The 57,671-nt window shown below is 61.6% G+C and carries 42 protein-coding genes (2 of these 42 only partly in view); 27 read left to right on the forward strand and 15 right to left on the reverse strand.

What is annotated here, in order from left to right:
• From M1E10_RS02030 to M1E10_RS02040, 3 genes are all read left to right on the forward strand, one after another.
• Positions 1–100 carry the 3' end of a UTP--glucose-1-phosphate uridylyltransferase gene (locus M1E10_RS02030; protein WP_499173344.1) on the forward strand. Its footprint begins 803 nt before the window's first position, so 100 of the gene's 903 nt are visible here — the last part of the coding sequence; its start codon lies off the left edge, out of view; it ends in the stop codon at positions 98–100.
• Positions 101–174: 74 nt separating this feature from the next.
• On the forward strand, positions 175–2,493 hold the full coding sequence (locus M1E10_RS02035; RefSeq protein WP_499173345.1) for a Wzz/FepE/Etk N-terminal domain-containing protein: 2,319 nt from the start codon (positions 175–177) through the stop codon (positions 2,491–2,493).
• A 247-nt stretch (positions 2,494–2,740) separates the two neighbouring features.
• A complete protein-coding gene (locus M1E10_RS02040) occupies positions 2,741–3,670 on the forward strand; it encodes a class I SAM-dependent methyltransferase (RefSeq protein WP_499173346.1) in 930 nt (309 codons plus the stop codon).
• Positions 3,671–3,722: 52 nt separating this feature from the next.
• Here the strand turns inward: M1E10_RS02040 and M1E10_RS02045 are convergent, their stop codons facing one another.
• Both M1E10_RS02045 and M1E10_RS02050 read right to left on the reverse strand, forming a co-directional pair.
• On the reverse strand, positions 3,723–5,297 hold the full coding sequence (locus M1E10_RS02045; protein WP_499173347.1) for an O-antigen ligase family protein: 1,575 nt from the start codon (positions 5,295–5,297) through the stop codon (positions 3,723–3,725).
• A gap of 126 nt (positions 5,298–5,423) precedes the next feature.
• On the reverse strand, positions 5,424–6,479 hold the full coding sequence (locus tag M1E10_RS02050) for a hypothetical protein (protein ID WP_499173348.1): 1,056 nt from the start codon (positions 6,477–6,479) through the stop codon (positions 5,424–5,426).
• 370 nt (positions 6,480–6,849) lie between these two features.
• On the opposite strand from M1E10_RS02050, the gene M1E10_RS02055 reads away from it, so the two are divergent.
• The 7 genes from M1E10_RS02055 (at position 6,850) to M1E10_RS02085 (ending at position 14,183) form a co-directional block, all read left to right on the forward strand.
• Positions 6,850–8,379 (forward strand): hypothetical protein, encoded by a 1,530-nt coding sequence (locus M1E10_RS02055; RefSeq protein WP_499173349.1) that lies wholly within the window; start codon positions 6,850–6,852, stop codon positions 8,377–8,379.
• Positions 8,380–8,632: 253 nt separating this feature from the next.
• Complete coding sequence (locus M1E10_RS02060; protein ID WP_499173350.1) at positions 8,633–10,381, forward strand: SARP family transcriptional regulator; 1,749 nt, start codon at positions 8,633–8,635, stop codon at positions 10,379–10,381.
• A gap of 34 nt (positions 10,382–10,415) precedes the next feature.
• Complete coding sequence (locus M1E10_RS02065) at positions 10,416–11,372, forward strand: phosphatase PAP2 family protein (protein WP_499173351.1); 957 nt, start codon at positions 10,416–10,418, stop codon at positions 11,370–11,372.
• Between the two features lie 35 nt (positions 11,373–11,407).
• Entirely contained in the window at positions 11,408–13,096 is a 1,689-nt protein-coding gene (locus M1E10_RS02070) for a S8 family serine peptidase (RefSeq protein WP_499173352.1), read from the forward strand.
• A 251-nt stretch (positions 13,097–13,347) separates the two neighbouring features.
• Entirely contained in the window at positions 13,348–13,563 is a 216-nt protein-coding gene (locus tag M1E10_RS02075; RefSeq protein ID WP_499173353.1) for a hypothetical protein, read from the forward strand.
• A 71-nt stretch (positions 13,564–13,634) separates the two neighbouring features.
• Complete coding sequence (locus tag M1E10_RS02080) at positions 13,635–13,868, forward strand: hypothetical protein (RefSeq protein ID WP_499173354.1); 234 nt, start codon at positions 13,635–13,637, stop codon at positions 13,866–13,868.
• Between the two features lie 81 nt (positions 13,869–13,949).
• Entirely contained in the window at positions 13,950–14,183 is a 234-nt protein-coding gene (locus M1E10_RS02085) for a hypothetical protein (RefSeq protein ID WP_499173355.1), read from the forward strand.
• Between the two features lie 505 nt (positions 14,184–14,688).
• On the opposite strand, the gene M1E10_RS02090 is transcribed toward M1E10_RS02085, so the two are convergent.
• A complete protein-coding gene (locus M1E10_RS02090; RefSeq protein ID WP_499173356.1) occupies positions 14,689–15,090 on the reverse strand; it encodes a DUF982 domain-containing protein in 402 nt (133 codons plus the stop codon).
• Between the two features lie 64 nt (positions 15,091–15,154).
• Positions 15,155–16,471, reverse strand: a complete 1,317-nt coding sequence (locus tag M1E10_RS02095; protein WP_499173357.1) for a glycosyltransferase family 4 protein — start codon at positions 16,469–16,471, stop codon at positions 15,155–15,157.
• A 262-nt stretch (positions 16,472–16,733) separates the two neighbouring features.
• Here M1E10_RS02095 and M1E10_RS02100 point away from each other — a divergent pair, with 262 nt between their 5' ends.
• Positions 16,734–17,930, forward strand: a complete 1,197-nt coding sequence (locus tag M1E10_RS02100) for a glycosyltransferase family 87 protein (RefSeq protein WP_499173358.1) — start codon at positions 16,734–16,736, stop codon at positions 17,928–17,930.
• A 14-nt stretch (positions 17,931–17,944) separates the two neighbouring features.
• On the opposite strand, the gene M1E10_RS02105 is transcribed toward M1E10_RS02100, so the two are convergent.
• Both M1E10_RS02105 and M1E10_RS02110 read right to left on the reverse strand, forming a co-directional pair.
• Complete coding sequence (locus M1E10_RS02105) at positions 17,945–18,979, reverse strand: glycosyltransferase family 2 protein (RefSeq protein ID WP_499173359.1); 1,035 nt, start codon at positions 18,977–18,979, stop codon at positions 17,945–17,947.
• A 120-nt stretch (positions 18,980–19,099) separates the two neighbouring features.
• A complete protein-coding gene (locus tag M1E10_RS02110; RefSeq protein ID WP_499173360.1) occupies positions 19,100–20,629 on the reverse strand; it encodes a hypothetical protein in 1,530 nt (509 codons plus the stop codon).
• A gap of 217 nt (positions 20,630–20,846) precedes the next feature.
• Here M1E10_RS02110 and M1E10_RS02115 point away from each other — a divergent pair, with 217 nt between their 5' ends.
• A complete protein-coding gene (locus M1E10_RS02115; protein WP_499173361.1) occupies positions 20,847–21,365 on the forward strand; it encodes a GtrA family protein in 519 nt (172 codons plus the stop codon).
• Between the two features lie 139 nt (positions 21,366–21,504).
• Here M1E10_RS02115 and M1E10_RS02120 read toward each other — a convergent pair whose 3' ends face one another.
• On the reverse strand, positions 21,505–22,548 hold the full coding sequence (locus tag M1E10_RS02120; protein ID WP_499173362.1) for a glycosyltransferase family 2 protein: 1,044 nt from the start codon (positions 22,546–22,548) through the stop codon (positions 21,505–21,507).
• A gap of 48 nt (positions 22,549–22,596) precedes the next feature.
• On the opposite strand from M1E10_RS02120, the gene M1E10_RS02125 reads away from it, so the two are divergent.
• The gene (locus M1E10_RS02125) at positions 22,597–22,818 is read left to right on the forward strand and encodes a hypothetical protein (protein WP_499173363.1); all 222 of its coding nucleotides are present in this window, start codon (positions 22,597–22,599) and stop codon (positions 22,816–22,818) included.
• A gap of 190 nt (positions 22,819–23,008) precedes the next feature.
• Positions 23,009–24,301 (forward strand): glycosyltransferase, encoded by a 1,293-nt coding sequence (locus M1E10_RS02130; protein WP_499173364.1) that lies wholly within the window; start codon positions 23,009–23,011, stop codon positions 24,299–24,301.
• Here M1E10_RS02130 and M1E10_RS02135 read toward each other — a convergent pair.
• The 4 genes from M1E10_RS02135 to M1E10_RS02150 are packed head-to-tail and all read right to left on the reverse strand — an operon-like array spanning position 24,257 to position 28,753.
• Positions 24,257–25,246, reverse strand: coding sequence for a glycosyltransferase family 2 protein (locus M1E10_RS02135; protein WP_499173365.1), 990 nt, complete (start codon positions 25,244–25,246; stop codon positions 24,257–24,259). The genes M1E10_RS02130 and M1E10_RS02135 overlap by 45 nt on opposite strands.
• Positions 25,243–26,037, reverse strand: coding sequence for a P-loop NTPase family protein (locus M1E10_RS02140; RefSeq protein ID WP_499173366.1), 795 nt, complete (start codon positions 26,035–26,037; stop codon positions 25,243–25,245). Before M1E10_RS02140 ends, M1E10_RS02135 begins: the two co-directional genes overlap by 4 nt.
• A 59-nt stretch (positions 26,038–26,096) precedes the next feature.
• Positions 26,097–27,533: a GumC domain-containing protein gene (locus tag M1E10_RS02145; RefSeq protein ID WP_499173367.1), complete on the reverse strand. Its 1,437-nt coding sequence runs from the start codon at positions 27,531–27,533 to the stop codon at positions 26,097–26,099.
• Positions 27,530–28,753: a polysaccharide biosynthesis/export family protein gene (locus M1E10_RS02150; RefSeq protein ID WP_499173368.1), complete on the reverse strand. Its 1,224-nt coding sequence runs from the start codon at positions 28,751–28,753 to the stop codon at positions 27,530–27,532. Before M1E10_RS02150 ends, M1E10_RS02145 begins: the two co-directional genes overlap by 4 nt.
• A 333-nt stretch (positions 28,754–29,086) precedes the next feature.
• Here M1E10_RS02150 and M1E10_RS02155 point away from each other — a divergent pair, with 333 nt between their 5' ends.
• From M1E10_RS02155 to M1E10_RS02185, 7 genes are all read left to right on the forward strand, one after another.
• Positions 29,087–30,184, forward strand: a complete 1,098-nt coding sequence (locus M1E10_RS02155; protein ID WP_499173369.1) for a hypothetical protein — start codon at positions 29,087–29,089, stop codon at positions 30,182–30,184.
• Entirely contained in the window at positions 30,181–31,491 is a 1,311-nt protein-coding gene (gene epsE, locus M1E10_RS02160) for a glycosyltransferase family 4 protein (RefSeq protein ID WP_499173370.1), read from the forward strand. Before M1E10_RS02155 ends, epsE begins: the two co-directional genes overlap by 4 nt.
• Before the next feature lie 167 nt (positions 31,492–31,658).
• Positions 31,659–32,600, forward strand: coding sequence for a glycosyltransferase family 61 protein (locus M1E10_RS02165; RefSeq protein WP_499173371.1), 942 nt, complete (start codon positions 31,659–31,661; stop codon positions 32,598–32,600).
• On the forward strand, positions 32,597–33,238 hold the full coding sequence (locus M1E10_RS02170) for a serine O-acetyltransferase (RefSeq protein ID WP_499173372.1): 642 nt from the start codon (positions 32,597–32,599) through the stop codon (positions 33,236–33,238). Before M1E10_RS02165 ends, M1E10_RS02170 begins: the two co-directional genes overlap by 4 nt.
• Positions 33,192–34,859: an AMP-binding protein gene (locus tag M1E10_RS02175; protein WP_499173373.1), complete on the forward strand. Its 1,668-nt coding sequence runs from the start codon at positions 33,192–33,194 to the stop codon at positions 34,857–34,859. The genes M1E10_RS02170 and M1E10_RS02175 overlap by 47 nt, the downstream gene beginning before the upstream one ends.
• The gene (locus M1E10_RS02180) at positions 34,856–35,089 is read left to right on the forward strand and encodes a phosphopantetheine-binding protein (protein WP_499173374.1); all 234 of its coding nucleotides are present in this window, start codon (positions 34,856–34,858) and stop codon (positions 35,087–35,089) included. Before M1E10_RS02175 ends, M1E10_RS02180 begins: the two co-directional genes overlap by 4 nt.
• A complete protein-coding gene (locus M1E10_RS02185; RefSeq protein WP_499173375.1) occupies positions 35,089–36,333 on the forward strand; it encodes a type III PLP-dependent enzyme in 1,245 nt (414 codons plus the stop codon). Before M1E10_RS02180 ends, M1E10_RS02185 begins: the two co-directional genes overlap by 1 nt.
• Here the strand turns inward: M1E10_RS02185 and M1E10_RS02190 are convergent.
• A complete protein-coding gene (locus tag M1E10_RS02190) occupies positions 36,327–37,766 on the reverse strand; it encodes an exopolysaccharide biosynthesis polyprenyl glycosylphosphotransferase (protein ID WP_499173376.1) in 1,440 nt (479 codons plus the stop codon). The genes M1E10_RS02185 and M1E10_RS02190 overlap by 7 nt on opposite strands.
• 261 nt (positions 37,767–38,027) lie before the next feature.
• Between M1E10_RS02190 and M1E10_RS02195 the strand changes: the two genes are divergently transcribed.
• Complete coding sequence (locus M1E10_RS02195) at positions 38,028–39,698, forward strand: GMC family oxidoreductase (protein WP_499173377.1); 1,671 nt, start codon at positions 38,028–38,030, stop codon at positions 39,696–39,698.
• Here the strand turns inward: M1E10_RS02195 and M1E10_RS02200 are convergent.
• Positions 39,636–40,826: a glycosyltransferase family 2 protein gene (locus M1E10_RS02200; RefSeq protein WP_499173378.1), complete on the reverse strand. Its 1,191-nt coding sequence runs from the start codon at positions 40,824–40,826 to the stop codon at positions 39,636–39,638. The genes M1E10_RS02195 and M1E10_RS02200 overlap by 63 nt on opposite strands.
• Before the next feature lie 276 nt (positions 40,827–41,102).
• Between M1E10_RS02200 and M1E10_RS02205 the strand changes: the two genes are divergently transcribed.
• A complete protein-coding gene (locus tag M1E10_RS02205) occupies positions 41,103–41,906 on the forward strand; it encodes a WecB/TagA/CpsF family glycosyltransferase (RefSeq protein ID WP_499173379.1) in 804 nt (267 codons plus the stop codon).
• Here M1E10_RS02205 and M1E10_RS02210 read toward each other — a convergent pair.
• Positions 41,802–42,563, reverse strand: coding sequence for a 4'-phosphopantetheinyl transferase family protein (locus M1E10_RS02210; protein ID WP_499173442.1), 762 nt, complete (start codon positions 42,561–42,563; stop codon positions 41,802–41,804). The two genes, M1E10_RS02205 and M1E10_RS02210, sit on opposite strands and share 105 nt — an antisense overlap.
• 2 nt (positions 42,564–42,565) lie before the next feature.
• Positions 42,566–47,194, reverse strand: coding sequence for a MupA/Atu3671 family FMN-dependent luciferase-like monooxygenase (locus M1E10_RS02215; protein ID WP_499173380.1), 4,629 nt, complete (start codon positions 47,192–47,194; stop codon positions 42,566–42,568).
• Positions 47,195–47,483: 289 nt separating this feature from the next.
• Here M1E10_RS02215 and M1E10_RS02220 point away from each other — a divergent pair, with 289 nt between their 5' ends.
• The 4 genes from M1E10_RS02220 to M1E10_RS02235 form a co-directional block, all read left to right on the forward strand.
• Positions 47,484–54,005: a type I polyketide synthase gene (locus M1E10_RS02220; RefSeq protein WP_499173381.1), complete on the forward strand. Its 6,522-nt coding sequence runs from the start codon at positions 47,484–47,486 to the stop codon at positions 54,003–54,005.
• A gap of 229 nt (positions 54,006–54,234) precedes the next feature.
• Positions 54,235–55,545, forward strand: a complete 1,311-nt coding sequence (locus M1E10_RS02225) for an oligosaccharide flippase family protein (protein WP_499173382.1) — start codon at positions 54,235–54,237, stop codon at positions 55,543–55,545.
• Between the two features lie 230 nt (positions 55,546–55,775).
• On the forward strand, positions 55,776–57,188 hold the full coding sequence (locus M1E10_RS02230) for a glycosyltransferase family 4 protein (RefSeq protein WP_499173383.1): 1,413 nt from the start codon (positions 55,776–55,778) through the stop codon (positions 57,186–57,188).
• A 138-nt stretch (positions 57,189–57,326) separates the two neighbouring features.
• A protein-coding gene (locus tag M1E10_RS02235) for a response regulator transcription factor (RefSeq protein WP_499173384.1) crosses the window boundary here: on the forward strand, positions 57,327–57,671 show its beginning. It continues 444 nt past the right edge of the window; only the first 345 of its 789 coding nucleotides appear in the window; it begins with the start codon at positions 57,327–57,329; its stop codon lies beyond the right edge, outside the window.

The following is a 57,671-nucleotide window of genomic DNA, read 5'->3' on the forward strand; positions in this document are numbered from 1 at the left end:
TGTCGCCTTTGCACTGCAGCGATCAGACCTGGGACCACAGTTGGCGCAGTCGCTTGCATCTCTGCTCAGTGACCACCGGGCCGCCGCGGAGATCGCTTAAAGCGCGTGCCGATACCTGCGCCCGGCAGTCGCCGGGCGCTGCCACCAGACCATCAACGCGAAAGCCTCACGAGCATGGACCAACTTCAGTTCAGGACAAAACCGGTCCTCCACGAGCAGCGCACCGACGCCGACAGCTTCATCGACCTTGATCGGCTTTGGAGCGCCCTGGTCCGGCGCCTGGGCGTGATCATTGCCTGCATCGGGGTCGCGATACTGCTCGCCGGGCTCTATCTGTTTTCGACGCAGCCGATCTACACCTCGATGACCCATATCCTGATCGACGACAGCCTGTCGCGCTTTGCCGAGGAGGAGGAGGGACCGCAAAGTGCCCAGCAGATCGACAACCGGATGTCGAGTGCGGTCGAGATCCTCAAATCGAAAGCGTTGGCGCTGCGGGTTGTCGACGAGGCCCGGCTGGGCGACAACGAGCTGATCCTCAACCCGCCCCGCTCGCTTGTCGATGTTGCCAAAGGGACTGTCAAAGGCACGCTCTCGCTGTTCCTGCCGGGTCGTCCGCCGGCGTCACAAGAGGCCATGCAGGCTGGTCGGCGCGAGAAGGCCGCTGCCATCTTGCAGGCGTCGCTTGGCGTCGAGCGGGTGGGACGCAGCTCGGTGATCGCAATCTCCGTGCGCTCTCCCGATCCGCAGCTTTCGGCGACGATTGCCAGGACCTATGCCAGCAGCTATGTGGAGGAACAGCTCAACGCCAATTTTGACGCCACGGAGCGCGCTTCCGTATGGTTGCAAGAGCGGCTGACGGACCTCAACAACCGCTCGCAGCAGGCGGCCCTGGCCGTTGAACAATACAAGGTTGACAACGGGCTGGTGTCGCCGCGCGGCGAGCTGCTGTCGGCTCAGCAATTGGCCGATCTCAACAGCCAGCTGATCGTCGCTCAGGCCGATGCCGCCACGGCCTCGGCACGCTACCAGCAGTACCGGGCGATCATCGAACGGGGTCCCGACGCCGCCGTGAGCAATGCCGTGGTTTCCTCGCGCGAGACGGACAATTCAATCCTGCAGGACCTGAGAAAACGCTACATCGCCATCAACGAGCGAGAGCAGGCGGTGGTGCAGCAGTTTGGCGCCGACCATCCGCAGGCCGTGGCCCTGCAGGCCGAAAAGCAGGATCTGTCGCGGCAGATCTTCACCGAGCTGGAGCAGCTCACCGGCAGCTTCCGCAACGAGATGGAAGTTGCAAGCTCAAGAGAACGCTCTTTGCGCGACAGCATAGGCGAAGTGGCCGGCACCAATTCGCAGGCCAACGTCTCTATGGTGCAATTGGCGGAACTCGAGCAGAAGGCGGCGGCGCTTAAGACGCTGTACCAATCGTATCTTGCCCGTTTCGAACAGGCCTCGCAGCAACAATCGTTTCCGATCGCAAAGGCGCGCGTCATTTCGGAGGCCGGCGTGCCGACAGCACCGTCCAGTCCTCGCAAGACCTTGACGATGGCCCTGTCGATCGTGCTTGGAGCGATGGCGGGTGGTGCTTTGGCGACGCTTCTGGAGGTTCGCGAAAGGTTCTTCCGGACCGGCGACGACGTACAGGAAAAGACCGGCCTGCCGTTTCTCGGCTACCTGCCGCGCATCAGCGGCAACAGGGCTGCGAGTGCAAGCGGGACCGCACCGGAAAGTGCGCAGCCGATGCCGGATGGCGAACCGATCGATTTCCGGCACATGATGAGGGTGGCTGTGGATTTGCCGCGCTCCAACTTCGCCGAGAGTCTGCGAAATGCACGGCTGGCCAGCGACATCGTGCTGCAGGGACGCCGCTGCCGCGTGATCGGCGTGGTGTCGTGTCTGCCCGGCGAAGGCAAATCCACTGTGGCCGCCAATTTCGCCGGCCTGTTGGCAGCCAGCGGCCAGCGCACGCTCGTCATCGACGCGGATCTGCGCAATCCCGGCCTCAGCAAGATGCTGGCGACGGAGCCGGAGGTGGGTCTGGTGGAGGTTGCGCTGCAGGAGGTTGAGTGGACAAAGGCGGTACGGGTTGATCGCCGCTCGAAGCTGGCCATCATGCCGGTTGCTGCCCGTGGCAAATCCTTGACCCACGCCAGCGAGCTTTTGTCGTCGCCCGGCATGGCACGGTTTCTCGACAGCGTGCGCGACACCTTCGATGTCATCGTCGTGGATCTCGCGCCACTTGTTCCCGTCGTCGATGCCAAGGCGTTCGAGCCGCATGTGGACGGCTTTCTCTTCGTCGCACAGTGGGGTGTTACACCCGCCAAAACGGTCCAGAATGTCTTGGCTGCGCAGCCGCAGGTTGCCGCCAAGGTCATGGGCGTGCTGCTCAACAACACCGACATGTCGCAGCTTCATCGATATGCCGACCCCGGCAGCCCCGAGCGGTTCCGCGATCAGTATCTCACCTACTATCAGGGCGAGCGGGCTTGACTGGCGCCGCCTGTCGGGCGGCAGCCGGGCGGGCGCCGGCAGGCATTCAAGTTTGCCAGGACGTGTCGCACCCTAGGCCGCCGCTTCAGGCATGACGTGCGCCAGAGGCCATCGACGAGCCTGCGAAAGCGCTTCTAAAGCGGTAGAAAGGCGGGGGCAGACACGACGACAAGCGGCCTCGGCTACGCTTTATGGAGGCGTTGACCCGGTTGTCGAACTTGGCCACCTTGTGCCTCTGGAGGTGGCCATGACGTCGGCAATTGATGGTCTTTTGTGTTGTCCCGATTGCCGCTCAGATCAGGTCTCGCTGAAACGCTGCGAGGCATGCGGACGCCATTTTCAACTGGAGGACCAGCGTCCCAATCTGATGCCGCGCGGCGGCGGCAGCGTCAGCATTGAATGGCCGGCGGCAGCCCTCAGTCCCGCAACCATCCCGGATTCCGAGATCCTGCAGTTTCCGCCGGTCCATGGCCAGGCACGAGGGGTGGTCTATCATCTCGACGCGGCGCACGAGGCATGCTTCGACAGCTTGGCGCAGGGACAACGGATCCTGGAACTCGGCTGCGGCGGCGGCCAGATGCGCACCTTCATGCGCGATCGCGGCCTGGTCTACGTCGGGGTGGATGTTGCCGTCGATCGGGTTCACGACTGGCTGAGATCCCATGGCGGGCCCGATCTTCTGTGTGACGCCCATGTGCTACCGTTCCGCGACGAGAGCTTTGACGTGGTCTATGCTTCGGCTGTCTGGGAACACCTCGCCTTTCCGCAACTCGCGGCTAAGGAGGCGGCCCGCGTCCTCAAACCCGGCGGCCTTTGCCTCGGCTCAGCCTCGTTCCTCGAGCCATGGCACGATGCAAGCTACTACCACATGACACCCTATGGCGTGTTCATGACCTTGACCCTTGCAGGCCTCAAACCGGTAAAAATCTGGCCAGAGGCGCAGTGGTCGGGCTTTCGGGCGATGCTGGAAATGGGCAATAAGGCGACGCGCCCCCTGCGCGCCTTGTCGGCTGTGATCTACGGTTGGTACCTGGCACCGAAATTCGTGCAGGCCTGGTTGCGCAACAAACGCAGACCCGGATGCGCCGAACTGCTGCAGCCCATCGCTCAGATGTCCGGCGCCATTGCCTGGATCGCGCAAAAGCCTGAGCTTTCCCCAAGCGGTCCACCGGTCTAAGGACCGGCAGCAGATTGGTGCCGCGCCACGCGTCGGCGGTGATGCAAGGCAGTCAGATCCCGCGTCCAAGGACGCGCATCGGCGCCGTCGTCGCGGGTCCCGCGACGTCAGGTGACTTGCCGCTGATACCCACCTCACCCTGAAGGGCAAGCCGAAAGGCGCGTCTGTCCTGCCGGCCGTGCGCCATTGCAACCGCGGCAACGCTCAGCCCACTCAGTGCCCAATAGATATGCGGTATAATCGAAACACTGCTGGTCGTGCCGATGATAAACAGGATGCCGATCATCAAGCCAAGAAGAGCGTGATGGGCCGACTGCAGCCTGGCATGTGCAAGCGTCAGGCGCACGAGAGACGCGACAATGGCGGCGAAGAACAGCACGAACAGGCACAGGCTGACCAGGCCGTATTCCAACGCGATCTGGATGTAGCTGTTGACGATGTCGATGATCCCCTGTCCCTGAATCAACACCTGCAATTCCGGAGCGCTCAGGAAGTCCATCGAACCAAACCACGGATTGCGACCAATCACCGTCAGCGAATTCTCCAGAAGTTCGGATCGATACGCTTCGCTGCCCTCGTCGGCATGGCCGATGAAGGGAAGCAAATTGATGAATCGGTCAATCGTCGCGACAGGTCCAAAATACGGCAGCAAAGCCGCTGTCGGGATGGCCAGCAGGCTGAGCGCCACAGCCAGCCGCGGTCTGGCAAGAAGCACGATCGCAAGGCAAAGTGCGAACCCGAGCCACGGTCCTCTCGAGAGGCTGACAAACAACCCGCCGACAAGCATCGCCATCGCCAGCCACCACCAGATCAAGCCGATCTTGCCCGATCGTATCGCCAGCAAAGACCCGCCACCGACCATACACAAAAAGCCGAAGGCGATCGGTTCTATGGCTGTGGCTGCCGCGCGTAGCGAGCCGTCGCGAAAGACGTAGGGGCTGATCAGGGTGAGGTCCCACCGCAAGACCACGACGAAGTAGACGCGCCAGTCGCGCAGATACTCAAAAACGCCCACCAGCGCCAGCGGCAATGCCGCCACGACAAAGGCCACGAGACAACGGTCCAGATCCTTTGGAGTGCGAAGGGCACGGCTGAAGACAAAATAGGTGAGCACGATGTCGAGCCAATAGCTCGGGATAACCCTGAAGATCGAGTTGAAGTCGCCGTGACGCAGGGCGAGAATGGAAAGCATGGCGCAAAAGGCGACAACCGAAAGATCGAGTTTTCGCCACCGCCGCATCTCCGGCTGAGCCCATAGCTTCAAGGCTATCGGCAGCAGGATCAACAGCGCCAGGACGCGGGGAAGATTAAGGTCAATGAGCCTGTTGAACAGCCCGGGGATGCCCACACCCACACTCAGACAGGGCGCGGTAAACATCAAGATGATGTACAGGTACAACGGCTGGGTCAGCCTCTTTCGCACCAGGAAAATCAGCAGCCCCAAGAGTGCGACAAACAACAGGAAGCTTGTGGTCAGAAAGGTGAGACAAGTGGCGATGATCCACGCATTGCGCCACAGCGAGAATTCCCTGGCCCCGACAAGCGGAACCGCCAACCGCGCGGCCACGAAGAAAGCCGGCACCGCCAGGATCAGAACGTACGCCAATGCTCTGATATGTTCGGGCATTCAACCCACCACCGCACATTGGACAAAACTGCACCCGGCGTTCTTTGCGCAGTTTTTGATCTCGGCTGATGTGAACAACGGCGCTTTTCCTCCCGCGTGTGCCAAATCCCCATCTCCACACCGCCGCTAGGGGAAGGAAAGCGTACGCCATTGTGAGTCTGGCCATAAAAACGGATTGCCCTCGCGCTCGGGATCGGTACGCGAGAAATAGCCCCTGCACCGGCCGATTTCCTCATAGGACTGGGTGTAGCTCCAGTAGCTCTCACACACTGACTCGACGAGTGTCCGGCGGCACTCGGCCATTTGCGGGCGCCGGTTTTGCGCAAAGCGCGTCACGACCTGCCAGGCCAGTGCCTGCAGCTCTGCCGCAAAGTCCGGCGCGACGGAGTCGGGTGCCGCGGCCCCTTGCGGCGACTGGCCATAGATTGCGGCGTAGTGGACCGCCGCCAGAAAATAGATTGCCGGATCCGTCAGATGGACATCGTCGCGAAAGAGCCCATCCACGACCTTTGCCGGGCTGCCTTTCAGATGCGACGATTGTCCTGACAGTCCCTGCTGAACGAGCGTGGCAAGTGCTGAACCTGCGGGAATGACGCTGAGATTGGCGGGGCGGTTTTCGGCTTCCAACGAGAGGTTTACCTTCTCGACGGTGCACTCCCAGATCCGGCTGATGTCCATCTCTCGCGCCACGAAGCGGGCGGGATCGTTCCTGTCGATGCCAAGCCAGGCGTGAACGTAGAGGGTTCTGCCGGCTGGATTGGCCGCCGTCAGCCGGTCGTGAAAATGCCTGAGATAGCCAATGCCGTTTTCCCAGATGATCGAGCCCAGCAAGCCGTGGTTTTCTGCCACCACAAGCGTGTCATAGGGGTGGCGCGTCCCAGCGTGACGCCCTGAGCGAAGTTCATCGATCACGTCGAGCCCTTCCCCGACACGGTTTTTTCCATAGTGGTAGCCCTTCCACCCGGTTGGTCCCTCTCCACGGGTGCGAAGCCGCAGCGGTGACCCCAGGATCATCTGCTGCTCCCAGCTGATGGTCTTGCCAAGACTGGTCGCAATCAGTTCCACCCAGTCGGGGAGGGGGTTGTCGATGAGACTGTGACCGGAGAAGAAGACCTGTGCAGCCTCTTTGGGAAGAGGCGCGCGATTGTCGAGTGCCTGACCCGCGACCGGCGATGACGCCATTGCCGTAAGCACAATCAGCGGGAGAAGACGCCGCCGGAGCCATCCTGACCGGCACCTGACCTGTCTCATCGCGGTGATCGTCTGAGTGTGAAGGGACATCGTGGCTCCCGGGCGGATTGGTGAAACGCTTTGGTGACGCAGGATACAAGCTCAGTCGACGGGTATCACCCTGACCGAAAGGCGTAGAGCCTGCGCCTGGAGCCCGCATGGCGCAGCCGGACCGGTCCTGGCGGTGCTCAGCCGCCCCCAAAAGGAGGTATCGGGGAAAGCGCATCGACGGCCTAGGATGCGCCGGAGACCCATGGGAGCGATGATGTGGCCACTGTGCTCGGCGTCGTGTCAGCAACCTTGAGCGGGAGTTTTACAGCGCATGGAATTTGGGATCATTCGCCGCCGCCCACTGCTTGGACTGTTGGCCCTATTTGTTCTGGCCGGCGTGTTGCTGAGAATCGTCAACCTCCTGATGGAACCCAATTTGTGGGCAGACGAGATCTTCTCCGTCGCGCTTGCCGAAAGCCCACTGGTCGATATTGTGCTGGCCACGCTGCGCTTTGACACGCACCCGCCTCTGTACTACCTGCAACTGCATGGTTGGGCAGCCGTCGCCGATGGCGATCGGTGGTTCATCCTCAATTCGACGCTGCAGAGCATCGCGGCGCTCGCCGTGCTTTTGTTTGCATGTCGAAAGATCTTTGGATTTGCGCCGGCGATCTGGGCCGCTGCCATTTTTGCTCTCATGCCGTTGCAGTTGTTCTTCGCCGAGAATGTACGCATGTACGCCATGGTGATGATCCTGGAGATCAGCCTCTGGTATGTTCTTCAAAGGATCGAGCAGAGCGGCCGCGCCACCATGCGTCACCTGCTGGCCGCTCTCGGTCTCGGGCTCGGTCTGACGCTGACGCACGGCCTAGGCTTCTTCGTGGCGTTCTTCTTGTTTCTGAGCACCACGTTGCGAATGATAAAGCTTGCCCGTCGGCGCGAGGTCATCCGGCTCGTCGCGGTCTATGGCGTGGTCGCTTTAGCGGCGCTTTACCCGCTGGCCATCGGCGCCATCCGTCAAACTGAGGGCCTGGCCAGCCTGGATCTACCGACGATCGGTATCCATCTTACCCTGACATTTTTAGGGATGGAGTTCCCTTGGCCAGCCCTGACCGGCTACCTGGTTCTGCCACTCATGCTGCTGTTGCCGCTGACGCAGCCGAGCAGTCGATGGACAGCAGGTCTGCTGGTGGTGCTGCCGCTTTGCGTCCTGCTGTTCATCTCGGTGGCGTTCAAGCCGGTCTTCATCTACCGGACGCTCGGTCTGTTTCTTCCGTTCGCGGCCATCGCCCTGGGGATCTATGCCAATGCAGTGTTCAGCGCCCGCATGCCGCTCCAACAATCGACGTCCTTGGCCGTCACGATGCTGCTGCTCATGGCCAGCATCAACTACACCCTCCGGTTTGAGAAAGGCGGATACCGCGATCTGATCGACACATGGGAAGCACGTTCCGCTGCAGACTCCATCATGTTGACCAACAGCCCTTCGGACTTCTGGGCCGTGTTGAGGTATCTGGACGATGGCCGCGGCCGATCGAGCGCATTGGCCATCCAGCCTCCGGTTCGCAACCACATGCTTCGCCTAAAACAGAAACTGGAAGCCGCGGGTCGAGGTGGCCTGTTTGGAAGGAGTGACCACGCAGCTGTGGGGATGCGTCTCGTCTATCCCTACATCCCTGCGCCGATCGTTCAATCCACACACAGCTTCTGGCTTCTGAACCCTGTCGCTGACGATTGTGGACTACAGGCTCTGCCAGAGACGCAGTTCCACAAGGTGGAGGAGTATGTCTCCAAGGGCCAGCAGCTCATCCGATGCCAAAGATCTCCTGCATTGCTTCAAACGCCGCCACGAGACACATAAATCAGGCTAAGGGGGGCGCTACATGTCCCATGCATGTCGTGATCCTGTTGCGCCCGCTGCCTCGCCCAGGCGTGATCGCGCACCACAGGCTCTGGCGCGGGGCCAGGTCTCGCCATGGCACCCTTCCAAGCTACCCCGAGGGTTGGCTCCGTGCTACCGTAGAGAGGGGACGTCAGGCTGGGGGTGTATTCGTTTTTGGACACAAAGGCGCACTTCAATGTCCCGAAGTGACGGCATGCGTGGAAATTACCGGATGTATCTTCTGGGTCCGTTCACCATGACGGATCGTGCTGGTGCGTCCGTTGCTCCCAAGTCGCAAAAAGCTCAAGCCCTGCTGGCGATGCTGGCTTTGGCACGTCGAGGGGCTCGCTCGCGAGCGTGGTTACGCGACAAGCTGTGGAGCGATCGCTCTGCAGAGCAGGGTCAGGCCAGCCTGCGACAGGCTCTCATGGAAATCAGAAAATCGCTGGGTCCTAACTCTGACCTGGTGCAGGCCGACAAGGTCACCGTTTGGCTGAACCTGGAGCAGATGGAGCTGGACATAGACCAGACGACGTCTTGGCGCGATTCGCAGGATCAGCTTCTGGAAGGGATCGACATCCGCGACCCGGAATTTGAGGACTGGTTGAGCCTCGAGCGGCAGAACTGGCAAATCAAGCGACAAGGTGACCGTCCGGTTCTTAAACCCCAGCCTCACGAGATCGTCTCTCAAGGTGGCCCGATTGATCCCTTACGTATAGCGCGTTTCGACTATCCCGGGCCTGAGCTTCTCCTGCGCAATGCTGGCGACGACACGAAGCTTTTCGCTGCAGCGCCACCTGGGCAGATCTTAATGCGTTTGCAACCGCCGCAGGTGATCGGAGTGGCCGACAAGGGGCGCATCATCGCACTGCAGCTGCAGAGCCTCCTGACACGATCGCTGGGCGAGACGCTTGGCATTGGAGTAGCCGACCTCTCATTCGAAAGCACGTCCCCCGCCGATATCGACACGGATCCGTCCCCGGCCAGAGTTCTTCCGATCACCGCCCGAATGCGTCTGACGTTCGACGGTGATGCAGTCTTGGCGCAGGCCGTTTTGCGCCGACGGTCCGACGGAGCCCACATTTGGTCTGCGGAACAGGTCGCTGATCGACTCGCAGTCCGGTGTGGCAGCATGTCGGAGTTGCATCCGATCATCACCCAGATCGTGGATCAGGTGGGCCGGTACCTGCTGTCTCCATGGGTGGAGGATCCCGCCTGCGCCGGTGCCGACCTTCTCCATGCAATTGATTCCATCTTCAGGCTGTCGCGGCAAGATCTCGAAAGAGCAGAACGACTGCTGGGCAGGTGCATCGCAGAAGCTCCGAGCGGCGCAGCCTACGCCTGGCTGGCCTTTATCCGCACCTTTCAGGTTGGACAAAGGTTCAGCGTTACCGACACCCACGTCCTCGAGGAGGCGCGCGCCTATTCGCGCAGGGCGCTCGAACTCGACCCGGCCAATGCCGTGTCGCTTGCTCTGGTTGGGCACGTACACTCGTTTCTTTTTGCCGAATACGATCGGGCCACGGCCCTCTTCGAAAAGGCAATTCATCTCAACCCGGCCCAGCCACTGGGCTGGGACCTTTATGCGATGCTGCACTGCTTCACCGGTCAACCGGCGAAAGCCGTGGCAATGTCCCGGTGGGTCAGCCGGTTGGTGGTCCATAGCCGCTACAAGTATTACTTCGACACGACCCGGTGCGTCAGTGCCGCTCTGGCCGGGGACCATGCTGGCGCGATTGCGGCTGGCGAAGAGGCGTTGTTGGAGCGGCCACAGTTCAATTCGGTTTTGCGCTACATGGCCTCCAGCCATGCGCATGCCAATCATATCGATGACGCTCAGAAATACCTCGTTCGTCTGCAGGCGATAGAGCCCGACGTCTCCATCAGCGCCCTGCGCGAAAGCCGCTATCCGATCCTGGGCACTGACGGCGGGCAGCTGTTGATCGAGGGATTGGTTAAGGCGGGTATTCGCCCGCGATAGATCATTGAAGCATCAATTAGGCAGGAGCGACGACATGCCAGATGGACAATCGCCAGCTGTGGCTTTCCTCAATGCATTCCCGTTCAAGGTAGAGCCGGATACGATTCTTGCCTGTAGCGGTGACGCGGTCGTTCCCGGGGCATACGGAAGGATCGCGGCAGCCGAGTCGACTGCAGAGACTGGTACAGGACCGATGATGCCCCACAGCCCCGGCATCAGGGCATCGGTGCTCAGGAGCGTTGCAAACAAGGCAGTCCTCAACAAAAACAAAAACAAGAATAAAAACAAGAACAAGAACAAAGCGACGGGAGGCATCACAGCCCAGGCATCCGCACAGATGATCCCGGCCTTCGAGTTGCGTCGCCTTCATCAGCAACCGTCATTCAGCGCCTTCACCGCCGCCAAACGTTTCTGCTGGGAGACACTGGATATCTTTCCGCCACCAGGTCCCGACCACACCCGGCTTGAGACCACAGTGCTTTTGGCAATGCAAAGGCGGGATCGGGAGCGCACAAGGCGGCTGGCGGATATCGAGAGAGAGGCGACGATCTCGGTCTCGGAGTTTACCCGTCCGCTTCATGTGGAGGACGTGGCGGGCTATTCCGCAACCGAGGGCGTCTTTCAATCGATCTTGACCGCCTGCGAGTACGTCGGGCTCATCTATAAGGACAAATTCGATCGCTTGAGGCCGAGCCATTTCGAGCCTCTGCTCAGGCCGATGCTCGCTGTCCCACCGCATGCAGCCTTCCCCAGCAATCACGCATTTCAGTGCTATTCCATCGCCTTTGCCTTCGCAACGATCCTGCCGGAGCATCCGGCCACCGACGACCTTGCGAGAATTGCCCGGAATGTCGCCGAGAACCGCGAATGGGCAGGGCTTCATTATCCCAGCGACACGCAAGCCGGCCGTGAACTTGCGCGTCGCTTCGCACCCTATCTTCACGATGCCTTCGCTCACAGCTTTCAGGCGGTACGAGCAGAATGGACCTAGAGCACCGCCCGCGGTGAACCAAGGAGGATGTCAACATGAGCCTCACATCTGAGCAGCCCAGGGAAACGCCTCAGTCCTACTATTATCTGTGGCACCTGGCGGCCTTGAAGGTCATCGACGCAGACTTCGGTCCGGTACCCGCCACTCTTCCCGGTCCCGAAGCTTCTGCCGTACAGGAGACGAGCCGACCCGATGTGAGCGGCACGGTCTGGGATCGCATTGCCGCGGCAGGGGCCGTTGTGCCGGCCAGGGTCGCTCTCATCGACGTGGGCATTTCCTCAGACCATCCCAACCTCGCGACGCGTCTTGAGCCGGATCGTTGCATCGATCTGGCGTCCCATCCGTTTGGCGCCCGCACCGTGGCGCTCCTTGACGACATGGATCCCTACACTCCGGAGCAAAAGCAACCCTTCTTTGCCGGCTTGAACCTGAGCGGGCTTGGACCTTTGGGCCTTTCCAACGATGATCAGGAGTACCTCGAGAGCCTGGCTGCCGAAATCGAATCTTCTCAGGGATGTGTTCGCCGGCTCATCAATCCCGAGACCCTGTTTGGCGCGCATGGCACGGCATGTGCGGGGCTGATCGTGGGCGAGCCGGCGGCCGTGGCCGTAAGGACCGGCCAGGTTGCGCTGCCCGAAACGCTGTTTGCAGCGCCAGGGACTGCCGCAGAACCCAACAGCAACCGAAATCTCCTCCCCTATTTCGGCGTTGACCCGTTCTCGCGCTTGATGTCGATCCGGACATCATTCGACGCGGACCCGATGCAGTTCATCAGCGCCTTCCTGTATGCCTACCATCAGCAAGCCGATGTCATCGTCTTGCCGCGTGGACTTCCAGACCCCGACCGCGCCCGGTCGAGGCCGAAGGCGGAGTTGACGATGGACACGCAGCTCTACCTCAACCGGCTGTCCGCGGACCTTGTTGCCCGCCTCTCTACCGGCGGTGAAGAAACGGAACTCGAGCCCAAGTCGCCGCAGATCAGCGAGAGTAACCGCAGGCTGTGGAAGATCCTTGAGCACGTTATCCTCGGCGTCAGTCGCAAGATCCCGATCGTTTGCGCAGCTGGAAACAGTGGCGAGAGCCAGCTTATCTATCCTGCAAACCTCTCTGCGGACCAAAACGGAATCATTGCTGTTGGCGCGGTGACCGTTGAGGGCTTCCGCTCGGGATACAGCAACTATGGCGAGGGATTGACAGTGGTGGCCCCCTCCGATGATGAGGAAGTCATCAACAGGCACCAACTGCGCGTTGACCGACAGTCACCGTTTCATGCCCGCCACGCCTACCTCGCCGACCGTTCCAAAGAGTATTGTTATTCGGGCTTGCGCCTGCTGACGACCGATCTCCCCGGCTTCTGGGGGTATGATAGTGGCGACGATCCGTGGTCGGCCCTGCCGCTGCAGCAGAACCCGGGCATCGGAGGCGGCTACTATACGGGCTTTGGAGGAACATCCGGCGCGGCAGCTCTGATTGCAGGGGTCTGTGCCTTGATACAGAGAGCCCATAAGACCACTCATGGTCAAGGCGCTCACCTGGATGGCGCCGCGGTGAAGGCAATACTTGTGGCAGCGTCGAGCCCTCAACGGGTCGTCGCGCCTGGGTTTCGGCCGCTCACGGCCGATTGCATGAACTCTGACCAGGAAGGCGGCAAAGCTGCCGCCTATTTTTTTGGAGCAGGGCTGCCCGACGCGGCAGCAGCAGTTGAGGCGGCTCTCGCCACCTAGTGGCGAAGGTTCCACCGTTGCGTCAACCCGCCAGGGACGGTGGCTTAGGATCTGGATCTGATGCTTCCACTTGGATTGGCGCACGTCCAATGACGCCCATGGTGCGGTGATTTTTTCGATCTTGTCCTCTTTTTTCACGCCGCTTTGACGGTGGGTTTGCGCGCGACTGACGCCAGTGCGCGATCCTGCTGCCAACAACAAAGGCAACGCCGGATCAACGGCGTGCCAAGACGAAAGAAGGGAGAAGAGAAATGAGGAAGCAGATGCAGCGTCTCGCCCCCGCTCTTGTCGGCTGGCTGGCGGTGCATGGCGATAGCCACAGCGGCGACAGGTTCGATCCGACCGGGCGGTCAGTGATCAGCCTGCAGCGCGAACAACAGGGCTTTGACCCGAACTCCAGACGACACAGGCTCGTCTTTGGGTCGAACAAGGCCGGCGACTATTACGAGGGGGCGCTGCCACCCTAGTGCAAGACGTCTCACATGCGTGCAACCGCTGCCCGCCAAGGGCGGCAATCGCAAATGAAAGGACAGGAACAATGAGAAAGACCTTGATAACGGCCAGCCTGGCCCTCGTGGCAGGCATGGCAAACAACACGGCAGCGTCCGCTGCCGAGGGTGAATTCTATCATGGTGCCGAGCTCGCACTGGGCGTCATACCGGTTGACCAAGTGGTCACGGGCAGCCCGCGATGGAAGAAACCTGCGATGTCGCACATACCGACATCGCGAGACAATCGGCAGCCCAAAGATGACGTGAAGGGCGCCCGGTGATCAGCACGGGGACCCCCTAATCCATCCAAAACCCAACAGCGCGGCGCAATACCCCGTGCGATCGAATGAAAGGACAGACCAATGAACACCACCTGCAAATTTTTCGCTGCCGCCTTCATGGCTTCGGCAGTCTTGGCGACGGCAGCGTCCGCGGCCGAAGGCGAATACTACCCCGGGGCCGGCGGGGCGTCTCACACGCCAGGCATCGACCTCTTCACGACCCAGGCCACCCAAACGCTGCTGCCGCGTCCGATGACCGACAGCCGGACGATTGACAGCGGTGACTACTTCAGCGGAACCGACCGCCACCGGTAGAGCCTGTCGCACAGGCACGCAGTACGTCCATTGCCTACCGCTGGACATCTGCGTGCCGACGCGTCGTTGCTTTTCCACTACCTGCTGAAACCGAGGTTCTACCATCGGTATGCATCCTGCAAAGGTCCATCTGAGAGGATGGCGACAGCAGGGCTGGGCAGCCGACGCGAGAGCGATGTCAGGACCTCTCGCAACATCGCCATCCAATACCACCAGCCATTATGGCCGGACGATGCGGGTGTGCCGGCGGTCCCTGGACGTTGATAGCCGAGCTGCGCACGCCGCGCAGACTGCTGATGACGAACTGGCTGGAAGAAATGAGCCCGAAGGTGTCTCATCTACGGCACCCTCGGGCTCCTCCTCGTCCCCAAGTCAGGAGAATGATCCCGCCCGGGCGCGTGGGCAATCTATCCTGTCGAGGTAGCGCCCCTCCGAAGGCATGATGGCGGTCAGCTCACACAGGCAAGCAATCGCCTGTGGGCGCATGGTTCTTGTCTATGCCCTTTCAGCTCCTGGAAGACTGCGGCGCTCGCCGGCGCTTTAGAGCGCGAACCGGAGTGGCCAGATCCCGCTCGAACTTCTGGTCTGCATTGGGCCCGATGGGGACTTCGAGGCCGACGGAAACGTCGTCGACCCCATATGAGGTGCTGACGGCCGCCAGGAAGGCGAGCCGCACCGCCTCGCCGGTTTCGCGGCGCCTGAGAAACTCTGACGCCAGACGGCGCGCCCGCTGGTATTCATCGTTGCGCTCGGCTGTCCAGCGATTGGCCATAAAGCTCAAGGCTTCGGCGGGATTGACGATCACCTCCTGGCGAAACGGGCCAGTCATCACGGTAACGGGCAAAGGCCAGTCGCTCCAGCCGTGGACTGGCTCGGTGGCCGGCGAACGTCTCCTAGTCCGTCCCATGCGCTTCTCCTTGGTCGGTTCAACATCGTGACAATCACGCCCCGGATCCCGTTCATAGCGGACTTTAGCTGCCACTGGCGTGCGTGCGATGCGCATTATCGAGTGCCAACAGGGCCTGACAAAGGCGGCTTCCCCAAGACAGTGAGCGATCGAAATGGACATGCCTGCGTCGCGTCAGTTCTTCACGCAGTCGCGCCACACGGTCGCGGTCCATGATGAGTTCGCCCATGCATCGTTGCAGCGCTTGGACGTCATCTGCAGGAAACACCACGCAGGCATCCTGGAGCAATTGCTTGGCCGGGACGACAGAACTCAGGATCGCAGGCACGCCTTGAATGGCCGCCTCGATGGCCACGAGGGCAAGGCCCTCGCTAAAGGCGCGGCGGGTGGGGCAAACCAGGAGGTCGGCTGTGCTCAACAGATCGTGCACGCCCTGGGCGTCCAGCACGCCGGCCAGATGAACGCGGTGTCGCACCGGCGACTGCAGGACCTGTTGCATCAGCCGCGCAGCCAGGCTGCCGCCGCCGGCAAAAATCAGCTCCAGCTCCTGGTGCTGATTGGCAACCGCCTCGAAGGCGGCGAGCAGGTCCAATGGCCCCTTGTCCTCCTCCAGGCGACCAACGTAGACGATCCGTTTGATACCGGTCGCCGGCCGGTCGCAACGAAGGTGGCAATGCTGGACTTGCGGGACCTCTGTCCAGAGTTTCCCGGCCAGTGCGGGGCAGGCTTCCGCCACCTGCCGTGCGACTTCCTGCGATGTGCAGACACCAGCTGCCACCCGCTTCAGCCGCACCGTGGTCAGCCTGCCGCGCAGGCGTTGTCGCAGCGTCGTTTGGGCCAATCCCATGGGGTAAAGCGCATTGTGGGCGGTCAGCACGATTCGCCATTCGCGAGGGGCATAGCGCATCAGCCAGAAGGGTGCATCGACGCCAACCAGCAGGATATGCGGCTGGTAGTCGCGCAGTGCCTGCACGATCCGCCTGCCGTAGGCCATTTCCGAGCGCCGGTAGGCGATGGGGCCGGGGGGTCGCGGGCGATCGATCGAGACGAAGGCAAAGCGGGGATCATCCGCGTCCGGCAGCCGCGACTGCTCGCAGATTACCAGCGCTTGGGCATTCAATCGTTCCACCAGACAATAGAACATGGTGGAATAGGCCATGACCGGCGTACGCGGATCGGCCTCGCGCCTGGTCCAGTGTTCGAAGCTGCCAGCAGCATCGCCGGGACCGGCAAGGAATGCAATGCGCGGTCGAACGGTCGCCGGAATACCCAACAGCGCACGCAGCTCTTCGTCGGCACCCTCCGGCACCTGGACGAAGTCGTAGAGATCTTCCCCGAGCGGATCGTCGTTCGTCCCGTTGCGCTGGCCCGGTCTGATCATGGCTCTCGTTTGGACATGTTTCTACCCCCGTCTTGAGAGTACTGCAGTGACTGGACGAAAAGCAGCCTGTCCATTGGATGTAGTCTCTCGGGCCGGTGTTGCCGCCACCAGCGGTTCTGGTCGCAAGATCTTGCAGATGTCCGGGCAAGCGCACCAAGGCGGCTCGCCCAAAAGCGGTAGGCTTCATCCTTTTGCCGTCCTCGTGGCACAACCACCGCGTCCCTAAGATTGCAGCCTCGACAATCCCAAAAGCGAGGGACTGATGGCGCACACTCGGCCTCCAACTACCATAGAGCAGGCTGCATCGATCGTGGTTCTCGTGCTTGCGGTCTTATCGCTGGTCGCCATCGGCGCCGGTGGCTTCATGAAGGCCGCACCACCCGGGAATGACTTTTGGGTCTTCTATCAGGCGGGAAACCTGTTTCGCAGTGGTGTCGATCCCTGGTTGGCGCTGATGAGCTCGCCGCAGCCGTTTTCCTATCCACCGCATGCGCTCTCCTTTCTGCTTTTCTACAACGTTCTGCCGCCCACGGCAGCCTTGGTTGTCCACGGCGGCGTCAATGTCGGCGCCATTGCAGCCATCTGTTACTGCGCCAATCACTGGTTCCTTGGCATCCGCAGCTGGCGCAGCCTGACATTTCCGCAAGCGGCGGCCTTGGCGCTCATCATCGGCAATCCCTACACCGCCACCAGTGTCTATCAGGGTCAGACAACCTTGGCCGTGACAGCCGCGCTGATGATGTCCTGGCTGTGTGTGACAAAGGGACATCGCACGGCAGCCGGCCTGCTGCTGGCCGTCGCAACCGTCAAGCCGCAACTCTCGCTGTTATATGTGCTGTGGCTGATGCTGTCGGTTCAACTGACGGTTCTGGTGGTCGCGGGTTTGGCAGCGATTGTCCTGTTCGTCCCAGCCTTTCTCATGCTTGGCCCATGGGCAACCATCCACAGTTGGTGGCTTTCGCTCAGCAGCTACGGGCAGGTGCCCATCAACATGGCCGGGTCGCCCTATGTCGTCGGCCTTGAGAGCTTTCTGGTGGCGCAGGGCTTTAGCCCCGGCGCCTGGCCGATCGCAGCAATCGGGCTCGTGCTGACGGTGGCGGTCTTCTGCCTGCGCCAGCGTCTCGACGCCTTCATGACGCTGCAGTTCTTGCTGGTCCTGACGTGCACATTCCTTTTCGTACACGACTACGACTACGTCGCCATCACTCTTGTCTGGAGCTGCTCGCTTCATCTTGTCCTGTCACAGATGACATGGGGACGATTGACGAGTTTTTCGATGCTGTTCCTTCTCTTCTTCATGCCGCAGCGCCTCATCCGCGATATCGACCTCCCCTTGGTCGTACACGCACGCACATTGATAGTGGTGCTGATGTTTGCGTTGCTGCTGACCTGGCGCAGCCAGCAGCCACGCAGTGGCACAGCCGGCTGGCTAAAGCGCGACGTCAGGACGCCGATCTGACCCATGCAAAAGCGTCAGGGAGACTTGCGCGCGCGCCGCGGCCTGGCGTCTACGCTGAGCAGGCTTTCGGTTCCAAGCGCGCCTGGCGCAGAAATTTCCCGCCTGAGGAGGTAGACCGGTCGCTGCTTGATCTCGCTGTAAACGCGCCCGAGATACTGGCCGAGGATGCCGATCCCAAGCAGCTGAATGCCTCCCAGAAACAGCATGCTGACCAGCAACGACGCGTAGCCGGGGACATCGATGCCGAAGTACAGCGTCTTGATGACGGTGACACTGCCATAGGCAAACGAGCCGACCGAGATCAGCGCGCCGACATAGGTCCAGATTTCCAGGGGAACGGACGAGAAGGAGGTGATCCCCTCCAGGGCAAAGTTCCAAAGCTTCCACCCGGAAAACTTCGTCTTTCCCGATCCGCGTACGGCCCGGGTGTAGTCGACAATCGCCGTGCTGAAACCCACCCAGGCAAACATCCCTTTCATGAAGCGCCGACGTTCCGGCAGCCGCTTGAGCGCCTCGATCACCTGTCGATCGATCAGTCGAAAATCCCCGACGTTGTTGGGGATTTCCTGGGCGGCGATGAGGTTGTGCAGCCGGTAGAACATTTGCGCGCTGCAGCGCTTGAGAAAGCTGTCGCTGGTGCGATCGCAGCGCCTCGCCAGCACCACCTCAAATCCGTCCCGCCACCGGTTGATCAAAAGCGGGATGAGGGCCGGGGGATCCTGAAGATCCACGTCGATGGGAATGGCGGCATCGCCGCGGCAGGCGTCGAGGCCGGCCGTCATCGCCGCCTCCTTGCCGAAGTTACGAGACAGATCGAGGATGCGGATGCGCCCGTCCTTCTGCTGCGCCTCGATCAGGCGTTCCAGAGTCGCATCGCGACTGCCGTCGTTGATGAACAGGAATTCAAAGCGGTAGCCGGTGGCCGCCAGGGGGGCCACCGCAGTGGTCACTGCCATCAGGAACGGGGCGATCGCCGCTTCTTCATTGTGGACCGGGACAACGAGACTGATCAACAGCTCCGGCCCGTTGTCCATGGATACAACGTTCATCGGTCCACCTCACTTCCTCGTTCACTCTAGGTCTCGCTGGCGTGGCCCACCAGCTATGCTTTCGAGGGTGTCGGTCAGCCGAAATGTTCAGTCGAAGGTGGATGTCCCCCTATGGGATGATCACCAGCGCAACATCTCCTGCACCGCCTCCCACTTTGGCCGCCGGTCGCCTTCAAATTCCAACAGTCCCCAACTGCCCCACTTGCTGGGCTCTCCCATGGACGCGAAAAGCGCGTAGACCTCGCCACCCTCTTGCTGCCAGACGGCCAGGTGACGCTTGTAAAGATCGCCCATGCGGGGATCACGGTTGGCTTCTATGAACAGCTTGGTCAGCCGGTCATCGTTTTCTGCACCGCCGTGGCCGACCAGATGCTGGCCGCCTTCATAGGCGTAGAGAGGCAGGTCATAGTCCCTGGCGATAGCCGCCTGCGCTGCGATCTGCTGTCGATTGTCCGTTTCAACTTCACGTTCAAGCGTGCTGAACAAGCGATGCAGTCCCCAGTTGCGGACCTCTGCCGCCCGTTCCGGCGAGCCAAGGCCACCACCGACATAGGGAGCGATTGCAAGTACGTCGGCAAAGCGACGCGCGTCGCCGAACTCCAGGATCGTCTCGCTTGTCCACGGATTTGCCGATTGCGCCGCATAGACCCCGACCACCCGGAAGGCCTGCGCCGCAAAGACATCCTCCCAGATCGCCAATATCTGCGACGTGCGCAGCGAGTAATAGCGCAGCTGGGCTTGGTATCCGTTCGCCGACAGGCCAAGCTCGAGGCCACGGCTGCCGGCATGGCTTGCCTGACCAAACATCGTATTCCAGACTTCATTGGAATACTCCACGTGCACAGCCAGGTCCGGATCAAGATCGCGCTTTACCTGCCTGGCGAAGTCACGCACGTAGTCGTCGTCGGCCAGGTGCGGCATCGTGAACCATGGGGACAGGCCGGTCGTGTTGCTCAGTGAAATCATTGTCTCCAGCGGCACGCCGAGTTCGGAGCGACCAAACTGGCCGCGTCGCGGGCGATCCTGCCATTGGCGAACCGCAGAGTTGTTGGTGCCCATCCAGTCCATGAAGCGCAGCACATGCATGCCCTGTAACCGGTCGAGAAAGGCGCTGCGGAACTCGGCGGCGGGCGGTGGATCTTGCTCGGCCAACCGAATATTGCGGATCGGGTCGGATCCGTCGGTCTCGATCATACGCAAGGTGAGCGCATCATCCCGCGCCAGGTTTCGCAGCCGGTCGCGGCCAGGCAGCCGCTCGACCAGTTCGCCACCACCCACATAGGTGAGCTTTCCACGCCCGTCGTAGTGCAAGAACAGTTCGCGTGGCAAATGCTCGCGGCGGGCCGTAAACACCAGGAAGCTGTCCAGCCAGGCGCTGTCCGGCACCGAAAGAGGGTAACCGTCCGGCGTCAACGGCGGTAGCGGCTCGTCCCAGGTAAACGGCGCGTCCTTGATCTGAACGCGCCAGCGGGCGGCATTGTGGGCAAGGTTGGTGAAGGGTTGCTCTTGCGCCCAGTAGCTCATCCCACTGAGGTTGATGCCGAGGCGAACCGGAGCATGCGGCTTGGCGGCGGCCCCCGTGCTGTTCCCAAAAAACGGGGAGCACAGGCTGCCCGACAAGGACTTTAACAGGTTTCGGCGGCTGATCATCACGCACCCCGTATCAACACCAGGGTAATAGGCCTGCGGGAGAGACTGCAAGCAACTGCACCAAAGGGCGGACCTATGGTAGCTTGCTCTACCCGCATCTACGCCCTTTGCACATGCTAAATTGCCCTTGTGGATCGTGTAGCGTCTGGCCGTCGGCGACAAGCACTGCAGCAGTCGGCACAATGGCTCGTGTGGGTGGCATCTGAGGGGCGGTGGTGTGGGTCTGAACCAAAACCTGATCCCTTTGCGCATCGCCGCGCTTGTGCGGCAAGTCCGGTGTTTTGCGCTCGTCGGCCTGCTGGCCACGATCGTCCACCTCAGCGTCTTTGCGGTGCTCTCGCAGTCGTTGGGCATCCCGCCGCTGCTTTCCAATTCCGCAGCCTTCCTGCTGGCGTTTTCCGTATCGTTTGCCGGACAGGCCGCCTGGACCTTTCGTACCCAGATCGATGACCATGGCCTGACGATGCGCCATCTCGTGCGGTTTATCTGCACCAGTCTCGTCGGCTTTGGCATCAACAGCCTGATCGTCTACGTCATCGTCGTCAGGCTCGCTGCCTCAAGCTGGTTTGCTCTTCCTTTCATGGCGACCCTGGCACCGGTGGCCGTCTTTGCCCTCAACAAGTGGTGGGTCTTCCGCAGCGACGCAGGGGCCGCAGAGATCGCGCCAGGCGATGGCGCAGCGCTTGACCCGGTTCGACAGGACGTCGCTGACGAAACGGGATCTTTCGGCGTGTGACGACGACCTGCACCGTCAGCACTATGCGTGACCGACAGAAAACAACAGTGGCCTTCCGCCTCAGTGCCAGCAGAGGCTGATCGATCGTGCCGACGACGCCGGCGTGCCTTCGTCGTCGTGCCGGCGCCACGGCTATCCACTATTTGTATTCGATCAGGCGCTGACGACGTCTTGCGACCTTGTTCATCGTGTACTGCAGGACGCCTTGCATCTCCGCAAACTTCCCCACCACGCAAAGCGTCGCCCGTCTCAGGCTCCTTTGCCGCCTGTGGAGGCGAAGGATCTGGATCGGGTACAGCAGCGCCAGGCCCAGCCATGCGGGGTGAAGAAGCAAGGCGGCGATCATCGTCGCCGGCAGAAGCATCGACCAGGACAAGGTGCGCCTGAGATTGGCACCCCAGATCCGCCCCGGCGCGCGTTGATGGATCAGATGCACCTGGGCGTAGGCGTGGCCGGCGCGGACACTGCGTCGCCACCACTGGAGGAAGTGGAGAATATTGGCGTCGTGCAGGCTCATTTCGCAGTCGAGACGCCAGACCCGGTGGCCGAGCTGGCGCAGGCGTATGCACAGTTCCGGCTCCTCGCCGGCAATGAGATCGTCTCTGTATCCACCAAGCTTTCGCAAAACCTCTGCCCGCAACAGCACGTCGCCGCCGCATTCCATCGCTTCGCCTGGTGGTCCATTCCATTCGTCGTCGCAGATCGCATTGTAGATGGAGTGCGAGGGATGGAGCTCGCGCCGGCGGCCCAAGACGACGGCGACGTCATGCCGGCGACGCAAAAACTCGGCCGCTGTGGGCAACCACCGTGGCTCGATGCGGCAGTCGCCGTCCAGGAACTGGACGTAACGGAGATCGGGCCAGTTCTCCAGAAGATGCCGCCAGCCGGCATTTCGCGCCCGCGCCGCCGTGAATGGAACGGCTGGGTCGAGGATGACAACATCGGCACCAGCAGATCTTGCCACCGTCAGGCTGTCGTCGGTTGATCCGGAATCGACATAGACGACTGGCCCTTCCACCTGACGCAGGGACGCAAGGCACTCGGCGAGGCGGTGTCCCTCGTTCCTGCCGATCACCACCACCCCGAGCGATACCGCCTTTGCGGCCCGCACATCACCAGCTTTGCCCTGCCGGTCGCCGATCTCGCGGCCATTGCTTGCAGGATCGGCCCAGCCTTGCCACAACCCTGGGGAACATTTACGACTGGGAATCTTGGGAGCGGACGGACGGGAATGATCGTGGTTTGTTTGATTGGCGGCATGGCCGGCCTGGCGTTCAGGCCGCTGTTCCTGGTCCTGCTGATTGCTGTTTTCGCCGCAGTTCATCTCGGTTCCCTTGTCTGGCCTGCGTTATTACCCCCCGCGTCGCTTCCCGGGCTGGTCGGGCAGGTTATCGCGCTCAACCTCAGCTATCTGGCCGGGGCCTGCATGCGACGGTTCTTTTGGCTTCCTTAGCGTAGGAGCAGACTGCGACAGCCAAGGTGGGCGGTTGCCAGATTTGGACCTGCTGCCGCGTCTGTAAATTACGCCTAAGGGCGTAGAGCGAGGGTGCGCTACGCCCTTTTGACAACTGCACCGCCCATTCCAATGCTGTTAGCCCAGACCTGCGGCCACAGATGCTGGCAGAGTCGATGGGGTGAGACGCATGCGGATCGGCTATTTTACCAACTGCTATCCCGCGCCCAGTCATACCTTCATCCGTCGTGAGCTGATTGCCCTGGAGCGGCGCGGACACAGTCTGGTCCGCTACGCCGTCAGACGCGCTGCCGCTCCCCTCGTGGATGAGGACGACATCGCCGAACAAATCCGGACGCGCTACCTCCTGCACGAAAACTGGCGAGCCGGCCTGCTGTGCTGTGCGCTGACGCTGATGCGCCAACCGAGATCGCTGATGCGTGCCGCCTCGGTTGCCAATCGGTTCTCAAGGCTTTCAGCATACGCCTACCGCAGGCATCTGGCGTACCTCTACGAGGCCATCCTCTTGGCCTCATGGTGCCGTCGCGATGGCGTCGATCACCTGCATGTGCACTTCGGAACGAACCCAGCCACGGTTGCCTGTATGGTCCACGCCCTCACGGGGATACCCTTCAGTCTGACCATCCACGGCCCGGAGGAGTTCGACCGACCCGAGCGACTGGGCATTGAGACCAAGGTCGCGACCGCTGCCTTTGCGGTGGCTGTCAGCTCGTTCGGACGCAGCCAGCTGTTGCGCTGGGTAGACCTCCACGACTGGAAAAAGATCCACATCGTGCCTTGCGGCATCGAGGAGGCTTTTGCACGGCCTGTTCCCATTCATGCGGCCGAGCCGCATAGGCTTGTCTGCATTGGCCGTCTTTGCGAACAAAAAGGACATCTCCTGCTCCTGGAGGCGGCGCAGCGCCTGTCGCACGAAGGCGTCGACTGTAAGCTGGTCCTTGTGGGTGACGGACCGCTGCGCGGTGAGATCGAGCGGCGGGTGGCGGAGCTTGGGCTGCAAGATCGCATCGAGCTGACGGGCACGGTATCGCAGGACAGAATAAGAATAGAGATCACTCGGGCGCGCGCTTTGGTCTTGCCAAGCTTTGCCGAGGGCCTTCCCGTTGTTCTGATGGAGAGCATGGCGTTGTCTCGACCGGTGATTGCCACCTATATTGCTGGCATCCCCGAACTCGTCACGCCTCAAACCGGGCGGCTGGTCCCGGCGGGCGACGCTCAGGCTTTGGCTGGAGCGATGCGCGAAATACTCGCGCTCGACGAGGACGAACTTGCCACAATGGGAGAGGCAGCCCGGCAGCGTGTTCTCCAACGCCATGACGTGCGACGCTCTGCGGCTACGCTTGAAGCCCTCATGGCGGCGGTTGCCACACGCGAGCGGGGAGCGGCAGACGCCAGTCCATTGCGCCGCCGTTTCGAGCTAGCGCGACCGGACACCAAGGCTGTGCCGGAGAAAGTCCGCTAGCAGATGCGGTGGGCCTGTGAACATCTTCCGTTCCACAACAAGTCGGATGCGAAAGACGAGATGACCGGCAATCCAGGCAGCGTTGGCCCACCGGGCGTACTGGCGACCGTGGTGCTTTAAGAAGAACCGATCCCTTGACGCGAACCAGTAGGGCGGCCGGCGCGCAGGTGCCACGTGTTTGGTGACGCCTGTCGAGCAGCCGACCAAATGCACAATACGGCTTTGGGGAACATTCCAGCATTGCCAACCCGCGGCCGCCGTGCGCCGGCAAAAATCGACCTCCTCATAGTACAGGAAATAGGAGTCATCGAGCAAACCGACTGCGTCGAGAACCTCGCTTTTGACCAGCATGGCAGCACCGGAGACCCAGTCCACCTGGACGGGTTCTTCGCCCGTCGACGCAGCCACCTGCCACTTGCCCAAAGTTCTGCTGACGGGGCCAAGCTTTGCCTCGCTTTCGAATTCGCCCAGGATCGAGGGAAAGCGGAAGGCGCAGGCTTGCGGCGTCCCGTCGGGATCTTCCAGACGCGCGCCCGCGATGCCAACGTTCGGATGGGCTTCAACGAAGTCGAGAAGCGGCCGAAGTCCGTTGCGGCGAACGACCGTGTCAGGATTGAGGAAGAGAACATAGCGCGGCTTGCCAAGGTGCAAGCGGGCATGGGCATAGGCGCAATTGTTGGCATGCGCGAAGCCTGAGTTGGCCTCAAGTGCAAGAAGATGCGCCCGCTGCTGCCATCCATGGGTGTCGATGGCAGACCGTAATACCTCTACGGAGCCGTCACCCGATGCACCGTCTGCAACGATCACCGCCGCATCCGCCGGCAGCGTCACGTTATCGAGTAGCGACTCCAGGCAATCATTGACCAGATCGGCGGTGCGGTAGTTGACGATGATGACCAGCAGACTCGGGGCAACTGCCTTCTGTTCGTCGGGCGGCACGTTCATAGGCCGTGCCCCTGCGCCTTGTTGAGCACCACCTGCACCGTCTGGTGCGGCTGAAAATAAGTTTGGCACACCGCCACCTCCGCGCGCGTCGACTGGCCGGCCGCGACAACAAGCACGACGACATCGGCGGCGGCAACAATGGGTGGGGCTTCGTCGAAACCCAGCATCGGCGGCAGATCGACGATGGTGATCGCCGGTTGCAGGACCTGCCGAACCTGCTCCAGATCTCTTGCCAGTTGATGGGGATTGTCTTTCCGCTGCTGACCACCGGCAGGACGCAGCAGATCAAGCCTGATACCTTGTGCGTCAAGCCGGATGTGACCGCCAAGGTGGCTGTCGCGGGGCAGGGTCGGCAAAGGCGCCAGGCCGAGCAGGCATGCTGCGGCTGGAGCCATGGTATTGCCGTCCACCAGCAGAATACCGCCGGCAGTCGATCGCGCAAAGCTGAACGCGAGGTTGATGGCGGTGACCGAAGTGCCGCACCGTGATGCTGGGGCTGTCACCGCGATCATCAAGGACGAACCGGCTGTCTTGCACGAATGGGCGATATGGTTTCGCAAGATATCATAGGCGCGTGTAATGCGGTGATCGGGGCAACAGGCGACAATGCGGCGGCCGTGCAGATAGGTTATACTGAGGGCATGCACATGCGTCGGCTCGCGTGGAAAGGTCTCCGCAGGGGCCGTCTGCTCCGGATGAGGCCGCCCCGCATGTGCGGTGCTCGTGAGCTCGACCGGGTTGGGGTCGTCCTCGAGCCGGCTGTGCGCGGTGATGGTCTTCATCATCTCCATTCGAGCGGTCCCTTTTCCTGTTGATGCTGCATCATTCATTCCTGCCGTTACCGCATGACCTAACCTGGCTGTCTGCCCGACACCGTCCTCGGCAGTCGCCACGACGGCACCATCACCAGGGTCTGGCCAGCCAGTGCCTCCTGAAGATCGAAAGCGCCACGGACGCGCCGATCGGCAAGGTCGAAGGCAAGCAATCCGCCCAGCCCAGCCCCCGCGCATGCAATGGCAAGAGCGGCAAAGAGAAGAAGGCGGCGCGGTCCCGAGGGGCTCCGGGGCAGCACCGGTGACTCCAGGACCTCGACATGCAAGGCGGCATCCTTGCGCTCCAGTCGCTCCCCCATCAACGCGGTTGCCAGACGGCCTTTCATTTCGTTCAACGCCGGCTGCAAAGCCTCCCGTTCCGTGTCGATGGCCGTCAGCCGCTCCTCCACATCCGCGACCCTGTTGATGGTGAGTTTGAGCGCTGCGATGCGCCCCTCCAGCTGCAGGCGGCGCTCCGCCAGCCCCTCCCTGCGGGGTTTGGCCTGGCTGAGGCGCTCTGAGAGCAGCGCCAGTTCCGGCGTGAACGCCCTTTCGCCAAGGCTTGGCGGTTCGGGCGCGATCGCGTCGTATCCTGCCGCCAGATCAATGGCTTTTTGCCTGAGAAGCCGCATCTGTGGATGCTCGTCGGTATACAGCAGGCGTTTGTCGGCGATTTCGCCTTCGATCACCGCGATCTGGGTTCTCAACTGTCCTGCGGGACCATGTTCCTCCAGTCCCACGCGCAGCTGCGCGTCAAGCAGCTCGACCTCCTCATCGCTGGCGCGAAGGGCTTGCTGAACGACCACAAGCTCTTCTTCCCGTGCCTGCAGTTCGATCAGCATCGCCGGTAGACGACTGGGCTGCGCGTCGCGATTGGCATCGACGATCGTTTCCCGCTCAACGTCGCGGGTACTTAACCGCGCCGCCAGATCCTCCACCTCTCTTTGCAGGAATTCCGTCGTTTCAGAGGCGCGTTGGGTCCTCAGACGGCGGTTCTCGTCGACGACCATTCGCACCAGCGCTTCAACGACCGCCACTGTCTTGCCGGCGACGGGATGTTCGAAGCCGAGGAGAACTGACGCGCTTGCTGTTGAGCCGTCTGAGCCCTCGGTGAAGGTCGTGCGCAGCTTGATATTGTTGCGCATCCGGCCAGCGATGGCGGCCGGCTCCGCCGTTGTCGCCAACTCGGGGTAAAGCTGCAGGCGCTCGGCGAGCTCTGCCAGATTGGAACGCGACAGCACGCGCTGGTCAATAAAGCGCAAACGGTCGTTTGCAACGGTCGGAGACACGAGCGAGGAGGGGATCTGCTGGAACTCCATCACCAGGAGCGCTTCGCTGTAGAAGGGGCGGACGATGTTGGAAATGGCATAAAGGCCGATCCCCAGGACCAACAGCGCCGGCGTGGCCACATGCCAGGGGTGCCGAAGAGCCCGCGTAAGGTAGTAGAAGGCGTTGCGCCACAGCATCTCGATCATTGCTCTTGACCCCCAGTGGCTGCGGCGGCACTGGCCAGGGCGGCAGCAGAAGCACCTGGGTTCTCCTCCACTGCGGCCTCGACTTGACCGGTGTGCGCGCTGAGGCTGACGCGAACAAGGTCATCGGGCTGCAGGGCAGAGGTCTCGGACGCCGCGATTTCGTGAGCTTCGCCGTTGCGGGAGCGGACAATCGTGTAGGCGATCGCCTGTTGCTCTTGCTCCCGTGCCGTGGCGGCGCTGGCGCCATAGATCGACATGATGCGTCTGCTGTCGTTGAGGCGCGCGTCCGTCTCGGCCTGCTCGCGCCGCACGGCCTGCAGTTCGCTCAACAGCTGCGTCTGCCGCTCCTGGCGCGCAGCATGATAACGCGCTGCGTCGGCGATCTCGGCGCGCTCCAACACCACCATTTCCGCCGACAACCGGCTGATCTGGCCATCCAGTTCGGCAATATTGGCTTCATGGGCATTCTTCTGGGAGCTTTGCACGCCCCCCTTCTCGACCAGCTGCGATACGCTGCGCAGCCGGTCGCGTGCCAGCTCAAGGCGCCGTGTTACTGCTTGAACCTGCTCTTGAAGAGCCGCACGGCTTTGTGCATTGAGGACTTCAGCCTGCTGTTGCGCTTCATCCACCATGGCAACGCTGCGTGAGCGTGCATCCAGCAGCATCTGCTCTTGCGCCATCAGCGGATCGTCAGCTGCGCCCTGCGCGGCAAGCGTCCGACGCCCCTCCAGCTCCGCCAGAAGTCGGGCTTCGCGCGCTGCCAGTTCTTGCATCCGCAGTGTGCCGTCGCTGACTTGGCGCCCGACGATGACGGACCGGTCCTGGTCTGCAGGCAGCACGGCTGCACGATACAAACCGCCGGCAACGGTGAGAGCATGCAGAACCGTCATGTGCGATCTGTAGGGATAGGCACCGGGGGTAGTGACCTCTCCGATGACGTAAATGATGGGTTCGCGCCCGGGGCGCAGCATCAACGTCAGGTCGGTGTCCTTGAAATAGGGCTTCAAGCGATCGCGCAACGCCGCCTCAAGCTCCAGCAATGTCAGGCCTTCTGCACGCAGATGCCCCGCAAGGGGAAAGGAAATGCCGCCATCCGGCGCCACAACCCCATCTCCCCGCAGGTCCTCCGTCTGGGCCATCCAGACCTGCACGGTGTCGCCAGGCTGCAAGGTATAGGAGGACTGCGCTCGTAGATCCGGTATCCCTACGGCGTAAAACATAAGGACGGTTAGCGCCAGGCCAGGCCATTGCCTGCTTTTGATCATCACCTTACCCCCCCCCAATCGACATTGGCAAATACTACGAGCCGTTGGCTTGTTCTGAGAACAACGCACAAAGCGGTAGGCTGGGCTACCTCAAAGTGACAATACTCGAGCCCATTGACGTCCTTGGCAACCTCGCTTCACCGTAAGGCCCGGCTGTCGCCGGCGGCGGGCAGGCGATCATCCTGCGCGCATCTGCTGGGATCTCAATGCCGCTGCCTGGACCGGGCCAATGGTTGCTGGAGGGGTGTGAGGGTGGACAGTTGGACGCAGCGAGTGGGGCGAGCGATGATGAGCATGGCCATTGTCGGTGCGGCCGCAGGCGATATCCGTGCCATCGCCGCTAGCCCTGCCTCTTCGGCCGGCATCACCGGCTTGCCGCGCTCGATCCTGATTTCCGGACATAGTTTGACAGACATGCCTTACCCAAGTTTGCTGCATCAGTCGCTCACGGCACTGGGGGGTGGCTTGACGGTAACAAGCCAGCAGTTCCCCGGGGCGTCAATCCGGGAGCGCCTGGGCCAAGTCGAAGCAGGCGCCACCAGTGACGTGAGATCACCAGATAGGGCTCGACCCAGTTTCGCCGAGGTGCTTGCTCTGCGCAGCTTCGATGTCCTCATCATAACCGAACGCAATGGGCTGCTCGATTCTCTGGCATGGGAGGATACCGTCTCCTCGTTGCAAGTGGCTCGCCAGCGCTTCGTAACTGCAAATCCCGGCGCTGCGATCTATTTCTTTGTTCCCTGGATCGGGGTGTCCGACATTCAGGATCCACGGCAATGGATCACCTACGAGCAGCAGGCCCATGTCATGTGGTCGTGTCTTGTCGGTACCGTCAACGCGCAAAGCGCCACGGACGGGGCTGCAAGCGATATCATCGTGCTTCCAACGGCACTGGCGCTGGCGTTCTTGACGCAAAGCCTGACTTCTTCGCCGGAGATCCCAGGTTTCGAGGGTCTCAACGACGGTGAAAAGATGCGCTTGATCTTCACCGACGACGTCCATCTGACACCGCTTGGCGCATCCTACATCTCGTTTCTGACCTCGGCCTGGCTCTCGGGCGCGGCTCCACCGCGCCCGCCATCCAGTCAGGTCGATCTGTCGACGCGGCGCCATATCCACCTGCAGGACATTGGCCGTCGCTTTTTGCAAGAGCACCCATGGCCGCAGGCAGCCCGGCAGCGTTGCTCAATCGCACGGCGGCTGGCATTCGTGGTCCATTACGTCGCCTATACCGGGCAAAACCATCCACAAACAGGGACGCTTGCATATGGATGGCGGCAGGTTACCCGCCTGCTGCAGTTCACCTGGCACGTCTGGCGCGGCTTCGGCGGCGAGAGCGGCGTGCCTGCAGCCGCTGCAGCATCAACAGACAGGAGCCGGGCATGACCGACCGCATCGGCTTTTTGATACCCGAGTTTCCCGGACAGACGCATATCTTTCTGTGGCGCGAACGTCAGGCTCTGGCGGACCTCGGGATCGAGGCGCAGCTCGTCTCCACGACACAGCCACCCGCGGGCATCGTCTCCCATTCATGGTCGCAGGGCGCGCGAAACGAGACACTGTACTTGATGCCAATGACAATCCGCGACGGGGTCATCGGCATGGTCGATCTTGTGTGTTGCGGACCCGCACGGTGGTCTTCGTTACTCGACACGATACGAAAAGCCGATGTCGCGACCCGCTGGGAGCGACTTCGCCTTCTTGCCATGGTTTTGCCAGCTGTCAAACTCGCCAGGGCGGCGAGGCGGCTAGGCTGGAACCACCTACATGTCCACTCTTGCGGCAACGCGGCGAACGTCGCCATGCTCTGCTCGATTCTGTCGGACGTGAGCTATAGCCTGACACTGCACGGCCCCACGCTTGAACTGTATGGCTCCAACCAGCGACAGAAGTGGCGCCACAGCCGGTTTGCCACCGTCATATCCAAGAAGCTGTACCGCGATGTCGTGGATCGCCTCAGCCTTGCCCCCGCCGACCGGGTTCATATTGCTCCCATGGGGGTCGACGTGGAGGCGATCCGGCGCCGCAAGCCTTATTCCGCCTGGGCGCAAGGCCAACGCTGTCGTCTGTTCAGCTGCGGCAGGTTGAATGCGGTCAAAGGGCATGAGGATCTTTTGCAGGTTGTCTTGCAGTTGCACCTTCGGGGGGTTGACGTGCACCTTCGCATTGCCGGAGAGGACGAACAGGGCGGACGCGGCTATCGCACACAGCTGGAAGACGACATCCGGCGGGCAGGGCTGCAGGACCGGGTGACCTTGCTGGGAGCGGTCGACGAAGAGCAGATCCGACAGGAGCTGGAAGCGGCTCACATCTTCGTGCTGGCCAGCCACAACGAAGGGATCTCCGTGGCGATTATGGAGGCCATGTCGATGGAGATGCCGGTGGTCGTCACGGATGTCGGCGGCAACTGCGAATTGATCGAGCAGGGGGTTGATGGCCTTCTCGTTCCGGATGCAAAGCCGGAAGACTTTGCGCAGGCGGTCTGGCGCGTTCTTGCCGACCAACAGCTGGCCGCGACGCTGCGGGCGAACTCGCGTGCCAAGATCATCTCGCACTTCAACCATTATATCAGTGCGGCCAAGCTTGCGGCCTGTCTGGCGGGCGGCAATGCCGAGGGATCAACCAGTTCTCATACCTCGATATGGGTAGGACAATCATCCGAAGGCGTATCTGCAATCGGCGCACGGATATGAAATGATCCCTACGAGCCGCTGACGCACAGTCGCGGCGTAGGTCGAACGGGTCAGGGGATCACATGTTGTCTTGGCGGCCACTCAGTCATTTTGGCAGAAGAGCAATCGGCGTCGCCGAGGCGCACTTTGACACGATTGCGGCCGAGCAATGGACTATGGCACCGGCGATGCGACGCTACATCCCGCCGGCACGCTTCTTACCGCACCACCTGCAGCGCATTCGGGCAACGCAATTTGGCAGTATCGCCGAAGTCGTGCATGGCTTTCGCGGCGACTATGACGCGTACCAGCACGCCACCGTTGGGCTTCGGCTCAAGGATGTCGATCTTGTTGACGGGACCCTTTACGCGGGTGGTGCAGCTCACCCGTTGCGCGCGCGCCGACGCCGGCTGCCCCTGTATGCGCGCCCGAAGGCCTCGATGGCGCAGGCGGCCATGTTCGAAAGCTGGATGGGAAATCGCTGGTTTGGCATGTGGCTGCTCAATGACTGCCTGACCTACCAGCTTGCCGCCGATAGTGGCCGGCCGGTACACACGCAGATGGCGGCTACCCAACACCAGAAAGAGTATGCGCGCCAGCTCCAGTTTCGTGCCCAGCCGATTGCTGACATGCACTTCGATGAACTCATGGTGTTCCGCGATCAGGGAAACAACGAGGGCAAGCGGCGCCGTGCCGATGACCTGAAGGCGCAACTGTGCGGGACGGGTCAATTTTCTCGCCACCCGGGTGTCTTTCTTCTGCGCGGGCGCAGCGGTGATCGCAGGCTGCTGGTCAACGAGCGCGAGATCGCCGAGCAGTTCGCCAAGCACCGCGGATTTCGAATTCTCGACCCTTCATCGGCCACGCTGGCGGAAGTGATCGATGCCTGTGCCGGGGCATGCATCGTGGCAGGGGTCGAAGGCAGCCACCTGACTCATGGGCTCCAGATCATGCCCAATGACGCTGCACTTTTCGTGATCCAGCCGCCTGATCGCGTGGTTTCCATCCTCAAGGTGGTCACGGACCGGCAAGGTCAGGTCTACGCTTTCGTGGTCGGGCAAGGCTCCCACGACGCCTTTACCGTCGACTGGGACGATGTCTCACGAACTCTGGATCTGGTGACGCGATGATGACCAAGACACCTGTCAGCCTGGCACTCGACGATTGCGCTGGCCAAGCGCAGCGATCATCCGACCCTCGAGCAAGGGGGCAGTTTCTCGACGAGGTGCGCCTGGACTACCGGCGTCACGGATGCACAGTGGTCAACGCTGCTTTTCTGGCTCTGCTGACCTATCGCCTGGGGCGCTGGAGCGAACGGCGCCGCCGCCGCTGGTCGCGATTTCTCGCCCGCAAGCTTTATGCCGCGATTCACGGTCCGGTCGCCATCCTAACGCGGATCTGGATCCCGCCTGCGGTGACCCTTGGGGATGGCTTCCATATCATTCATGCGGAAGGATCACTGTCCATCCATCCTGATACGGTCATCGGCAAGCGCTGCGGCATCATGCATAATGTCACAATCGGCACCAATATGAGCTCCGGGGCGCCGGTGATCGGCGACGATGTGTTTATCGGCGTCAACGCCACCGTGTTGGGCCCGATCCGCATCGGGGACAGGGTGCGGATTGCAGCCAATACAGCCGTTTCCACTCACATCCCGTCCGATTCCATTGTGGTTGGTTCTCCCGCCCGGATCTACCCGCGGCTCTGCCCGTCTCGCCGTGAACCGGATCGCGACGCCCCAGCCGAAGGACGCATCCATGACTAGTCTGGCAACGACCTTCTACCACCTGCTGAGCGATAATCTGCCGCATCAGGCTGACGCGACCGCGATCGTCGATGATGATCGCGACATCACCTATGGCGCACTCAGTGCAGATGTTGACCGGATGGCAGACCACCTGATCAGCAAAGGAATTGCAGCAGGCGACCGCGTCGTTGTGCAAGTGCGCAAAAGCCTCGCAGAGGTTGTCGCGATGTTTGCGGTCGCCAAGATCGGTGCGGTGATCGTGAACGTCAACAGCCAGTGGACGCGCGAGCAAGTGCTGTATGTCACCCATGACAGCGGCGCTAGCGCTATGATCGTCGAGACGCGAGCTGCTGGGCCGCTTGCACAAGACAGCCTGCCGGCTGGCGTGCGGGCAGTTGTTGTCAACGGCTCCGCCCCCCGTCACCCATCCTTCATCTCCTGGTTGGACGCTCCTTCGCTATCTCATGCAAGTCCGCGCCAGCGGTTGGGCAGCGATCTGGCAATGATCATCTATACCTCCGGATCCACAGGCCTGCCCAAGGGCGTCATGTTGAGCCACGCCAATATCCTCGCCGGTGCGCGATCGGTGGCGCGATATCTGCGCCTCGACCGACACGACCGCTTGCTGAGCGTGCTGCCTTACAGCTTCGACTACGGCCTCAATCAGTTGACGACTATGATGCTGATGGGCGCGACGGTGGTGCATCAATCGGTTCCGCTGGCGGCGGAAGTCATTGCCACCATGGTGCGGCAACAGGTAACCGGTGTCGGGGCTGTCCCGCCCCTGTGGAGCCAGATCGTGCGCAAGCTGATGGCGTCGCCGACGCAGCTGCCAACCTTGAAGAGGATCACCAACTCCGGCGGCAAGATTGCGCCTCACGTCATGGGTCAGATGCCCTGCGTATTCCCCGGGGTCGATATTTACCTGATGTACGGACTGACCGAGTCCTTCCGCTCGACGTTTCTGGCGCCTGAACAGTTCGCACGCAAAATGGGTTCGATCGGCCGTGCCATTCCAGATGCCGAGGTCTTTGTGGTCAGACCTGGCGGCGGTCTTGCGGGTCCCCTGGAGGAGGGTGAACTGGTTCACCATGGTCCTCTTGTCAGCCTCGGTTACTGGGGTCGTCCCGACCTGACGGCGCAGAAGATCCGTCCCTGCCCGGAGCTCAAGCATTTGATCGGCGAGCAGCCCGTCGTGTTCAGCGGCGACACCGTCCGCATCGATGAGGACGGGGATCTCTGGTTTGTCGGGCGCGCGGATGCGATGATCAAGACCAGCGGATTTCGCGTCAGCCCCGAGGAAGTGGAGGATCTCGTGTATCGCTCGGGCGTCGTTGCTGAAGCGGTAGCCTTTGGCATGGCCGATGCGGAGGTTGGCGAAACCGTTCATGTCGCGATCACGCCGGCAGACGACCAGTTTGATGAGCCGGGGCTCCTGCGTCACTGCCGCAAGGTGATGCCGAGCTACATGGTGCCGCGTCGCTTTCACCTGTGGCACCATGCCATGCCGCGCACCGCCAGCGGCAAACTCGATCGTCCGGCGATCCTGCAGCATTGCCGCCGACAGGCCGAAGCGGATGAGACAAAACCGGCCGATGCTGACGACCACGCTATTCATATGGGAGACATGGTGCTGTGATTTTCAACCAGAACACGCTACTCGCCTATCTGCGCGATGACCTTGAGATCAACGATGTGGGCCTGGATACCCCGCTGTTCTCATCAGGGCTGCTCGATTCCGTCTCAATGGTGAACCTCTTGGCCGTCATTGAACAGGCGAGCGGCATGGTCATCCGCACGGAAGACGTGACGCTTGAGAACTTCGACACGCCAGCGCGCATTCTCGCCTTCGCCCAGGCGACGGTGTGATGGAGCGCGCCCTGGCAATCGATCTGTGGCTACAGTCGGCCGCCGACGGATTCGGCACGCCCTGCTACGTCTATGATCTTGCCGCGATCGAGCGGCGCAGCCAGCGTCTGCGTCAAGCTTTCGGCGGACGGTTCCTGCTCAGCTTCGCCGTCAAGAGCAACCCGAATCCGGCTCTCTTGGGTTGGCTGCGCAGCCACGCAGATGGCCTGGACGTGTCCTCGGTCGGGGAGTTGCGTTTGGCGCTTGCTGCGGGATGGCCGGCCTCCCAGCTCAGCTTTACCGGCCCGGGCAAACGTGATGCCGAATTGCGCGAAGCAGTGGCGGTCGGCGTTGGAAATCTCGTCATCGAGTCGGTACGGGAGGCAGTCAGCGCCAGCAGCATCGCGGTCGAGCTTGGGCGCCAACAACCGATCCTTGTACGCCTGGCCCCCGCCACAGTTCCCAAGGGCTTCGGCGACCAGATGGCGGGGCGCCCGTCGCCCTTCGGAATCGACGTTGAGGACAGTCCAGACGCTCTCGAGGCAATCCTTGGCCTGCCGGGTCTGTGCCTGCGCGGTCTGCACATCTACGCTGGCACTCAGTGTCTGCGCGCCGCAGCCATCTGCGAGAACTACCGCAACTTCATCGCCATCTTCACCGAGGTCGCCGACCGGCACCGCCTTTCGCCAAAGACGTTGATCTTTGGGTCGGGACTCGGCATTCCGTACCATGCCGGAGATGAGCCGCTCGATCTGGAGGCGGTTGGGCGCGAGATTCAACCAGATCTCGATGCGCTGGCCGCCAGGAGCGCCTTTCGGGAGACGCAGTTTGTTTTGGAGATCGGGCGCTATCTGGTCGGGGAGGCGGGTTACTTTGTGACGCGGGTGGTCTCGACCAAAGTGTCACGCGGCACCAAGATTGCGATCTGCGACGGGGGTATGAACGCCCATCTCCCCGCCAGTGGCCACTTCGGCATGGTCATGCACCGCAACTATCCCATGCACAAGGTAAATGGCCAGGGGCCGTTGGAACCGGTGACGCTCGTGGGTCCCTTGTGCACGTCGATTGACCGGCTTGCCAACGCAATTCCCTTGCCTCCGCTTGAGGCGGGCGATCTGATTGCCATCCACAGCAGTGGCGCCTATGGACCCAGCGCCAGCCCTATTGGCTTTATTGCTCATCCCGTGCCCCGTGAAGTCGTCATCGATGCAGCAGGGCTGCGCGACGTGACGGCGCCGGCAAGCGCCTCTCGCACCGATCAGTAGGCTCCGCGAAAGTCGTGCAGCTGAAACACGGTGCGCAAGATGATCTTGACGTCCAGCCACAGTGACCAATTGTTGATATACCAAAGGTCATGATGCACGCGCTCTTGCATCTTCTCTACGTCGGGTGTTTCACCACGACATCTGTTGATCTGCGCCCAGCCCGTGAGACCAGGTCGCACATGGCGGCGAAAGACATACTCGCCAATCTGGTTGTCGAAGTAATCGTCGTGAGCCAAGGCGTGCGGTCGAGGACCGACCACCGACATGTCGCCTTTCAAGACGTTCCAGAACTGCGGCAGTTCATCCAGACTTGTCGAGCGGATGAAGGATCCCACGCGAGTGATGCGGTGATCACCACGGGTTGCCTGGCGCACCTCAGGCCCGTCCTCGAGCACCATCATGCTGCGAAACTTGACGATGCGAAACGGCCGCCCCCCATAGCCCTTGCGGATCTGGCGGAACAACACCGGGCCGGGACTGTCGAGCTTGATTGCCAAGGCGACCGCCAACATCATCGGCGACAATGCCAAAAGACAGGTGCCGGAAAAACCAATGTCAAACAGGCGTTTAATGGCACCTTCGTAAAGGCTGAGCGGCGGCCGCTGCGACTGGAAAACAGTCAACCCGCCAACGGGTCGCGAATGCGCCGACACGATGGTGCCGATAAAGCCATTGAACGCGACGCTGACGGGGAGGGTGGAACGCCGCAGCTGCCAGAGATACCGCTGCAGGCCCGTCAGGTCGTGCTCTCCCCAGATCAGGATAATCTCGTCGATGCGCTTGCGGGTCGTCTCCTTGGCAAAATCGAGCGCCGACTGAGACAGTCCTTCGTCTTGGCGCAATCGCAGCACCTCAACGACAATCATGCCGTGGGCGGCGGCCCGTTCTTCAAATTCCGCGACCGGTTCGCTTGCGTTGCAGATCAACAGAATGCGCCGGCGCCCGAAAGCGCCACGCGCCATGGCGTAGGGCAGCAAGGCCGGCCACAGAAACCTCAGTCCGGTCAGGCCAGCCAACGACAGAAGCAGACTAGCCCCGATCGAACCGCGTGAGAAAGTGGCGCCGAGCTTGAGGAAGAAAAGGACTGCCAGCAGGAAACCGAAGGTGCCTGGAATGAGCAGGCAGATCAGCCGGATCTGGTAGCGGCGCAGGACAATGGCATCTGGCCGATAGGCATGGGCGCTGTGCATCGCGAGCACAAAGCACATTGCGACCATCAGCCCGATCCCGATGTAGCCAAGCGGATCGGCGGAGAGGCTGAAATTGATTTGTTCGTAGAGCGAGAAACCTGCAGCACTGGCGGCAAGCAGCATCGCAAAATCGCTGCCCGCCGCCAGCCAAGCAATCGCTCCGTGCCCGAGGCCGCCCCTGCCAGCAAGGGTGCGCGGACGGTAGACCGCGCTCGTGGTCACAGATTGCAAAGTAGCCGTCATTTTCTAACCCCCAGTAACCAACTCAAAGTATACGGCCGGGGTGGGCTCCAACAATCATGCGCGCCTAAGCCTAAGGACGCATGTCCTTATGGCGAATTGCCGATGGCGGGGGTCTCGGTTAAGGATCGTTCGGTTGGAACAAAATGCTGCGCTGGCGAAGGTCCACGGGTTTTTGCTCAAGCCAAGCGGTCGCATTGTGCAGACATACTGGCCGCACAGGCTTCGCAGCCGTCGTTTCCAAGGCAATAGTGAAACCCGTCCGTGAGGGTCAAGAAGATGCAATGGGACGTCGCGATCGTTGGCGCGGGAATGGGCGGCGCTGCCTTCGGCTATGCCTTGGCACAGGCTGGCCACTCCGTCGTCTTCGTCGAAAAGGGAATGATGACCTTCGCCGATGACCGTGCGGATGCTCCAGACAGTTCGGATGAACTGGTCAGGCTGCACCATGGTCGCTGGCCCACGCAGATCGTTGCCCGTGTCGACGAAAGGGAAACCAGCTTCTATCCTCCACTGGGATGCGGCGCAGGAGGATCGACCTTGCTCTATGCTGGAACTTTGGAGCGTATGGCACCCGCCGATTTTGAAGACAGGCCCGACAGGCCCGCGTGGCCGTTCCAGTACCGCAACTTGGAGCCCTACTACCGCGAGGTGGAATCCCTGTTTCGCGTTAGAGGCAGCCCGGACCCGTTCTTCGAAGGCCCGCCCGCAGAGCTGCGCACCCCACCCTCGATGACCAGGTCCGACCGCGACCTGTTCAACCTGCTTGAACGCAAAGGGCTCCAGCCCTATCAACTGCACAATGCATGCGAGGCAAAGCCAGGTTGCCTCGCATGCGGCGGCACAATCTGCCACCGCGCGTGCAAACACGACGCCGGTCGCATTTTCGTCGAACCGGCGCTGCGCACCGGCCGGGTGACCTTCCTCGATATGTGCACGGTGCAGACCGTCGACGCGGACGCAACGACGGTGAAGGGATTGATCTGTCACCGCAACAATGAGCCGTTACTTGTCCAGGCCAAATTCTATGCACTGGCGGCGGGAGCCCTTTCGACGCCGCTGCTGCTGCAACGCTCGGCGAACCGATTTTGGCCCAATGGTGTAGCAAACTCCTCCGACATGGTCGGCAGGAACCTGATGTTTCATGTCTCCGATTTCCTAGCGGTTTGGCCGCGGGCCCATTCCAGATCGATCCAAGCCGAGCGCTCCCTTGCCATCCGTGACTTCTACAAGTCCGGCAAAGATGACTTCGGAATTATTCAGTCGACCGGCATGACGGCTACAGCGGGCAACATCGTGCATGTGCTGAAAGGCATGATCGATGCAGGTCCCCTGGGATGGCTGCGCCCGTTGCGCCGAACACTTTATGCCCCCGCGCTGGTTGCCGCCTGGCTGTTGGGCCGGGCGACTATTCTGGCAACGGTGCTGGAAGACTATCCGCATCCAGACAACCGCGTTCGCCCTCATCAAAACCATCCGGAACAAATCTACTTTCAATATGTGATCCGTCCAGAACTGCGCCAGCGGGTTCGCCGCTTCCGCCGTGTTTACCGGGCCGCATTTCGACCCCGTCGGACTATGGTCCTGACCCCCAATGTCAACCTCAACTTCGGCCATCCCTGCGGCACTTGCCGGGCTGGAACTGATCCACGTTCATCGGTCGTCGACAGCGAAAACCGAAGCCATGATCTCGACAACCTGTTTATCGTCGATGCTTCCTTTTTCCCCAGAAGCGGCGGTGTCAATCCGTCTTTGACAATCGCTGCAAACGGGCTGCGGGTTGCCGAGTTCCTGTCGGCACGGCTGCATCAAGTGAAGAAGAAAGCGCAGATGGGGGAAGGACCGTCCCGTGATGTCTCATCATCAAGCGCTTCAGACATCGCCTGGACCTCGATCGGTGCGGATCCAGCTGGTGTGGTTGCTGCGGTAGAATGAAGGGTACAGTGCCAGCCGCTTCATCATCCACCTGGGCAACGAAGATAGTCGCGACAGCGGCACCATCGTGCGACCATGATGCCACCAGACAAGCGAAAGTGTTGCACAGAGAGCAAGCCAGCAAATCGCAGCACCGGCCAGCAGCCAGTATCCCGTGCCAGCCATCACCAATGCCACCGCCGTCAGCACCTGAAGGCACAGCAATGCTGCCATCAGTGTGAGGGGTGGGATCAACGTGTCCAAGATGAGAAGCAGAAGCGCCGGCCGCCTGTAAGGCACCAACGAGGCAAGCAGACGAATACCGATGCATAGCAAGGCGAAGCGGCCGCTTTCCCAGCGATGACGCTGTGATGCTTGACCTTGGCTGGAAAGGGGAAAGCTGCTGGTGATCAACGCGGCGTGACAATAGCTCGCCCCCAGCCCATCTTGAGCCAGCTCAAGTCCAAGCTTCATGTCCTCCACCAGATGGCCGTGCGCAAGATCCGCGTTTGCAATCACAGCCCAAGGGAAAGCCATGCCCGAGCCTGTCAAATGACACGGGAGACCCAACCGGGCCAGTCCGCCTGGGCGGATGCTGTTCTTGATCAGGAAGGCAAAAGCCGCAATAGCATATCGGTCCGGCGCTTGCTCTGGCGCAAGCATGAGGTAGCGAGCCTGGACCGGCCGCCGGTCTTGCTCCACGGCAGCGGCCAGCTGCGCAATTGCTCCGGAAGCGACGAAGCAGTCAGCGTCGATCACGATCACGGTTGCAGGTGGCACTGCGTCAAGATGCGCGATGCCGGCCGCCAGGGCGTATGCCTTGCCGCGACGAGCGGGATCATGTCGAACCAATACCTCGGCACCGGCACACCGCGCTCGCCGTGCCGTAGCATCGGTGCAGTTGTCCGCCACGACCAGGAGGCGGTCCGTCCGCCTCAGTTGCTGGCGCACGCTGTCCAGCACGATGTTGATGGTTCCTTCCTCGTTGTGGGCCGGGATCAGCACGGCCAGCGGAGAGGTTCGATCTGCCGGCGGCGTGCAAGGTGGCGCTCGCACTCCGGCGATACATTGCAGGCAAAAGAACAGGGTCGCGGCAGACAACACGATCAACGCGAGGGCCGCGGTAACTGTCAAAACCTCCTGTACCACCTCGTGCCTCCCAGCAGTGCTGCAAAAGGCAAGCCTAGTGCAAGCCACGGCGATTGCGCCTCTGCTGCGCTACGACCTTTGCATGAAACGGACGTCATCCTTTCGATCCTCGCAGGCCTCGTGACCGACGTCCTCCTCCCATTTGCTGCCACTCGGGTGAATTGAACCCTCCCTGCGCCAGCGTAGAATTGTGCCGATAAATCAGAGGCTTGAGACACTGCGCGAAAGCAGCACGCCGCATCGGCACTGCTTGGCTGGGTCATGGAGGAGAAGGTCATGAGCGCGATCGATATGCCGATTCCGGCTTCAGCCGGTGCAGCCACCAGCGCAATCCGGCAACGGCGAATGTTCCTGGGGGCTAACTTTGATCTGCTATCGCAATTGACGGTTCTCGACATGCTGCGCAACAGCGCGCCGGAGGCTTCATTCCGCTATGTCGTCACACCCAATGCCGACTATGTCGTCAGGATGAAGAGCGATGCGCGCTTGCGCCAGTGCGTGCGGGATGCCTGGCTGAGCGTTTGCGACAGCAGGCCTATCTGCGCCCTGGCACGCCTGCTCTTGTTGAAGCTGCCGCTCGTCACCGGCTCCGATCTGACTGCGGAACTGTTTCGCCAGGTCATTGGCAAGGGTGACAGGATTGCGATGATTGCGCCCGGTCAGGATGTCGTGGCACGGATGCGTGCTGCCTATCCTGAGGTGGAATTCGATGCCTTCGTTCCGCCACTTGGCGTGCTTGATGATCCGCAAGCCATGCAGGACTGCCTTGACTTTGCCGTGCAAGCGCAAGCCCGTTTCGTGTTTTTGGCGATCGGCTCGCCGCAGTCCGACATTCTCGCCCACCGCCTCTCGAACCACCCCGAGGCGCGCGGCATCGGATTGTGCGTCGGCGCGTCACTGGAATTCCTGGTCGGGACAAAAAGGCGCGCGCCCAAGTGGGTTCGTACTCTTGGATTGGAGTGGCTGCATCGGATGCTAAGCGATCCACGACGCCTCTGGCGCCGCTACTGCTATGGGGTCGTGCCGCTGCTCAGGTTGTTTACCCAAGAAATCGCCCAACGGGCACACCACGCGCGTTGACGCCATTGCCGGCAGCGTCATCGCCGTGACGATGTGGCCCTGCGTTAAGGCGATCCTGCCGCTCACGCAGTCGCCCGTACGGAAGGGCATGATATTGTCGTTGAAGCGTCCCACGAACGATCCGTCCTGAAGAGCGAGCGTGACTGTCAGCACTTCAAAACCAAACATCAGCTGACTGATGGAAAACTGGCATTTGAAGATGCATTCCTTGGCACTGAACAGTGCCGTGAGGAGGGTGGTCTGTACGCTGCGCGGCTGCAGCGAGAGCCACAATCCTTCCTGCCGGTCCAGTATCTCCTTTGCCAGGTCCAAGCTGACGGCATCACTGCGCTCGATGTCGACGCCGACCGCGGCAATAGCACCGGTTTTGGCAGCCACGGCCACAATGCATTTGTCCTGACTGTGACTGATGCAGCCGGTGTAGCCGCTTGGCCACAAGGGCGTGCGATCATCGCGTGCTGGGATGGCGACAGGTGGCTGCCCAAGCTGGGCCAGAGCACGGCGCGCGCATGTACGGCCGGCGGTAAATTCGCGCCACCTGCGCGCGTAGGCGCCTCTCAGACAGGCACGTTCTGCATCAAACAAGGGCTGTGACGGCGCCGAAAGCTCCGCCTGTGCTGTCGCCACTGAGGCCGGCAAAAGCCCTTGCAGAAGCATGGTCACACCAGGGCATCTGCGCGTGCCGCACGCGCCTGACGTTGCTGAAGTGCCGTTCGGCGCAGGGCTGCTCGATCGGCCGCATTGCCGAGACTTTCATGGGTGGTGTCTTGGCCGCCAATGTGGGCAGCCAGTGTCGCCACGGTTGGGTACCGAAAGAGGTCAGTGATCGTCAGGGCCGGCGCGAGCGAGGCTTTCAACTCACGATGCATCTGTACGGCAAGCAATGAGTGGCCGCCAAGCGAGAAGAAGTTCTCTGCGCGGCCCACACGCTCGCGTCCCAGTGTGCGGGCAAAGACGGCACCTAAGGCTTCCTCGATGTCACCGACGGGCGCAACGAAGAGCGGGCTCTTCGACAGGTTGTGGCGCGCGGGAGGCGGCGGCAGGCGGTTGCGATCGACCTTGGCGTTTGGCGTCAGCGGGAGAGCGGCAAGCGTCACGATGTCGGCAGGGACCATGACATCTGGCAGCGACTGCTGCAGATGCTGCCGCAGCGCGTCTTCAGACACGGGCTTGCCTTCCGTGCGGATATAGGCGACCAGCCTGGCTTCCGCCGTCAGGTCCTTTCGGGCCACGACTACCGCTTCCACGATACCGGGAAATTGCGCGATATGTGACTCGATCTCGCCAAGCTCAATCCGGTGGCCGCGAATCTTGACCTGTTGGTCGTTGCGTCCCAAAAAGTGCAACTGGCCGTCTTCGTCGAAGCGGACAAGATCGCCGGTTCGATAAAGGCGACCTTGCGTGAAGGGATTGGCGATAAAACGCGTCTGGGTGAGATCGGGACGGTTGAGATATCCGCGTGCGACACCATCGCCGCCGATGAACAGTTCGCCGGTATCGCCAGTCGGCACGGGCCGAAGCTTGCCGTCAAGGACGTATAGCTGCGTGTTGGCGATCGGCCGCCCGATCGGGGCAACGCCCGTCGTCGGCACTGCTTGGCATGATGACGACCAAATGGTCGTCTCTGTCGGGCCATACATGTTTTCGACCGTTGCCTCCGTCGTCCGCCTCAGTGCTGCCACGAGTGCGCCCGGCAAGGCCTCGCCGCCCAACAGGATATGGCGGAGGTGTCGAAGGGCGGCACGGTCTTCCTGCGACATCATGAAGGCGCGCATCATCGAAGGTGTCGACTGGAGGTGCGTCACCTGGTGGCGGGCCACCGTGTCAGCGAAACCGTCACCATCGCCGGACTCTGCGACGCCACGGGTGCGCTTGACAACTGCGGCCAATGGGATCAGCCCGTCGAGCACCACCGCTTCAGGGAGCCCCCAATCAATCAGGCAGGCAATCTCGTCGACCCCGGCCGCCTTGACCTGTGCCAGCCGCTCGAGAGCGTCAGACTGGGTACCAAAGAGACCGCTATCGTCAAAATAGCGTTGGAAAGCAAAGTCAAGAATGGCATCCATCTCTTCGCCCGACAGCTGGCTCAGATCAAGGTCCACAGCCTCGCATGTCCCGACAGGCTTTCGAAAGGCTGGGAAAGCCCAGGCGTACTGCTTGATCAAGGCCGCGGCGCTTTGCAGATAGGCCTTCAGCGGACCGCGCGCTTGTTCGCGCACCAGGTCACGGTCCTCGCCGATCAGAGTATGCAGCATCAGCGTGACCTTGAACCTGGATGGATCCTTGCCTGTGTTGACCAGCTCCTGGCGATAGATCTTGATCTTCTCGGCAAGTTCCTCGATGGACTGACCCAGCAGATGGGTCAGCACGTGGGCGCCGGCGCTGGCCGCGTCGCGGTAGCTTTGCGGATTTCCCGCTGTTGTCAGCCACACCGGCAGGTCCTTCTGCACCGGCCGTGGCTGGGTGACAACGTCCACAGGCTTGCCGCCGCCCATGTCGAAGGCGACGGTGTCGCCGCGCCATAGACGTCGGACCAGATCCATATCGCTGCGCAAGCTCTCTTTGTTTTTGGGCGGTGCGTTTTGCGGCCGCAGCACGAAATCTTCAGGCATCCAGCCCGATGCAAACGCAAGCCCCACTCTACCATTGCTCAGGTTATCGACCATGGCCCATTCTTCGACGACGCGGATGGGATGATGAAGCGGCAGCACGCAGCTGCCAGCTCTGATGGCGATATTCTTCGTGACCGCCGCCACGGCCGCGCCGCTCACAGAAGGGTTGGGAAAAGGCCCGCCGAAGGCATGAAAATGCCGTTCCGGCGTCCAGACCGCGTCAAATCCGTTGGCATCGGCGAACTTGGCACCTTCGATGAGCAAGCGGTACTTGTCAGGTCCAGCCGCGGCATCGTTGCCCCAGTAGAAAAGGCCAAAGGACAGCGCCGCCGCCTGGCCTGCGCCTGATGCACGCGCTTTTGCCTTGGCCCGGGTGATTTCCGGCGTGTGCAAGACCACCTTGAAGCCGCGAGACAGGGTCCAAAACAGCTCAAGAACAGAGATATCGAAGGAGAGGCTGGTGACCGCAAGCCAGACGTTTTGGCGATCCGGCAATACCGCCACGCGCTCATCCATCCCGGCGAAGAAGTTGACGACATTGCGGTGCTCGACCATGACGCCCTTTGGCTTGCCGGTGGAGCCGGATGTGTAGATCACATAAGCGAGATTTTCGGGCGCCGCGCGCTCGCCTCGTTCTGATGCCGATGCAGGCTTTGGCTCCACATCGTCAAGCACAAGGACCTCGGTCGACTGCAAGACAGCGGAAGCTGAAAGCTCCCGGTTGCAGACCACCAAGCGGGCTTTGCTGTCCTCGATCATGAAGGCCAGGCGGTCTTGCGGGAAGTCCGGGTCGAGCGGCAGGTATGCGCCACCAGCCTTCCAGACGGCCAGCGCCGCCACCACCAGATCCACCGAGCGCGAAAGATGCAGACCGACGATGGTTTCGGTGCCAATGCCGCGCGCGATGAGAGCAGCAGCCAAGGCTTCCGCTCGTTCATTCAGGGCGCGGTAGGAGAGGCTCTCGTTGCCGTCATGGACTGCTTCGGCATCTGCAGTGGCAATGGCTTGCCGTTCGATCAGGTGGTGAACACAAGCCTGCAACGGATAGTCCTTGCCGGTCTTGTTCCATGCGTAAAGGAGCGTGTCGCGCTCCTTGTCGCTCATCATCGGAAGATCATCCAGAGGTGCCTGTATGGCACTGAAGGCCTCGGCGAAGCGCTCCAGGCGGCGAACGATTGCGCGGGCGCGATGATCTTCGAGTCGAGTTCGGTCGTAGACAAACTCGCAATTGCTTGCGCCGATCCGGAAGGTGACGACGCAGCCCTCAAGGGCTTGCACAAGAGGCGGGATCCGGGCATCGACAATACCAAAGCTGAGGGGCGTTGAGGATACCCCCGGGTATCGATCCGGCAGGTCCTCAAGATGGGTCAGGCGCCGGTCGAGCGTGCGCAGCTGCTGTTCAGTGGCATCGATCACCTGTTTTGGGGTTGCCGCATCGGCAAGGTCAACGCGCAGCGGCACTGACGGCGAAAAATACCCCGGCCAGACAGCCGACAGGTGCGAAAGTCTGTCGTGACTGAAAGCCACGTCAAACTCCATCTGGTCCGCCAGACGCCCAACAAAGGCGCAGATCAGGGCGATCCGATGGCTGCGCGGCAAGCCATCACAGGCGCTCAAAGGCAAGACGCCAAGCACCGCCTCCCGGTCTGGATCGTACTCCACCGTGTCGGGCAGGCATGCGTCAATTGTCCGCTGCAGCGCTGAAACGAAGCCAGCTTCGTGAGGTGCCAGCGCTGCAACCGCATCGGTGAGGTCATCCGATTGCTGTGATGTCCAAAACGGCAGACGTTCGCCGACCTGCACGGCAGCGGCAAGCGGGACGAGCCCGCCACCGAGCCGGCGCTGCGCCGACACCGTGACGCCATGATCGATCGTGGCAATGGTGACGCTGTCACCGAAGATGGACAAAATTGTGCCTGGCTCTGCCTCAGCCGGCTGGTCAGCTATGGTCAAGGTGCTCACCTGATAAAGACCAGAGGCGTGCCGGATCTTTGGTGTCACCAGCGGGTTGGTATAAGCATGTCCAAACGACAAACCCCGCACCAGGCGGTCCAGCTTCGCTGCCGATTGGCAGAAGTCGAGTGTTGCTGCAGCCGTCGGACGGCTTTTGCGCCGGTACATGCGCTTGGGCACCGCCGCCTCGGCCTCGGCGCCGAGACCGCCGTTCTCAATCCGGTCGACTAGCTCGCCGAAGCTCTCGATCCCTGCAGCAAAGCACTTGCTGTTGAGGGTCAGGGCCGTTTCATCGGCGGCGATGTCGAAGGAACGGCGCAGATAGATGGCGCCCTGATCAACTGCGGCGGTCATCGCGTGCCATGTCACGCCGTGGATCGGCCGTCCTTCCATGATGGCCCAGGCAGGTGTATTGAGGCCGGCCAGTTCTGGCAGCAGCGCATCGTGAAAATTAATGGCGCCTTTGCCGGCCCGCGCGAGAACGGATGCCGGTAACAGTTTAAGATTGGCGATGCTCAACAGCCAGTCAAACAACAAATCCTCGAGCGCCGCCTCGATCTCCTCAAACGGCCGCGTCGGGAGGTGGTGAGACATTGCCCAGGCTGTGATCTGCGGATTGTTCGTCACCACGAGGCCGACGGCATGTCCTTGGTCCAGGAGTCGCTCGCCGCACTCAGCCAGCAATAGCCCATCCCCTACCAGTACGGCGGCAAACTTGCCCATGGTCATCCCCTTTTCACCCCGCTTGCATCAAACAGATACAAGCCATGCGGACGGCAAAGATCAACATGCGCGCAAGTAGCCATGCGGTGGAGGCCATCTCCACCAAGGCGCACCAATTCGCCATTGCCCCCCTCCCTTCGGCTGATGGGCGCTCCCAAAGGCGTAATTGCGCCAGCCTCGGCGCTGGCGGCAAATGCGCTGGGGTTACTGCGCGCCATCGCCGGCTTGCGCACAGATCACGGAGGCAGCCGACAAGAAGGTCGCCGCCTTGGAACTTGGGGGAATGGGAATGCTGGACGGAAGACATCACGTTGCTGCCAACGATATCGCCATCGTCGGCATGGCTGTCAGAGTTCCCGGTGCTGCCGACCTGGAGCAGTTCTGGACCAATCTCAGACAGGGCGTGGAGTCCATTCGCGACCTGTCGCAAGAGGAATTGCTGACGGCGGGTGAAGATCCCGATCGCCTGTCGCACCCGAACTATGTGGCACGTGCGGCCGATCTTGCGGACATGGAAATGTTCGACGCCGAATTCTTCGGGCTGAGCCCGAAGGAGGCAGCGATCATGGATCCACAGCACCGCCAGTTCCTCGAATGTTCGTGGGAGGCTCTGGAAAACGCTGGCAGGGTTGCGCGCGGCAAGCCGGAACCGGTGGGCGTATTTGCCGGTTGCGGCATGGGCTCCTACTTCTACTTCAACATCTGCAGCAATCGTCAGCTGGTCGACCAGGTCGGCCTGTTCCTCTTGCGCCATACCGGCAATGACAAGGATTTTCTGGCCACTCGCGCCTCCTTCCTGTTTGATCTGCGCGGGCCGAGCGTCAACATCCAGACTGCCTGTTCCACTTCGCTTGTCGCCGTTCATTCGGCGGCTCAAAGCTTGCTCAGCGGCGAATGCGATTGGGCCCTTGCGGGCGGCAGCACGATCGAGTTCCCGCATCGGCGCGGCTATCTTTACCAGCCCGGCGAGATTCTCTCGCCAGACGGCCATTGCCGTCCCTTCGATCACCGCGCAGCTGGCACTGTGTTTGGGAGCGGAGCCGGTGTGGTGGTCTTGCGTCGCCTGGCTGACGCTTTGAGCGACGGCAATACCATCCATGCCGTCATCAAAAGCACGGCCATCAACAACGACGGGAACAGCAAGGCAGGATACCTCGCGCCAAGCGTCAGCGGCCAGGCCGAAGCGGTCGTCGAAGCGCAATCGGTTGGCGACATTGCGGCCGACACGATCCAGTATGTCGAGTGCCATGGCACCGGTACACCTTTGGGTGATCCTATTGAAGTCGAAGCCCTGACGCAGGCTTTTCGACGAAGCACCGCACGCACCGGCTTTTGCTACATCGGGTCGGCCAAATCCAACATCGGCCATCTCGACACGGCCGCTGGCGTCGTTGGGTTGATCAAGACGGCCCTCGCAGTCAAGTACGGCGAGATTCCGCCGACGCTTGGTTTCGAGCGGCCCAATCCATCGATCGACTTCGACAAGACGCCCTTCAAAGTCTGCGCCAAGCTGACCGCGTGGCCAAAGGCGCCTGGGCCGCGGCGTGCGGCGGTCAACTCCCTTGGAGTGGGGGGGACCAACGCGCATGTCATTCTTGAGGAGGCCCCGGTTCCCTATGCTGCTGGTGCCCTGACGGGAGAGGACGGCGCCGGAGCGGATGATGACCCGCTTCTGCTGCTGCTATCAGCGCGCAGCAGAGCCGCCCTCGACGCGGGCGCAACACGGCTTAAGGACTGGCTTGAGCGTCACGACAACCTTGCGCTTGAAGATGTCGCCAAGACCCTCTTTGATGGGCGCGGCCGGTTCGAGCAGTTCCTCGTTATGACGGTACGAAGCCGGCAGGAAGCACTGGAGGCGCTTGAAAGGCCGCAGGAGCATGGTGCCATGCAGACTCGCATCGCACCGGCTCCCGGTGCTGTCTTCATGTTTCCCGGCGGCGGAGTCCAGTATCCTGGCATGGCGGCCAAGCTTTTCGACGAGGACGAGGAATTCCGGCAGTGCGTCGAAGCTGGCTTGTCCGCCCTTGATCCACCAGTGGCAGCAGACATCCGCTCCGCCTGGTTTAGTTCCAAAACACCCGAAACCGAGCAACAATTTCTGCGACCGGCCATCCAACTGCCCGCCATCTTGATCCTGGAGGTCGCACTGGCACGCTTGTGGCAGCGCACGGGCGTCGAACCGGTAGCGCTGATCGGACATTCGATGGGGGAATATGCCGCGGCATGTCTGGCAGGGGTCATGGATTATCGCGACGCCGTACGGCTGGTGCGGCTGCGCGGAGAACTCTTTGAAACGGTGGAGCCAAGCAGCATGCTCAGCGTGCCGCTCAACGAAGAGGCGGTGAGGACCCTTCTACCTCCGACCCTCGATCTGGCGTGCGTCAATGCACCCGAACTGTGTGTTGTCTCAGGTCATGATGCAGCCCTGGAGTCCTTCCGCCAGCTGCTCACCAGTCGCGATGTCGAGGCAAGACCAATCGCCATTCGCGTTGCTGCCCACTCGCGCCTGCTCGACAAGCTTCTGCAGCGTTTCGAGACTTTCGTGGCGACGATTGCGTTGCGCGCGCCCGCCATTCCTATCGTCTCCAACCTCACTGGCACCGTGCTCACGGACGACGAGGCAACAGATCCAGGGTATTGGAGCCGGCATCTGCGCCACACCGTGCGCTTTGCCGACGGACTGACAACTCTGTCTCGCGATCCCGCCCGCGTCTACATTGAAATCGGCCCAGGCCGGGTGCTTTCGGCGCTGGCCAAAGCTCATGGCGCGATTGCGCCACAGCAGATCATCAACAGCCTGCCCCATGGTGAGGACGTGGCTGATGATCACTGCCATCTGGTAACAGCACTCGCGCGCGGCTATTGCGCCGGCTTGCCGGTGAACCTCAGCAAATGGGTCGAGCGAGCGGGTGCCAGAATGGTGACGCTGCCCACCTATGCATTCCAGCACAAGCGGTACTTCATAGACGCCAGCAAACCAAGTCTGGGACCGGCGGGGCAAAGCTCTATCAGCAAGGTAGCTGACATTGCCAAATGGGGTTATCGCCCCGGCTTCAAACGCAGCCTCGTCGGCGACGCCCTCGGTGCTGAAAATGCCCCACGGACATGGCTGTTCTTCGTCGATGACGAAGGGCTTGGACACACCTTGGTCGACCGCCTTCGCGCAAAAGGCCACCATGTCGTGACCGTGACGCGGGGCGACAGTTTCGTTCGTCGCGCTGCGCACAGCTACGTGCTATGCCCGGAAACGGGTTTATCGGGCTACATCGCACTGGTTGCGGCGCTGCAAAGCGACGGACTGCTGCCCTCCCGTCTCGTACACATGTGGCTTGCTGACCACAAACCACGCTTGCGCGAGGGTTCAAGCAGCATCCACCAGTTTCAGGAGTGGGGGTTCGAGAGCCTGGTCCTGCTTGGCCAGAGCTGGGCGCAGTTGGCCCCCGACGAGGAGCTTGCGGTCACGGTGGTGAGCCGCGGCGTCCTCCAAGTCGATAGAACAGATCCGGTATCGCCGGAAAAAGCTCTCGTCCTGGGCCCTGTGGCCGTGTTGCCAAAGGAACAGCAGTGCCTCGCCATGCGCTTGCTCGATCTTGATCCAGCCGGCGTCCCTGAACCTGCCACACCCAGGCGCTGGCGTCGCTGGGGCACCGGCAGCCAAGCAGAGCGGCAGGAGCGGCGCGCACTGGCAAACGATCTGTGGGAGGAACTGCTAGCGCCTCCGGCCAGTGAGATCGTGGCGCTGCGAAAGGGCCGACGCTGGCGCCAGACCAGCCTGCCTCACCTGCTTCCCTCCGTGACCGACAGCCCGAATGGGTTTCGCCGCCACGGCGTGTATCTCTTTGCCGGCGGCTTTAGCGAGGTCGGCTTGGCACTTGCCGGTGAACTGGCCGCCAAATTCGCGGCCCGGCTGGTGCTCGTTTCGCGCCTGAGCTTACCCCCGGCGCAGGATTGGCAGAGGCCCGAGCAGGGGTGGGACGATGCGGCTGTCCGGCGCGCCATTGCCGCGATCAGGAAGCTCGAAGCGGCCGGCGCGGAGGTGCTCCACGTCCAGGCCGATATCACCGATTTCGAGCAGATGTCGGCGGCTGTCACCGCAGCCAGCCAGCGCTTTGGAGGCGTTGACGGTGTATTCCACTGTGCCGGCGCCCTGGAAGACGGATTGCTGACATCAAAGACGCTGGAGAGTATGCAGCGTGTTCTGGCGCCAAAGGTCACTGGCGCCCGCGTCCTCGGTGCCGTATTGGCGGATGTTCCTCTCGATTTTCTGATCCTGTTCTCCTCCACCAGCACCGACGTTCCCCGTGCAGGCCAGGTCGACTATGTGGCGGCCAACGCCTATCTCAATGCCTATGCCTGTAGTGCCGCCAGCGGCGAACGACGCGTCATTGCCGTGCATTGGGGCGTCTGGAACGAAGTCGGGCTTGCAGCGCGCGCCGTCGGTGCGGGCCGCCGGACGAGCGGGGCACCCTCTCGTCCGGCGCAAGGCCCCTTGTTGACGCACTGGATCGATGACGAGACAAGCGGCTTGCCGTGTCTGGAAGCGACAGTCGCCACCAACACGCACTGGGTGCTCGATGAGCACCGTATCTCTTCAGGCGCTGCGGTGTTTCCCGGGACCGGTTACGTGGAGATGCTCGTGCAGGTCGCGATGGAATGCGGGCTGGGGGCACAGGCGCATCTTCGCGATCTTGCCTTCATCCGGCCCTTGGCAGTGGAAGACGATCAGCCCCGGGTGGTGAGGCTTCGCCTCGAACGACGTGGGACGAATGTCCACGTTGCCGTTACCTCCCGGCGTCCTGAGCATCGCGGCGATCAGGAGATTGTTCATGCACACGCCTTGCTGGAAGCCCCCCACCCATGCCATCGAACGGCACTCGATTTGGAGCCTATTCGCAACCGTTGCCGCAGACGCCGTGCCGCATCCGACGGGGCAGGACTTGCCTCGGTGCAGGATCGCTATTTGCGCTTTGGACGGCGTTGGGACGTCTTGCGCGCTGTTGCATTCGGATCAGACGAGGCAATTGCCGATCTTACCCTCGCTGAAGCTTTCCTCGAGGATTTGAAACAGTATCGGATCCATCCGGCTCTGCTCGACATCGCGACTGGCTTTGCCCTCGAGCTGAGTGCTCACTACGGCGAAAGCCAGTCGCTGTGGGTGCCCGCCGGCTATGGCGAGTTGATCTTGCACGCGCCACTGCCGGCACGTGTAGTCAGCTGGGTGAGGCTTAGCGCGCTCCAGGATCTCGGCGAGGGCTTCTCGTCCTTTGACATCACGATCGCCGATCCTCAGGGAAACGTACTGGTGGAGGTCACCCGTCTGACGATGTGCCGCACGCGCAACGCCGTGCAGCAAATGGACGACGCCGGTCCCACAGCCCCTGGTGCTGCCGTGCATCGCTCGCCGGCAATGCTGAGACTTGAGACGCAGGTCAAAAACGGGATCTCCCCCGACGAAGGGCTACAGGCGCTGGAGCGGGTGCTTGCGCTACCCTACAGCGAGATGATCGTCAGTTCTATCGATCTTGAGGCGCTGGCGCGCTTCGTCGACGAACCACCTGCCAGTGCCGTGCCCCAAGCGGGGGAAAGCTTTGAGAGGCCCGACCTCGCCAGCGCCTTCGTGGCCCCACGCACGTCTGTCGAAGAGACGCTTGCGCAGTTTTGGCAATCTCTGCTGGGGATGGAACGTGTCGGCGTTGACGACAATTTCTTTGATCTTGGTGGTCACTCGCTGATAGCGGTGCGCTTGTTTCGGATGATCAAGTCGCAATGGGGAGTTGATCTGCCGATGTCGGTGTTGTTCGAAGCACCGACGATTGCTGCATGTGCCGAACGCATCGGCGTCATCGCCGCCGAACCCGCCGAGCTGGCCGCGCCTGGTCATGATCGTGAAGCCAATGTCGCGCTACCGATCCATCTCGTGGCCATGAGCTCAGGGCCAACGTCACCAGCGCCCCCCTTGTTCATCTGCGCGGGCATGTTCGGAAATGTGCTCAACCTCCGGCATCTGGCTATGGCGACTGGCGAGGACCGCCCGGTCTTCGCTCTTCAGGCAAAGGGGCTCTTTGGTGATCACGAGCCGCATAGGCGATTTGAGGATATGGCTTCGGCCTGCATCGAGGAGATGCGCCAGATCCAACCGAAGGGCCCATATTTGCTGGCAGGCTACTCCGGTGGAGGCATCACCGCCATGGAGATTGCCCAGCAGCTGGTTGCGGCGGGCGAGACGGTTTCTCACTTAGCCTTGCTCGATACCCCCTTACCGCGACAGCCGAGATTGTCGCTCACCGATAAAATGCTGATGAAGAGCCAGGATCTGGACCGCCATCGCGCCGGATACCTGCGCAAGTGGCACCGAGATCGGCACAATAGCAAGCAGGAGCGGCAAAGGAAGCAAATGGCAGCCGCGGCTGGCGAAGCCCCAGAGGGGTTCAACAATGTTCTGATCGAACTTGCTTTTCGAGAAGCCGCCCAGGCCTACACGGTCAGGCCCTATTCGGGTGCGGTGACATTGTTTCGGCCACGGCCCGCCGTCTTCTATCGGTTGCCCAGGGGACGTTGTTTGGCGGAGAACCGCCACATCCTCCTCCACGACAACGGCTGGGGTTCCTATCTCGCCGATCTGACAGTCGTGGAGGTTCCCGGCGATCACGACAGCATGCTGCTGGACCCTTTTGTGCGCGTCCTGGCGGAGCGGCTGCGTCCGAAGCTACGGTTTGATGTGGGCGAACACGTTGCTGACCCTCAGCCGATGGCGAAGATGACGGCACCACCGCTACAGCAAAATGAGCGGGTGCTGGAACCTCAAACCTGACGGCGAGGATCAGCGGTCGCGGTGGCAACGCGCGCGCGCAGGCATGGAGTGGTGGATTGTGGCACTGGAAGGGTCTGTTCCCGGTCATGGGAGGGTTGTTGGAAAACAGCGGCCACAGGAACTTGACGACGGTGTCCCCGCCGGGCGCCAGACGCAGGTGCCGTCGCAGGCAAGTCAGCGCCCCCAGCGGCCGTTTCGGGTGCGCATTCTCCATGCCGCGAGTTGGTCGATGGGCAGCTATATGCTGCTTCAGCTCCTCCGGATCGCCAGCAGCCTTGTCTTGACCCGGCTGCTGATGCCGGAGATGTTTGGCATCATGGCAGTGGCAACGATGGTGCAAGTGGCCGTCGCCATGCTGTCTGATGTGGGGCTACGTCCCGCGGCCATTCAAAGTCGGATGGGCGACGAGCCGCGTTATCTCGACACCGCCTGGTCGCTGCAGCTGGCCCATGGAATTGTGATCTGGCTCGTCTGCTCCGCAATTGCCTGGGGCATCGCGCTTGCGGACAATCGGGGCTTGTTTCCCGTCGGGTCGGTCTACGCGGAACCTGCCTTGCCCCTGGTGATCGCGGTATTGTGTTTTGTGACCGTCATCAGCGGCCTGCAATCCACCAAGATCATTACCGCCTACCGGGAATTGGCTTTGGCGCGGATAGCGGCAATCGAACTGGTGGCTCAGCTTGTCAGCCTTGCTGTTGCCGTCCTGCTGGCATGGTACACGCGATCCCTCTGGGCCTTTGTCGCCGCCGCCTGGTGTTCAGCGGTGGTTTCGACCGCCCTGAGTCACTGGTGGTTGCCCGGCCATCGCAACCGTTTCGCTCTGGATCGGCTGGCGGTCAGTGACCTGATCCAGTTTGGCAAATGGGTACTCCTGTCATCAGCGTTCACTGTTCTTGCTGCCAATGGTGACAAGATTTTGCTCGCCGGCTGGATTTCGCCGACCATGCTCGGGCTCTACGCCTTGAGCTTTGGTCTCGTGGCGATGCTGGAAGCTGCGGGCAGCCGGCTGTTTTCTTCCGTGGCCATGCCAGCGCTGAGTAGAGTCAACCGCGAAGACCCGCAAAGGCTTGCGACCGTCTTCTTGAAACTGCGGCTTCCCTTCGACCTTGCCTTCGTATCTGCCGCCGGCGCCATGTATGCAATGGGCACCGACTTGATCAACCTCCTCTATGACGAGCGCTATGCCGGCGCCGCAGTGGTCCTGGAAATCTTGTCTTTCGGGCTCGTGATCGCCCGGTTTGGGGTCATCTCCAACGTCTATTTGGCAATCGGAGAGCCCCGTCAGCTGACGCTTCTCAACCTGGTGCGCGCCCTGTCGGTGTTTACGCTCGTTCCAATCGGCTACTCCCTCTCTGGATTTGAGGGCGCGCTTTGGGCCATTGCCCTCCATGGCCTGCCGGGCACGGTTCTGCTCTGGTATCTCAACAGGCGCCACAGTCTCAACAGCTTGGGGCTGGAGGTTGCCACCCTTTGCATCTGGCCCCTTGGATACGCCGGCGGCTGGCTGGGGTCATGGATCATCGCTCACTTCATGGCGTAACCCCACCGCAACCGGACTTTCGGGTAGAGGGATACCCCCATAGAGGTAGACCCTTGCCCGTTTGTGATAGGTTGCCAGAATCCTGCCGCCCCCCTACGATGGGCCCACCAAACGGCTAAGGATCGTCTGTTTGGACGCTGGGGGAGAGATGCTTGGGCAACGACGCCCAGCCATCCCTCACCCAAATGGATAGCATTGCAGCAACCAACCGGTCGGGTGGGGCAGGGGTCATGACGACGAACACAGCCAACCGCGACAGCGGCCGCACGGCCTCTGTCGTTTTACCGCAGGCGCTGAGGCCCCGGGTCGGGACGCAGCAGCCGCGGCGCTTGCGACCGCTGCTGATCGCTGAGGCTGCCAATCCCGATTGGAGTAGCGTGCCCCTGGTCGGCTGGAATCTGTCACGGGCGATCGCACGGCAGACCGACGCCTTGGTCGTCACCCAAGTTCGCAACCGTCCGGCTTTTTTGCGCGCCGGCCTCGTCGAGGGCGAGGACTTCATCGCCATCGACAATGAACGGATCGCCGCGGCCCTGCATCGCTTCGGGGAGCGCATGCGAGGGGGCAGCAACAAGGGCTGGACAATGGTCACCGCAACCTCGTCATTGGCCTACTACAGTTTCGAGAGAGAACTGTGGCGGGTAGTAGGATTGCGGTTGCAGGCAGGCGAATTCGATTTGGTTCACCGCATTACTCCGCTGAGCCCGACCAGCCAAAGCGGCATCGCCCACCATCTGAAGCGGCTCAACATTCCCTTTGTTATCGGGCCGCTGAACGGAGGCACACCCTGGCCTGCGGCTTTCGACGCCGTGCGTCGACGCGAGTTGGAGTGGCTGAGCCCCTGGCGAAACCTTCACCGACTGATGCCCGCCTACGGCGCGACCCGGCGCAAGGCAGCGGCCATCCTGGCCGGGTCCAACGCGGTTGTTCAACAGCTTTCCAGACGCGACCAGGCCAAGACCTTCTGGGTGCCCGAAAACGGTGTTGATCCGCAACGTTTCCCCTTCACCCAAAGGCGGATGGGCAAGGGTGTGTTGCGGGTGGCGTTCGTCGGTAGGCTGGTGCCCTACAAGGGCGCCGACATACTCTTGGAGGCCGCCGCCAGGGTGGCCCCTGATCTTCCGGTGGAGGTCTTGATCATCGGCGAAGGGCCTGAGCGCGACGCGCTGGAAAGAACTGTTGCTACGCAGCGACTGACCGCCAGCGTCCGCTTCCTGCCTTGGCAGCAACAGGAGGCTTTGGCATGCGCACTTGCAGGCGCGCATGTGCTCGCCCTCCCAAGCATACGGGAATTTGGCGGCGGTGTCGTTGCCGAAGCGCTCTCACTTGGCCTGGTGCCGGTTGTTGCCAACCACGGTGGTCCGCCGGAGTTAATTGACGAAGCGTCTGGGATCGCAGTAGATTTCACTGATCGCGAAAGCCTGATCGCGGGATTTGCAGCAGCATTTGAGCGCTTGGCCGACGAGCCCGGTCTTTTAGAGCGCATGAGCGCCGCCGGCGGTGCAAGAGCCCGGCGGTTGCTGACCTGGGACGCCAAGGCTGACCAAATCGTTGCTATCTACGGCTGGGTCACCGGGGCGAGCGTAAGACCGGGCGCCGCCGCTTTTGCAACTGACGAACATCAAGAGCAAAGATTGTTTTAGTTGTTTCTTGATAAGAATGGACAATTTAAGTGTAAGGTTGTACCATCAGATTGTAATAATCTTCCACGAGCATTCAATGTTGTCGTGGTCGGACATGGCAGGGATCAAGCGTGAAACAGTAACGAACAGGGGGATATCATGAACTCGGCAGCAGGCGGCTATAGGGCATCAATGGTGGAGAGGCGGCTGGCCACCCCTCCCGCTTTGGCGGCAGTCTTTGATCAAAGGCGACGCGACGAGATTGCGGACCCGGGCGACGGTTGCCTTCTGGTTCTTGATGGACGCGCGCTCGACCGCGAGTGCCTCGCAAAAGCTCTTATCAGCCGTGGTTTAGACAAGGAGGTCTTCGCCGTCGGTTCGGTCGACGAGTGGAAGCGGGAGAAAGACTCCCATCCTCCGGTAGAAGCCATCTTGTTCAACATCGGCGCGCGTCAGGCTCATGACGCCGCGCTGGCAGCCGAGATGGCTCGCCTGTCATTGGAG

It is taken from the genome of Rhizobium sp. PK7-22 (assembly GCF_056530405.1).

Coding starts and splice junctions, on each gene's coding strand:
- M1E10_RS02035 (WP_499173345.1), top strand. CDS start 175: ATGGACCAACTTCAGTTCAGGACAAAACCGGTCCTCCACGAGCAGCGC.
- M1E10_RS02040 (WP_499173346.1), top strand. CDS start 2,741: ATGACGTCGGCAATTGATGGTCTTTTGTGTTGTCCCGATTGCCGCTCA.
- M1E10_RS02045 (WP_499173347.1), bottom strand. CDS start 5,297: ATGCCCGAACATATCAGAGCATTGGCGTACGTTCTGATCCTGGCGGTG.
- M1E10_RS02050 (WP_499173348.1), bottom strand. CDS start 6,479: ATGGCGTCATCGCCGGTCGCGGGTCAGGCACTCGACAATCGCGCGCCT.
- M1E10_RS02055 (WP_499173349.1), top strand. CDS start 6,850: ATGGAATTTGGGATCATTCGCCGCCGCCCACTGCTTGGACTGTTGGCC.
- M1E10_RS02060 (WP_499173350.1), top strand. CDS start 8,633: ATGTATCTTCTGGGTCCGTTCACCATGACGGATCGTGCTGGTGCGTCC.
- M1E10_RS02065 (WP_499173351.1), top strand. CDS start 10,416: ATGCCAGATGGACAATCGCCAGCTGTGGCTTTCCTCAATGCATTCCCG.
- M1E10_RS02070 (WP_499173352.1), top strand. CDS start 11,408: ATGAGCCTCACATCTGAGCAGCCCAGGGAAACGCCTCAGTCCTACTAT.
- M1E10_RS02075 (WP_499173353.1), top strand. CDS start 13,348: ATGAGGAAGCAGATGCAGCGTCTCGCCCCCGCTCTTGTCGGCTGGCTG.
- M1E10_RS02080 (WP_499173354.1), top strand. CDS start 13,635: ATGAGAAAGACCTTGATAACGGCCAGCCTGGCCCTCGTGGCAGGCATG.
- M1E10_RS02085 (WP_499173355.1), top strand. CDS start 13,950: ATGAACACCACCTGCAAATTTTTCGCTGCCGCCTTCATGGCTTCGGCA.
- M1E10_RS02090 (WP_499173356.1), bottom strand. CDS start 15,090: ATGGGACGGACTAGGAGACGTTCGCCGGCCACCGAGCCAGTCCACGGC.
- M1E10_RS02095 (WP_499173357.1), bottom strand. CDS start 16,471: ATGATCAGACCGGGCCAGCGCAACGGGACGAACGACGATCCGCTCGGG.
- M1E10_RS02100 (WP_499173358.1), top strand. CDS start 16,734: ATGGCGCACACTCGGCCTCCAACTACCATAGAGCAGGCTGCATCGATC.
- M1E10_RS02105 (WP_499173359.1), bottom strand. CDS start 18,979: ATGAACGTTGTATCCATGGACAACGGGCCGGAGCTGTTGATCAGTCTC.
- M1E10_RS02110 (WP_499173360.1), bottom strand. CDS start 20,629: ATGATCAGCCGCCGAAACCTGTTAAAGTCCTTGTCGGGCAGCCTGTGC.
- M1E10_RS02125 (WP_499173363.1), top strand. CDS start 22,597: ATGATCGTGGTTTGTTTGATTGGCGGCATGGCCGGCCTGGCGTTCAGG.
- M1E10_RS02130 (WP_499173364.1), top strand. CDS start 23,009: ATGCGGATCGGCTATTTTACCAACTGCTATCCCGCGCCCAGTCATACC.
- M1E10_RS02135 (WP_499173365.1), bottom strand. CDS start 25,246: ATGAACGTGCCGCCCGACGAACAGAAGGCAGTTGCCCCGAGTCTGCTG.
- M1E10_RS02140 (WP_499173366.1), bottom strand. CDS start 26,037: ATGGAGATGATGAAGACCATCACCGCGCACAGCCGGCTCGAGGACGAC.
- M1E10_RS02145 (WP_499173367.1), bottom strand. CDS start 27,533: ATGATCGAGATGCTGTGGCGCAACGCCTTCTACTACCTTACGCGGGCT.
- M1E10_RS02150 (WP_499173368.1), bottom strand. CDS start 28,753: ATGTTTTACGCCGTAGGGATACCGGATCTACGAGCGCAGTCCTCCTAT.
- M1E10_RS02155 (WP_499173369.1), top strand. CDS start 29,087: ATGAGCATGGCCATTGTCGGTGCGGCCGCAGGCGATATCCGTGCCATC.
- epsE (WP_499173370.1), top strand. CDS start 30,181: ATGACCGACCGCATCGGCTTTTTGATACCCGAGTTTCCCGGACAGACG.
- M1E10_RS02165 (WP_499173371.1), top strand. CDS start 31,659: ATGCGACGCTACATCCCGCCGGCACGCTTCTTACCGCACCACCTGCAG.
- M1E10_RS02170 (WP_499173372.1), top strand. CDS start 32,597: ATGATGACCAAGACACCTGTCAGCCTGGCACTCGACGATTGCGCTGGC.
- M1E10_RS02185 (WP_499173375.1), top strand. CDS start 35,089: ATGGAGCGCGCCCTGGCAATCGATCTGTGGCTACAGTCGGCCGCCGAC.
- M1E10_RS02190 (WP_499173376.1), bottom strand. CDS start 37,766: ATGACGGCTACTTTGCAATCTGTGACCACGAGCGCGGTCTACCGTCCG.
- M1E10_RS02205 (WP_499173379.1), top strand. CDS start 41,103: ATGAGCGCGATCGATATGCCGATTCCGGCTTCAGCCGGTGCAGCCACC.
- M1E10_RS02210 (WP_499173442.1), bottom strand. CDS start 42,563: ATGCTTCTGCAAGGGCTTTTGCCGGCCTCAGTGGCGACAGCACAGGCG.
- M1E10_RS02215 (WP_499173380.1), bottom strand. CDS start 47,194: ATGGGCAAGTTTGCCGCCGTACTGGTAGGGGATGGGCTATTGCTGGCT.
- M1E10_RS02220 (WP_499173381.1), top strand. CDS start 47,484: ATGCTGGACGGAAGACATCACGTTGCTGCCAACGATATCGCCATCGTC.
- M1E10_RS02225 (WP_499173382.1), top strand. CDS start 54,235: ATGGGCAGCTATATGCTGCTTCAGCTCCTCCGGATCGCCAGCAGCCTT.
- M1E10_RS02230 (WP_499173383.1), top strand. CDS start 55,776: ATGACGACGAACACAGCCAACCGCGACAGCGGCCGCACGGCCTCTGTC.